General features: G+C 73.0%; 46 protein-coding genes and 1 pseudogene (1 of these 47 running past the window's edge). 18 read left to right on the top strand and 29 right to left on the bottom strand.

The genetic code is table 11. The features are described 5' to 3' along the window. Positions 1 to 152 precede the first annotated feature (152 nt). The 3 genes from ABZ354_RS07430 (at position 153) to ABZ354_RS07420 (ending at position 3,364) form a co-directional block, all read left to right on the top strand. Positions 153 to 830 (top strand): bifunctional DNA primase/polymerase, encoded by a 678-nt coding sequence (locus ABZ354_RS07430; protein WP_358653943.1) that lies wholly within the window; start codon positions 153 to 155, stop codon positions 828 to 830. Positions 831 to 989: 159 nt separating this feature from the next. Then, positions 990 to 1,781, top strand: coding sequence for an ABC transporter ATP-binding protein (locus ABZ354_RS07425; RefSeq protein ID WP_358653941.1), 792 nt, complete (start codon positions 990 to 992; stop codon positions 1,779 to 1,781). Then, entirely contained in the window at positions 1,778 to 3,364 is a 1,587-nt protein-coding gene (locus tag ABZ354_RS07420) for a transporter (RefSeq protein WP_358653939.1), read from the top strand. The genes ABZ354_RS07425 and ABZ354_RS07420 overlap by 4 nt, the downstream gene beginning before the upstream one ends. 440 nt (positions 3,365 to 3,804) lie before the next feature. Here ABZ354_RS07420 and ABZ354_RS07415 read toward each other — a convergent pair whose 3' ends face one another. Beyond that, positions 3,805 to 4,734 carry an alpha/beta hydrolase gene (locus tag ABZ354_RS07415; RefSeq protein WP_358654325.1) on the bottom strand — a complete coding sequence of 310 codons (930 nt, stop codon included), beginning with the start codon at positions 4,732 to 4,734 and terminating at the stop codon, positions 3,805 to 3,807. A gap of 682 nt (positions 4,735 to 5,416) precedes the next feature. After that, a complete protein-coding gene (locus ABZ354_RS07410; RefSeq protein ID WP_358653937.1) occupies positions 5,417 to 6,109 on the bottom strand; it encodes a metal-dependent transcriptional regulator in 693 nt (230 codons plus the stop codon). 260 nt (positions 6,110 to 6,369) lie between these two features. Between ABZ354_RS07410 and ABZ354_RS07405 the strand changes: the two genes are divergently transcribed. Both ABZ354_RS07405 and ABZ354_RS07400 read left to right on the top strand, forming a co-directional pair. Beyond that, positions 6,370 to 7,125: an SIS domain-containing protein gene (locus ABZ354_RS07405; protein WP_358653935.1), complete on the top strand. Its 756-nt coding sequence runs from the start codon at positions 6,370 to 6,372 to the stop codon at positions 7,123 to 7,125. A 353-nt stretch (positions 7,126 to 7,478) separates the two neighbouring features. Continuing rightward, positions 7,479 to 8,969 carry a PAS domain-containing protein gene (locus tag ABZ354_RS07400; RefSeq protein WP_358653933.1) on the top strand — a complete coding sequence of 497 codons (1,491 nt, stop codon included), beginning with the start codon at positions 7,479 to 7,481 and terminating at the stop codon, positions 8,967 to 8,969. 283 nt (positions 8,970 to 9,252) lie between these two features. On the opposite strand, the gene ABZ354_RS07395 is transcribed toward ABZ354_RS07400, so the two are convergent. Continuing rightward, complete coding sequence (locus ABZ354_RS07395; protein ID WP_358653931.1) at positions 9,253 to 10,353, bottom strand: citrate synthase 2; 1,101 nt, start codon at positions 10,351 to 10,353, stop codon at positions 9,253 to 9,255. A 357-nt stretch (positions 10,354 to 10,710) separates the two neighbouring features. Here ABZ354_RS07395 and pdxH point away from each other — a divergent pair, with 357 nt between their 5' ends. Further along, positions 10,711 to 11,388 (top strand): pyridoxamine 5'-phosphate oxidase, encoded by a 678-nt coding sequence (pdxH, locus tag ABZ354_RS07390; RefSeq protein ID WP_358653929.1) that lies wholly within the window; start codon positions 10,711 to 10,713, stop codon positions 11,386 to 11,388. A 128-nt stretch (positions 11,389 to 11,516) separates the two neighbouring features. On the opposite strand, the gene ABZ354_RS07385 is transcribed toward pdxH, so the two are convergent. From ABZ354_RS07385 to ABZ354_RS07340, 10 genes are all read right to left on the bottom strand, one after another. Next, positions 11,517 to 12,254: a TetR/AcrR family transcriptional regulator gene (locus tag ABZ354_RS07385; protein ID WP_358653927.1), complete on the bottom strand. Its 738-nt coding sequence runs from the start codon at positions 12,252 to 12,254 to the stop codon at positions 11,517 to 11,519. Continuing rightward, a complete protein-coding gene (locus ABZ354_RS07380; RefSeq protein WP_358653925.1) occupies positions 12,242 to 12,979 on the bottom strand; it encodes an enoyl-CoA hydratase family protein in 738 nt (245 codons plus the stop codon). Before ABZ354_RS07380 ends, ABZ354_RS07385 begins: the two co-directional genes overlap by 13 nt. After that, the gene (locus tag ABZ354_RS07375; protein ID WP_358653923.1) at positions 12,976 to 14,547 is read right to left on the bottom strand and encodes a 4-coumarate--CoA ligase family protein; all 1,572 of its coding nucleotides are present in this window, start codon (positions 14,545 to 14,547) and stop codon (positions 12,976 to 12,978) included. The genes ABZ354_RS07380 and ABZ354_RS07375 overlap by 4 nt, the downstream gene beginning before the upstream one ends. Positions 14,548 to 14,628: 81 nt before the next feature. Then, on the bottom strand, positions 14,629 to 15,819 hold the full coding sequence (locus ABZ354_RS07370; RefSeq protein WP_358653921.1) for an acyl-CoA dehydrogenase family protein: 1,191 nt from the start codon (positions 15,817 to 15,819) through the stop codon (positions 14,629 to 14,631). Positions 15,820 to 15,886: 67 nt separating this feature from the next. Further along, entirely contained in the window at positions 15,887 to 17,767 is a 1,881-nt protein-coding gene (locus tag ABZ354_RS07365) for a biotin carboxylase N-terminal domain-containing protein (protein WP_358653919.1), read from the bottom strand. Positions 17,768 to 17,778: 11 nt separating this feature from the next. Next, a complete protein-coding gene (locus tag ABZ354_RS07360; RefSeq protein ID WP_358653917.1) occupies positions 17,779 to 19,377 on the bottom strand; it encodes a carboxyl transferase domain-containing protein in 1,599 nt (532 codons plus the stop codon). Beyond that, on the bottom strand, positions 19,374 to 21,092 hold the full coding sequence (locus tag ABZ354_RS07355) for an acyclic terpene utilization AtuA family protein (RefSeq protein ID WP_358653915.1): 1,719 nt from the start codon (positions 21,090 to 21,092) through the stop codon (positions 19,374 to 19,376). Before ABZ354_RS07355 ends, ABZ354_RS07360 begins: the two co-directional genes overlap by 4 nt. After that, positions 21,089 to 21,883: a TIGR03084 family metal-binding protein gene (locus ABZ354_RS07350; protein ID WP_358653913.1), complete on the bottom strand. Its 795-nt coding sequence runs from the start codon at positions 21,881 to 21,883 to the stop codon at positions 21,089 to 21,091. The genes ABZ354_RS07355 and ABZ354_RS07350 overlap by 4 nt, the downstream gene beginning before the upstream one ends. Before the next feature lie 303 nt (positions 21,884 to 22,186). Continuing rightward, positions 22,187 to 23,182, bottom strand: coding sequence for an EamA family transporter (locus ABZ354_RS07345; protein WP_358653911.1), 996 nt, complete (start codon positions 23,180 to 23,182; stop codon positions 22,187 to 22,189). A gap of 114 nt (positions 23,183 to 23,296) precedes the next feature. Then, positions 23,297 to 26,179, bottom strand: a complete 2,883-nt coding sequence (locus ABZ354_RS07340; protein ID WP_358653909.1) for an FAD-binding and (Fe-S)-binding domain-containing protein — start codon at positions 26,177 to 26,179, stop codon at positions 23,297 to 23,299. Positions 26,180 to 26,367: 188 nt separating this feature from the next. Between ABZ354_RS07340 and serC the strand changes: the two genes are divergently transcribed. Continuing rightward, positions 26,368 to 27,486: a phosphoserine transaminase gene (gene serC / locus ABZ354_RS07335; protein ID WP_358653907.1), complete on the top strand. Its 1,119-nt coding sequence runs from the start codon at positions 26,368 to 26,370 to the stop codon at positions 27,484 to 27,486. Positions 27,487 to 27,639: 153 nt separating this feature from the next. Here the strand turns inward: serC and ABZ354_RS07330 are convergent, their stop codons facing one another. The 4 genes from ABZ354_RS07330 to ABZ354_RS07315 all read right to left on the bottom strand — a co-directional run bounded on the left by ABZ354_RS07330 (position 27,640) and on the right by ABZ354_RS07315 (position 33,943). Further along, a complete protein-coding gene (locus tag ABZ354_RS07330; RefSeq protein ID WP_358653905.1) occupies positions 27,640 to 28,029 on the bottom strand; it encodes an XRE family transcriptional regulator in 390 nt (129 codons plus the stop codon). 473 nt (positions 28,030 to 28,502) lie between these two features. Next, positions 28,503 to 29,186, bottom strand: coding sequence for an RES domain-containing protein (locus ABZ354_RS07325; RefSeq protein WP_358653903.1), 684 nt, complete (start codon positions 29,184 to 29,186; stop codon positions 28,503 to 28,505). A gap of 265 nt (positions 29,187 to 29,451) precedes the next feature. Next, positions 29,452 to 31,743 carry a hypothetical protein gene (locus ABZ354_RS07320; protein ID WP_358653901.1) on the bottom strand — a complete coding sequence of 764 codons (2,292 nt, stop codon included), beginning with the start codon at positions 31,741 to 31,743 and terminating at the stop codon, positions 29,452 to 29,454. Next, positions 31,736 to 33,943, bottom strand: coding sequence for an AAA family ATPase (locus ABZ354_RS07315; protein WP_358653899.1), 2,208 nt, complete (start codon positions 33,941 to 33,943; stop codon positions 31,736 to 31,738). The genes ABZ354_RS07320 and ABZ354_RS07315 overlap by 8 nt, the downstream gene beginning before the upstream one ends. Before the next feature lie 9 nt (positions 33,944 to 33,952). Here ABZ354_RS07315 and ABZ354_RS07310 point away from each other — a divergent pair, with 9 nt between their 5' ends. Then, entirely contained in the window at positions 33,953 to 35,356 is a 1,404-nt protein-coding gene (locus tag ABZ354_RS07310; RefSeq protein ID WP_358653897.1) for a hypothetical protein, read from the top strand. Positions 35,357 to 35,480: 124 nt separating this feature from the next. Further along, positions 35,481 to 35,843, top strand: coding sequence for a divalent-cation tolerance protein CutA (gene cutA, locus ABZ354_RS07305; protein WP_358653895.1), 363 nt, complete (start codon positions 35,481 to 35,483; stop codon positions 35,841 to 35,843). A 193-nt stretch (positions 35,844 to 36,036) separates the two neighbouring features. Here cutA and ABZ354_RS07300 read toward each other — a convergent pair whose 3' ends face one another. Both ABZ354_RS07300 and ABZ354_RS07295 read right to left on the bottom strand, forming a co-directional pair. Beyond that, positions 36,037 to 36,216, bottom strand: a complete 180-nt coding sequence (locus ABZ354_RS07300; RefSeq protein WP_358653893.1) for a DUF397 domain-containing protein — start codon at positions 36,214 to 36,216, stop codon at positions 36,037 to 36,039. Beyond that, positions 36,213 to 37,079, bottom strand: a complete 867-nt coding sequence (locus ABZ354_RS07295; protein ID WP_358653891.1) for a helix-turn-helix transcriptional regulator — start codon at positions 37,077 to 37,079, stop codon at positions 36,213 to 36,215. The genes ABZ354_RS07300 and ABZ354_RS07295 overlap by 4 nt, the downstream gene beginning before the upstream one ends. 166 nt (positions 37,080 to 37,245) lie before the next feature. On the opposite strand from ABZ354_RS07295, the gene ABZ354_RS07290 reads away from it, so the two are divergent. After that, positions 37,246 to 37,665, top strand: a complete 420-nt coding sequence (locus ABZ354_RS07290) for an ATP-binding protein (protein WP_358653889.1) — start codon at positions 37,246 to 37,248, stop codon at positions 37,663 to 37,665. Beyond that, entirely contained in the window at positions 37,646 to 37,909 is a 264-nt protein-coding gene (locus ABZ354_RS07285) for a hypothetical protein (protein ID WP_358653887.1), read from the top strand. The genes ABZ354_RS07290 and ABZ354_RS07285 overlap by 20 nt, the downstream gene beginning before the upstream one ends. Here ABZ354_RS07285 and ABZ354_RS07280 read toward each other — a convergent pair. Together ABZ354_RS07280 and ABZ354_RS07275 are read right to left on the bottom strand one after the other, a co-directional pair. Then, positions 37,881 to 38,025 (bottom strand): annotated as a pseudogene (locus tag ABZ354_RS07280) (ATP-binding protein); the annotation flags it as partial. The gene ABZ354_RS07285 and the pseudogene ABZ354_RS07280 sit on opposite strands and share 29 nt — an antisense overlap. Before the next feature lie 16 nt (positions 38,026 to 38,041). Further along, on the bottom strand, positions 38,042 to 39,025 hold the full coding sequence (locus ABZ354_RS07275) for a WD40 repeat domain-containing protein (RefSeq protein WP_358653885.1): 984 nt from the start codon (positions 39,023 to 39,025) through the stop codon (positions 38,042 to 38,044). A 99-nt stretch (positions 39,026 to 39,124) separates the two neighbouring features. On the opposite strand from ABZ354_RS07275, the gene ABZ354_RS07270 reads away from it, so the two are divergent. Both ABZ354_RS07270 and ABZ354_RS07265 read left to right on the top strand, forming a co-directional pair. Further along, the gene (locus tag ABZ354_RS07270; protein WP_358653883.1) at positions 39,125 to 39,799 is read left to right on the top strand and encodes an SGNH/GDSL hydrolase family protein; all 675 of its coding nucleotides are present in this window, start codon (positions 39,125 to 39,127) and stop codon (positions 39,797 to 39,799) included. Between the two features lie 161 nt (positions 39,800 to 39,960). Further along, complete coding sequence (locus tag ABZ354_RS07265; RefSeq protein ID WP_358653881.1) at positions 39,961 to 40,953, top strand: aldo/keto reductase; 993 nt, start codon at positions 39,961 to 39,963, stop codon at positions 40,951 to 40,953. Between the two features lie 160 nt (positions 40,954 to 41,113). Here ABZ354_RS07265 and thpR read toward each other — a convergent pair whose 3' ends face one another. The 3 genes from thpR to ABZ354_RS07250 all read right to left on the bottom strand — a co-directional run bounded on the left by thpR (position 41,114) and on the right by ABZ354_RS07250 (position 43,888). Then, positions 41,114 to 41,689, bottom strand: a complete 576-nt coding sequence (thpR, locus tag ABZ354_RS07260; protein WP_358653879.1) for an RNA 2',3'-cyclic phosphodiesterase — start codon at positions 41,687 to 41,689, stop codon at positions 41,114 to 41,116. 310 nt (positions 41,690 to 41,999) lie between these two features. Further along, complete coding sequence (locus tag ABZ354_RS07255) at positions 42,000 to 43,424, bottom strand: MFS transporter (RefSeq protein WP_358653877.1); 1,425 nt, start codon at positions 43,422 to 43,424, stop codon at positions 42,000 to 42,002. Positions 43,425 to 43,450: 26 nt separating this feature from the next. Beyond that, a complete protein-coding gene (locus ABZ354_RS07250; RefSeq protein ID WP_358653875.1) occupies positions 43,451 to 43,888 on the bottom strand; it encodes a MarR family transcriptional regulator in 438 nt (145 codons plus the stop codon). Between the two features lie 154 nt (positions 43,889 to 44,042). Here ABZ354_RS07250 and ABZ354_RS07245 point away from each other — a divergent pair, with 154 nt between their 5' ends. Further along, the gene (locus tag ABZ354_RS07245; protein ID WP_358653873.1) at positions 44,043 to 44,225 is read left to right on the top strand and encodes a ribbon-helix-helix protein, CopG family; all 183 of its coding nucleotides are present in this window, start codon (positions 44,043 to 44,045) and stop codon (positions 44,223 to 44,225) included. 142 nt (positions 44,226 to 44,367) lie between these two features. Here the strand turns inward: ABZ354_RS07245 and ABZ354_RS07240 are convergent, their stop codons facing one another. Further along, on the bottom strand, positions 44,368 to 45,816 hold the full coding sequence (locus tag ABZ354_RS07240) for an NCS2 family permease (protein WP_358653871.1): 1,449 nt from the start codon (positions 45,814 to 45,816) through the stop codon (positions 44,368 to 44,370). Between the two features lie 151 nt (positions 45,817 to 45,967). On the opposite strand from ABZ354_RS07240, the gene ABZ354_RS07235 reads away from it, so the two are divergent. Both ABZ354_RS07235 and ABZ354_RS07230 read left to right on the top strand, forming a co-directional pair. Further along, the gene (locus tag ABZ354_RS07235) at positions 45,968 to 46,282 is read left to right on the top strand and encodes a DUF2530 domain-containing protein (protein WP_358653869.1); all 315 of its coding nucleotides are present in this window, start codon (positions 45,968 to 45,970) and stop codon (positions 46,280 to 46,282) included. A gap of 133 nt (positions 46,283 to 46,415) precedes the next feature. Further along, the gene (locus ABZ354_RS07230) at positions 46,416 to 48,851 is read left to right on the top strand and encodes an HAD-IC family P-type ATPase (protein WP_358653867.1); all 2,436 of its coding nucleotides are present in this window, start codon (positions 46,416 to 46,418) and stop codon (positions 48,849 to 48,851) included. 116 nt (positions 48,852 to 48,967) lie between these two features. Here the strand turns inward: ABZ354_RS07230 and ABZ354_RS07225 are convergent, their stop codons facing one another. Then, entirely contained in the window at positions 48,968 to 49,828 is an 861-nt protein-coding gene (locus ABZ354_RS07225; RefSeq protein ID WP_358653865.1) for a DUF5707 domain-containing protein, read from the bottom strand. A 365-nt stretch (positions 49,829 to 50,193) separates the two neighbouring features. After that, the gene (locus ABZ354_RS07220) at positions 50,194 to 53,373 is read right to left on the bottom strand and encodes a molecular chaperone Hsp90 (RefSeq protein WP_358653863.1); all 3,180 of its coding nucleotides are present in this window, start codon (positions 53,371 to 53,373) and stop codon (positions 50,194 to 50,196) included. A 398-nt stretch (positions 53,374 to 53,771) separates the two neighbouring features. Here ABZ354_RS07220 and ABZ354_RS07215 point away from each other — a divergent pair, with 398 nt between their 5' ends. Next, positions 53,772 to 54,044 (top strand): hypothetical protein, encoded by a 273-nt coding sequence (locus tag ABZ354_RS07215; RefSeq protein ID WP_358653861.1) that lies wholly within the window; start codon positions 53,772 to 53,774, stop codon positions 54,042 to 54,044. A gap of 49 nt (positions 54,045 to 54,093) precedes the next feature. Here ABZ354_RS07215 and ABZ354_RS07210 read toward each other — a convergent pair whose 3' ends face one another. Together ABZ354_RS07210 and ABZ354_RS07205 are read right to left on the bottom strand one after the other, a co-directional pair. Beyond that, the gene (locus tag ABZ354_RS07210) at positions 54,094 to 54,726 is read right to left on the bottom strand and encodes an HAD family hydrolase (RefSeq protein ID WP_358653859.1); all 633 of its coding nucleotides are present in this window, start codon (positions 54,724 to 54,726) and stop codon (positions 54,094 to 54,096) included. Between the two features lie 371 nt (positions 54,727 to 55,097). After that, a complete protein-coding gene (locus ABZ354_RS07205; RefSeq protein WP_358653857.1) occupies positions 55,098 to 56,267 on the bottom strand; it encodes a hypothetical protein in 1,170 nt (389 codons plus the stop codon). Positions 56,268 to 56,472: 205 nt separating this feature from the next. Between ABZ354_RS07205 and ABZ354_RS07200 the strand changes: the two genes are divergently transcribed. Beyond that, on the top strand, positions 56,473 to 57,671 hold the 5' end (the start) of the coding sequence (locus tag ABZ354_RS07200) for a helicase C-terminal domain-containing protein (RefSeq protein WP_358653855.1). 1,393 nt of this gene lie beyond the right edge of the window; 1,199 of the gene's 2,592 nt are visible here — the first part of the coding sequence; the start codon lies at positions 56,473 to 56,475; the stop codon falls past the right edge of the window.

Here is a 57,671-nt window from a genome sequence, read left to right as displayed (position 1 = left end):
CACGTGGTTACCCCCGTCCCGCTCCGGTTTCTCCTGCGCGCCCCCGCCCGTGCACCCGTGCGCCCCGGGTGCCGAATCGATGCTGCTGTCCCGCGCGCGACCCGCGCGTGAAACGGCCGTAACCCCAGGTGGGTGCGGGAGTTGAGTGCAACGTGACAAAAACGATCCCGGACACCGAAGCCGTTCAGACCGCCGGGCGGGCCCACGGGCAGATCCCGGCCCAGCGCGGGGAATCGCTGCTGGAGACCGCCGTGCGCTACGCCGAGGAACGTCACTGGGACGTCTTCCCCGGCACCTGGCTGGAAGCCTCCGACGGAGTGCACCGCTGCTCGTGCGGCGACACCGCGTGCGCCGTGCCCGGCGCGCATCCGGCCCGCGAGGACTGGCCGACGCAGGCGACGGGCAGTGCGACCGCCGCCCGCCGCATGTGGCAGAAACAGCCGACCGCGTCGATCCTGCTCCCGACGGGACGGGCCTTCGACGCGATCTCCGTCCCCGAGACGGCGGGGTTCCTGGCGCTGGCGCGGATGGAGCGGATGGATCTGACGCTCGGCCCGGTGACGCTGACGCCGGACCGGCGGATGGAGTTCTTCGTCCTGCCGGGCGCGACGGCCAAGGTGCCGGACCTGGTGCGCAAGCTGGGCTGGATCCCGTCCTCCCTGGACCTCGTGACGCTCGGCGAGGGGGCGTACGTGGCGGCCCCGCCCACCCGGTTCGGGTCCCGCGGTGCCGTGCAGTGGGCCTGTCGGCCGACGTCGGTGAACCGGTGGCTGCCGGACGCGGAGGAACTGATCTCGCCGCTCGCCTACGCGTGCGGGCGGGAGCGCTGACCTGTCGGCCCGGCCGACCCGCGGCCCTGGCGACCCAACGGCCCGGCTGACCATCGGCTCTGCCGACTTGTCCGCCGGGCTGCCCCGTCCGCCGGGCTGAAGCGCTTCCCCGGACCGGGGCGCTCCGACCGGCGCGGTGCCGCACCGTAGGGTTCCCGTATGACCGAGGGGACTGTGGTGGGCGCAGCGGCCGTACGGGTGCGCGGACTCTGGAAGCGATTCGGGCAGCAGATCGCCGTGGGCGGGATCGATCTGGAGCTGCCCGCGGGCCGGTTCATCGGTCTGGTCGGACCGAACGGCGCCGGGAAGACGACCACCCTGTCCATGGTCACCGGACTGCTGCGCCCCGACCAGGGCACCGTGGAGGTCGTCGGGCACGACGTGTGGCGCGATCCCGTCGAGGTGAAGGCCCGGATCGGGGTGCTGCCGGAGGGGCTGCGGCTGTTCGAGCGGCTGTCGGGGCGGGAACTCCTCGCCTACACGGGCCGGTTGCGCGGGCTGCCGGGCACCGAGGTCGACAAGCGCGCCACCCAGCTCCTCGACATCCTCGACCTGGCGGGCGCCCAGCACAAACTCGTCGTCGACTACTCGACCGGCATGCGCAAGAAGATCGGTCTCGCCGCCGCCCTGCTGCACAACCCCGACGTGCTGTTCCTGGACGAGCCGTTCGAGGGCGTCGACCCGGTGTCCGCGCAGACCATCCGCGGTGTCCTGGAGCGCTACACCGCCTCCGGTGCCACCGTCGTCTTCTCCTCCCACGTGATGGAACTCGTGGAGTCGCTGTGCGACTGGGTCGCCGTCATGGCGGCCGGCCGGATCCGCGCCCACGGCCCGCTCGCCGAAGTGCGCGGCGAGGCCCCCTCCCTGCAGCAGGCCTTCCTGGAACTCGTCGGCGCGCACGGCCGGGACGCCGGGTCCGACCTGGACTGGCTGGGCGGCGGCGCCCGATGAGCGGCGTCACCACCACCCTCGCCCGGCTGAAACTGTCGCTGCTGCGCAACGGGCTCCGTCAGTCCGGCGGGCGCCGTGCCGCGTACGTCGCGTCCGCCGTGGTCGCCCTGCTGTTCGCCGCGCTCCAGTTGGCCGGCCTGATCGCGCTGCGCGGGCACGCGCACGTGGAGTCGCTGGTGGTGCTCGCGGCGGCCGTGCTGGGGCTGGGCTGGGCGGTGATGCCGCTGTTCTTCCCGAGCGGCGACGAGACCCTCGACCCGACCCGGCTGGTCATGCTGCCGCTGCGGCCCCGCCCCCTGGTCCGGGCGCTGCTGACCGCGTCACTGATCGGCATCGGGCCGCTGTTCACGCTGTGCCTGCTGACCGGTTCGGCCGTCGCGGTCGCGCACGGCGGGGCGGCCTTCGCCGTCGGTGTGATCGCCGTCGCCCTCGCGCTGCTGGTGTGCGTGGCGCTCGCGCGGGCCGTGGCCGCCGTCAACGTACGGCTGCTGACCAGCCGCAAGGGCCGTGATCTCGCCGTGCTCAGCGGCCTCGTCATCGCGGTCGGGGCCCAGCTGGTGAACTTCGGGGCGCAGCGTCTCGGCTCGTCCGGTCTCGCACAGCTCGACCCGGCCGCCGACGTGCTCCAGTGGGTGCCGCCCGCGTCCGCGATCGCCGCCGTGCACGCGGTCAGTGAGGGCTCGTACGGCATCGCCGCCGCGAGGCTCGCCCTGAGCGCCCTGGCCCTGGTGGCTCTCCTCTCCCTGTGGACGCGGCATCTGACCCGGCTGATGACCTCGCCCGACGGCTCGACGCTCGCCGCGGCGGACACGGCCGCGCGCGAACGCGCCTCGGGCGGCCTCGCCGGGCTGCTGCCGCCGGGCCGCACCGGCACCGTCGTGGAACGCAGCCTGCGCTACGCGTGGCGCGACCCGAAGACCAAGGCGGCCTGGGTGACGTCACTGGCCATCGGCGTGATCGTGCCCGTCTTCAACGCCTGGCAGGGCACCGGCTCGGTGTACTTCGCCTGCTTCGCCGCCGGGATGCTCGGCCTGCAGATGTACAACCAGTTCGGCCAGGACACCTCCGCGTTCTGGATGGTCGCCATGACCATCTCCTCTCCCCGCGACGCGTACGTGGAACTGCGCGCCCGCGCCCTGGCGCTGCTGCTGGTCACCCTCCCGTACGCCACGGTCGTCACCGTCGTCACGACGGCGATGCTCGGGGACTGGTCTCGGCTGCCGGAAACACTCGGTCTGTCCTTCGCGCTGCTCGGCGCGATGCTCGCGACCGGCGCGTGGGCGTCCGCGCGTTTCCCGTACTCCATTCCGCAGGAGGGCCACAAGAACGTGGCCCCGGGGCAGGCCGGGCTCGCCTGGATCTCCCTCTTCGGCGGGATGTTCACGTCGGCCCTGCTGTGCGCGCCGGTCATCGCGCTGACGATCCGGCTCCACGTGAGCGGGGGCGACGACCGCTGGGGGTGGCTGCTGCTGCCGGTGGGCACGGTCTACGGCGCGGCCCTGACGCTGCTCGGCCTGCGGCTCGCGGCACCGCGCGCGGCGGCCCGGCTGCCGGAGATCCTCACGGCGGTCAGCAAGGGGTGAGGACACGGTCCGGCCCCGGGTCGGTTTCGCGGCCCGCGCCCCGCTCCCGGGCCGGTACCTCACCCGCGACCGGGCCGGTACCGCGTCGGCGACCGGGCCGCGTGACGTCCCCGCCCAGCCCGGTTCCGCGCCCGTCGGGAGGCGGCTCCGCGCCCGCGCCCAGGACTGCTCCGCGCCCGGGTCTGAGGCGGCCACGCGCCCGGGTGCGGGGCGACTCCGCATCCCTTCCAGGTCGGTCCGCGTCCGCGCCCGGTTGGGTGTTTCCGCGTCAACATCGAGGCCGGTTCGGCACCCCGTCCAATGCGGTACCGCGTCCCCGTCGAGGGCGGTCCGCGCCCGGTTCGGGGCGACTCCGCGTCCCCGTCCAGGGCGGTTCCGCGCGCGGTTTCAGGCGACTCCCCGTCGAGGTCGAGGCCCCGCCCGGTCCGGGGGGCGTTCCGTCACTCCAAGGTGCACGCGTCCAGGAACGGTTCGACTGCGGCGCGCCACGCCTCCGGCTGGTCGTAGTGCACGAGGTGGCCGGCGTCGGCGACCTCCGCGTACTGGCCGTGGGGCAGCACCCGCACCATCTCCTGTGCCTCGGCGCGGCCGAGCTCGCCGTCGAGGCCGCGCACGACCAGGGCGGGGCAGCGGACCTGGGCGAGCTCCTCCCAGTGCGCGTCGTAGACCCAGGTCTCTCGGGACCTGAGCATCTGCGCCGGTTCGAAGACGGGCCGCCAGCCGTCCGGGGACTCGGCCATCACCTCGGCGTAGAACTCGCCGCGGGACGGGTTCGGCCGCTCCACCCAGGGGTCGTCCCCGCCGAACCACTTGCGGACGTCCGCGAGCGTGGCGAAGGGCAGCGGCCACGCCTTGAACCACTCGCCCCACTCCCGCTGCGAGGCGGCGCCCAGCGCGGACACCCGCATGTCCAGGATGACCAGGCCGCGCACCAGGTCGGGGCGCTTCGCGGCGAGCTGCCAGGCGGTCAGGGCGCCCATCGCGTGCCCGATGAGGACGGCCGGCCCGAGGCCGAGCTGTTCCAGGACGGCCTCCACGTCCTCGACGTACGCCTCCCTGGTGAAGGCGGCGTCCTGCGGCTTCTCGCTCTGGCCGTGGCCACGCTGGTCGAGGGCGACCGCGCGGTGGCGCTCGGCGAGCCAGCGGGCCGTGGACGCCCAGTGCGAGGCGCGGCCCATCAGGCCGTGCAGCAGCAGCACACCGGGCGGGCCGTCGGCTCGCGCCGCATCCGGTACGTCCTCCCCCTCGGCCGGCGCCGCGGCGGCCGGTCTCGCCGGGTCAGCCGCCGGGTCCGCCTTGGGAGGGTCGCCGAACTCCCAGGCCGCCAGGCGGACGCCCCCCGCCCCGGTCACGTCGATGCGCCGCATCATTTCTTCCGGCACCCCCCAAGCTCCGCGTGGACCGCTCGCTCTCGTCGAGCCGGACGGTCCGGTGACCCGTGTCCTGCCTGCCGTGGACTCTGCCGTGTCCGGTGACCGCGCACGCTCAGCCGCCCCCGCCTGTCGCCCGATCCCCTCCCACAGGTTACCGAACGTCCATTCGAGAACGCGGTTTCCGCGGACAACACCGCTCGTTCGAGTGACCACCTTCGAGGAATGATCGCCTCCGCCGGGGGGAGATCTTCAGCGGGAGGCGGGCCGCTCGGGGAAATCGGTCCGCAGGGGACGACCCTGGGAGCTCGGGGCTCCGGGTCGGCACAGGGGAGGACAGGCCCCGGCGCCGCAAGGCGCCGGGGCCCTCTGCGTCTCCCGCACGTGGTGCGGGCGTTCCCCATGCTCCGTGTGTTGCGCACTCCCGGCACATCCTCCGCACCCCCTCCCGGCCGGACGGCAGCACCGTGACGGACGAACCGTCAGGTCCCGTGCTCACGCCACAGCGTCGCACGCGCGGCGCCCGAGCGCTGCGGTTCGACGTACGGGACTTCGTATTCGGCGAGATCGCGCCGCCCGCCCACTGACACGCCGGCACCGCACCCGGCGGCCCCCGCCACGGGCCGTCCCGGGCCGCCACGGCGGCCCTCCGGCCCCGTCGGCCCTCTCCGATCCCTCCGGCTCAGCGCTTGGCGACGAACACGTGCGACGCGACGTCCGCCACCAGCTCGGCCGCCTCGCCGCCGCTGCCCACCAGCACACCGCCCGCCGACTCCGTCACACTGACCACCGAGCCGGGCTGCACGCCCGCGCGTCGCAGCGTGTACATCAGCTGCGCGTCCGTCTGGATCGGCTCACCGATGCGGCGTACGACGACGGTCTTGCCGTCCGCGCCCGGGTCGAGGTCGGCGAGCGACACCATGCCCTCGTCCAGGAACGGGTTGGCGCCGTCCTTCTCCCCCAGCTCCTCCAGACCCGGGATGGGGTTGCCGTACGGCGACTCGGTCGGGTGGCGCAGCAGCTCCAGGACGCGGCGCTCGACCGCCTCGCTCATCACGTGCTCCCAGCGGCACGCCTCGGCGTGGACCTGCTCCCACTCCAGGCCGATCACGTCGACGAGCAGGCACTCGGCGAGGCGGTGCTTGCGCATCACGCGCGTGGCCAGCCGGCGGCCCTCGTCCGTGAGCTCCAGATGCCGGTCGCTGGCGACGGACACCAGGCCGTCCCGCTCCATCCGCGCCACCGTCTGGCTCACCGTCGGGCCGCTCTGGTCGAGCCGCTCGGCGATCCGGGCGCGCATGGGGACCACACCTTCCTCCTCCAGCTCGAGGATGGTGCGGAGATACATCTCCGTGGTGTCGATCAGTCCGGACATACGTGCCCCTCGGTAGAGATCTGCCGGAGGCTCGGCGGCTCCGGCGGTGCGCTGGCCCTGACCTCAATTCTGACGCATACCGCCGACAACCGTGCCTGTGCGGCCGAACGCCGGAGTGGCCGGCCGGCGGGCGGGGCCTGCGGGGTCCCGGCGCCGAGGGGTCCCGGCACCCCCGGCCGGTCCCGCCCCGGTCGTATTGACACCGCACTGGTCCGGACCGCACCGTGATCCGCGACACAGCCGCACCGAAAGGGCCCCGCATGAGCGACCGCACGCCGGCACGCCAGTTCCTCGACGCCGCGATCGGCCTGCTCGAGAGTGTGCGGGACGAGGAGGGCGAGGCCGTCGAGGCGGCCGGCACGCTGCTCGCCGACACCGTCGCGGCCGGCGGGCGGCTCTTCGCGTTCGGCGCCGGGCACTCCTCGCTGCCCGCCCAGGACGTCGTCTACCGGGCCGGCGGTCTCGCCGTGATGAACCTGCTGACCGTGCCGGGGGTCGTCGGTGTGGACGTCATGCCCGCCACGCTCGGCTCGGCCCTGGAGCGGGTCGACGGACTCGCGACCGCCGTGCTGGACACCTCGCCGCTCCGCGCGGGCGACGCCCTGGTGATCATCTCCCTGTCGGGCCGCAACGCGCTTCCGGTGGAGATGGCGATGACGGCACGCGCGCGCGGCGTGCGGGTCGTCGGCGTGACGTCCGTCGCGTACGCGGCACAGACGACGTCCCGGAACGCCTCGGGGACGTTCCTGAAGGACCACTGCGACATCGTCCTCGACTCGAAGATCGCGGTCGGCGACGCGGAACTCACCCTCGACACCGTCCCGGCGCCCTTCGCCCCGGCCTCCACGGTGGTCACCTCGGCCCTCATGCAGGCCATGGTGGCGACGGCGGCCGGTGTGCTCGCCGCCCGGGGCATCGAGCCGCCGCTGCTGCGCTCGGGCAACGTGGACGGCGGCCACGACTGGAACGACCGCGTGATGGAGGAGTACCGCGACCGGATCTTCTACCGGCGCTGAGCGCTCGCCGTGCCGATCACGCATCCGCCGACGGCCGCCCGGCCCCGGCGGTCCGCCGTCCGGCCCCGCCGGTTTCGCGGCCCGGGGGACGCGTCCTCGGGGGCGAGTCACCCCCGGGGCTGCGCATCGGACCGGTGACCGGCGACGACGGCACGCTCCGCCGGCGGCGGCACGTCCACGACACGATCGTGCCGCCCGCCGCGCTCCCCCGCGACGACGCGTGCGGGCGCCGCGTCCCCTTCCGCCCGGAGCGGCGCCCGCGCCGGTGACCGGCTCGCCGGCGGCTCTCGGACGTACAACGATTCCCGCAATCTTGTGGGAACCCGGTGTGCCTTGAGTGACGTTCAAGTTGAATGGAAGCAGTACGCGAACCGACGTGCCGTACGAACGGCCGCGGACTGCAGGGGGTCCAGGTGAGTGCTTCCCGGCGTAGTGGGACCACCGACGAGCTGGGACCCGACGAGTCCGAGCCCCTCGGCCCGCCAGGTCCGCCCGAGCGGGACGGCGCGGATCTCCTCGCCGCGCTGCTCGACGGAATGGACGCGGCCCTGTGCGCCTTCGACGCCGACGGTGTCGTGACCCACTGGAACCGTGAGGCGGAGCGCATCCTCGGCTGGAGCGCCGCCGAGGCCGTCGGCCGCGAGGGCCTCACCGGGTGGGCCGTGCGCAGCGCCGACGCCCAGGAGGTGCAGGCCCGGCTGATGGCCACGATGGACGCGCCGGGGCGGCAGGTGCACGAGTTCGCGCTGCTGACCAAGGACGGCGGCCGGGTGCTGGTGCGGACCCAGTCGGCGGCCGTGCGCGGCGCGGACGGCAGACCGGCGGGGCTGTACTGCGCGTTCAGCGAGGTGCACACGCAGATCGACCTGGAGCGGTCCATCGCCCTGAGCGAGGCCCTGTTCGAGAACGCGGCGTGGGGTGTCGTCCTGGTCGACGCCGACCTGCGCCCCGCCGTCGTCAACGCACACGCCGCCCAGGCGCTGGGGATCGGCCGTACGTCCGCCCTGGGCCGCCCCCTCGGCGAGCTGCTCGCGCAGGGCGTGGAGGAGCTGGAGAGCGCGCTCACGCACGTGCTCGCGGAGGGCGCGCCGCCCGCGCCGGCCGAGATCTGGGTGAGCGTGCGCACGCCGGAGGGCGACCGGCGGCGCTGCTGGAGCTGCGGCTTCGTACGGCTGTCGTCGCCGCTCGCGGAGGAGCCGGTGCCGCTCGGGGTGGGCTGGCTGTTCCAGGACGTGACTCAGGCCCGGCAGAGCGCGCAGGAGGCGTCGCTGCTGCGGTTCCGCACCAACCAGCTGCACCGCGCCGCGCGGGCCGCCGCCGAGTGCGAGAGCCCCGCGGAGGCGGCGACCGTCCACCTGGACTTCGCCCTGGCGGGTTTCGCCGACCACGCCGTCGTGGACCGCGTACTGGGCGATCTGGCGGACGAGGACACCGACGAGCCGGTGCGGCTGGTGCGGGTCGCGGCCACCCCGGCGGGCGCGCCCGGCCCCAGTGCGTTCGGTGGCGCCGCCGGTCTTCCCCTGCGGTACGCCGAGGGGCATCCGGCGCTGGCGTGCGTGGCGCGTTCCGGGTCGGTGCGCGCGAGCGCCGGGTCCTTGCCGGCGGAGCGGGCCAGGGCGTGGGCGCTGACCCGGCAGTGGCCGGCGGACACGGTGCACGCCCTGAGCGCGGTGCTGCGCAGCCGGGGTCGCACCCTCGGCGCCGTGACGTTTCTGCGCGGCGCGGGCCGGAGCTGCTTCGAGCGCTCCGACACGGCCTACGCCGAAGACGTCGCCGCGCGCATCGCCGCGGCTCTGGACCTCGCGGCCGCACTGGACCGGACGGGGCCCGGAAAAAAGACTTGAACGGTCCGAGGACGGGTTCTTAGGCTGGTCCCACTTCGGAAAGGAGGTGGTTCGGCAGATGTATGCATACCGGACGGAAGAGGTGACTGCGGGCTAGCAGCCCGTCGTCGTACTCGGTTCGGCGCCGGACCAGCGTGTGCCAGTCGCGCGCAGCCGGCCAAACCATCGCAGTCACCCGACCCGCGGGCTGCCGGTACGTCCGGCCGGCTCCTCCCCGGAGGAACCCAGCCCGCGGGTCGCTGCGTTTTCCGTGACCGTCTCCCCCGGCCGGCGGGCCGGTCGGTCAGCGGGCGATGGCCGTGTAGCCCTCGATCTCGCGCGGGTCGCGGGTGCCCGGACCGACGTAGCGGGCGGAGGGGCGGACCAGGCGGCCGGTGCGCTTCTGCTCCAGGATGTGCGCGGACCAGCCGGCCGTACGGGCGCAGGTGAACATCGACGTGAACATGTGCGCCGGGACCTGGGCGAAGTCCAGGACGATCGCCGCCCAGAACTCCACGTTGGTGGCGAGGACCCGGTCGGGCCGGCGGTTGTGGAGCTCGGTCAGCGCCGCCTTCTCCAGTGCCTCGGCGACCTCGAAGCGCGGGGCGCCCAGCTCGCGGGCCGTGCGGCGCAGCACCCGCGCACGCGGGTCCTCGGCCCGGTAGACACGGTGGCCGAAGCCCATGAGGCGCTCGCCGCGGTCGAGGGCGCCCTTGACGTAGGCCTCGGCGTCGCCGGTGCGCTCGATCTCCTCGATCATGCCGAGGACGCGCGAGGGGGCGCCGCCGTGCAGCGGGCCGGACATGGCGCCGACGGCTCCGGACAGGGCGGCGGCGACGTCGGCGCCGGTGGAGGCGATGACCCGGGCGGTGAAGGTGGAGGCGTTCATGCCGTGCTCGGCGGCGCTGGTCCAGTAGGCGTCGACGGCGGCGACGTGCTTGGGGTCCGGCTCGCCCCGCCAGCGGACCATGAAGCGCTCGACGACGGACTCCGCCTTGTCGATCTCGCTCTGCGGGACCATGGGCAGGCCCTGGCCGCGGGCGGACTGGGCGACGTAGGACAGGGCCATGACGGCGGCGCGGGCGAGGTTGTCGCGGGCCTGCGCCTCGTCGATGTCCAGGAGGGGTTTGAGGCCCCACACCGGCGCGAGCATGGCGAGCGCCGACTGCACGTCCACGCGGATGTCCCCGGAGTGCACGGGGATCGGGAACGGCTCGGCGGGCGGCAGGCCGGGGTTGAAGGCGCCGTCGACGAGCAGGCCCCAGACGTTGCCGAAGGAGACGTGGCCGACGAGGTCCTCGATGTCGACGCCCCGGTACCGCAGGGCGCCGCCCTCCTTGTCCGGTTCGGCAATCTCCGTCTCGAACGCGACGACTCCTTCGAGCCCGGGTACGAAGTCGGACATCAGGCGGCTCCTCGTGATGTGTGCGACGGATGGTGTTGCGGGGGTGGGGCATCCGTGGGCGACCCCGTGCCGGGCAGTGGCCCCGGGGGCGGTCGTCCGGTGGATCCGCGGCCGTCAACGGCTCGCGGTCCTGGACGTCGCCCCGTGGTTCCCCTGTGATGCCCCGTACGGTCGGCGGTCACCCCACCGGATCGAACCGGATCGGCCTCAGCACGATATTCCCTCAGTGCCATCCTTGGGGAGGGGTTGCGGCACTCAGTGCCACGCAGTGACGAAGGCCACCGTACGCCGTACGGGTGACGGTCACGGTGTGGACACCTTCCCTGCGACGGCTTTCGCATACGGCAAGATGGCCGGGTGACCGACCGAGATCCCTCCCGCACCGTTCCGTTCGACCTCGCGTCGATGCGCAAGCAGTACCGGGCCGAAGGGCTGCTGGAGCCTGAGCTGGCCGCGTCGCCGGAGGAGCAGTTCGGGCGCTGGTTCCAGCAGGCGGCGACCGAGGGCGGGCTGTTCGAGCCGAACGCGATGGTGGTGTCGACGGCGGACGCCGAGGGGCGCACGAGTTCCCGCACGGTGCTGCTGAAGCACTTCGACGACCGGGGCTTCGTCTTCTACACGAACTACGGCTCCCGCAAGGCCCGTGACCTGGCCGAGAACCCGTACGTGTCGCTGCTGTTCCCGTGGCATCCGATGGCCCGGCAGGTCATCGTGACGGGTACGGCGCGGCGCACGGGGCGGGACGAGACGGCGGCGTACTTCCGGACGCGTCCGCACGGCTCGCAGCTGGGGGCGTGGGCCAGCACCCAGTCGTCGGTGATCGCGGACCGGGCGGGCCTGGACGCGGCGTACGAGGAGCTGGCGGCGCGCTATCCGGAGGGCGAGCAGGTGCCGGTGCCGCCGCACTGGGGCGGTTTCCGGGTCGTCCCGGACGCGGTGGAGTTCTGGCAGGGCCGCGAGAACCGGCTGCACGACCGCTTGCGGTACGTGGCGGGGCAGGGCGGCGGCTGGCGCGTGGAGCGGCTCAGCCCCTGACGGCGGCGGCCCCTGACGGCGGCGGCCTCCGACGGTTCGGCCCCCTGGCGGCTCGAACCCCCGACGGCTCGGCCCCCTGACGGCTCGGTCCCTGCGGCTCAGCGTTCGACGCCTCAGTCCCTGGAGGCTCAGTCCCTGGCGGCTCGGCCGGAGGCTTCGTGGTCCAGCGCCTGATCCAGCAGTGCCGCCCACTGGGTGACCACGCGGTGGCGGCGGGCCGTGTCGTCGGTGAGCAGGTTGGCGAGGCCGAGGCCGCGGGCCATGTCCAGGAGCCCCTGGACGGTTTCGCGGACGCCGGGGCGGGACTCGTCGGCGCCGAGCAGTTCCACGGCGATCCGGTGGGTCTCGCGGCCGACGCGGGCTTCGAGCTCGGTGACGCGGGGGCCGAGCTGGGCCTCGTTGGAGGCGGCGACCCAGAGGTGGAGCGCGGCGCGGAACAGCGGCCCGGTGTAGAGGTCCACGAGGGCGGTGACGACGGCCCGGCGGTCCTGGGCCGTGCCCTCGGGGAAGAGGTCCCGCAGCGCGCCGGAGCGTTCCTCGGCGACGTACTCGACGGCCGCGGTGAACAGGTCCTCGCGGGTCGGGAAGTGGTGCTGGGCCGCGCCCCGGGACACTCCGGCCCGCTCGGCGACGGCGGAGACCGTCGAGCCCGCCCAGCCGTGCTCGGCGAGACAGGCCACGGCCGCTTCCAGCAGGCGCTGCCGGGTGGCCCGGCTGCGGTCCTGCTTGGGGACGCGGTCGCCGCCGGCGGTACGGTCGCCGCGGTCGCCGTCGGCGGCGGGTGCGTCCCGGCCGGCGCCGGGGGCTCCGTCGGCGGGGGTTCCGTGGTCGTCGGGGACGTGGGCGCCCGTGCTCACAGCACCCACGGGGGATCCCGTCGTTCGAGGAACGCCGTCATGCCCTCGCGGGCGTCGGCGGAGCCGAACAGCCGGGCGGAGAGCCCGGTCAGTCCGTCCGCGTCCCGGTCGAAGGCCTCCAGCACCCTGGCCGTGAGCAGCGCTTTCGTCGCGGCGAGGGCCTCGGGTGCGGCCCGGCGCAGCCCGTCGAGGACCGGGGCGAGTACGGCGTCGGCGTCGTCCCCGGCCGCCGTGAGCAGGCCGATGCGGGCGGCCTCGGCGGCGTCGAAGCGCTCGCCGGTGAGGTAGTAGCGGGTCAGCGCCCGCGGGTCGGTGCGCGGCAGCAGCGGCAGCGAGATCACGGCGGGCGCCACACCGATGCGTACCTCGGTGAAGGCGAAACTCGACGCGGTGGACGCCGCGGAGATGTCGCAGGCGGCGAGCAGGCCGAGGCCGCCGGCCCGGACATGGCCGGTGACGCGCGCGACGACGGGTTTGCGCAGTTCCACGATCTGCCGGAGCAGCGCGACCAGGGCCTTCGGGTCGGGCGGGTCGCGCAGGTCGGCGCCGGCGCTGAAGGTGGTGCCGTCGTGGGTGAGGACGACGGCCCGTACGGCGTCGTCGGTGCCGCTCGCGGTGAGTGCCTCGGCGAGTTCGCCGACGAGGGCGGCCGACAGGGCGTTGCGGTTGTGCGGCGAGTCGAGGGTGAGGGTGGTGATGCCGCGGTCGTGCGCGGCGCGGACGAGGCTCGTCATGCGGGGTCCTCCCTGAGCTGTCGGCGCAGGATCTTGCCGGTGGCGGCGCGGGGCACGGCGTCGACGAAGGTGACGCGGCGGACGCGTTTGTACGGGGCGACGCGCTCGGCGACGTACGTCATGACGTCGTTCTCGCCGAGGCCGGCGGCGGTGGGCCGGCGGACGACGTGGGCGTGCGGGATCTCGGCGCCGTTCTCGTCGTACGAGCCGACGACGGCGGCGTCGGCGATGCCGGGGTGGGTGAGCAGCAACGCCTCCAGTTCGGCCGGGGCCACCTGGTAGCCCTTGTACTTGATGAGTTCCTTGACCCGGTCCACGACGAACAGCCAGCCGTCCGCGTCGACGTGTCCGACGTCACCGGTGTGCAGCCAGCCGTCGGCGTCGATCATGGCGGCGGTGGCGTCGGGGCGGCCGAGGTAGCCCTTCATGACCTGGGGGCCGCGGATGAGGATCTCGCCGGACTCGCCGGGACCGAGGTCCCTGCCGGGGTCCTCCAGGGAGACGATGCGCATGTCGGTGCCGGCGACCAGCTTGCCCACGGTGCCGGGCGGGGACTCGCGCACGGCGTCGAGGGGCACGACGTGCGTGCCGGGCGACAGTTCGGTCATGCCGTAGGCCTGGGCGAGGGGCGGCAGGCGGAGCCGCTCGGCGCAGGCGGCGGCGAGCTTCGCGTCCAGCGGCGCGGCGGCGCTGATGACGTACCGCAGCGACGACAGGTCGTACTCGGCGACCAGCGGATGCTTGGCCAGGGCCAGCACGATCGGCGGGGCCACGTACAGGCCGGTGATGCGGTGGTTCTGGATCGCCGCGAGGAACGTCTCCAGGTCGAAGCGCGGCAGGACGACGACCGTGGCGCCGTGTCCGAGGGGCAGGTTCATGAGGGCGGTGAGGCCGTAGATGTGGAAGAACGGCAGCACGGCGAGGATGCGGTCGCCGGGGCCGGCGGAGATGGCCGGCTGGAGCTGGGCGAGGTTGGTGGCGATCTGCCGGTGGGTGAGCATCACGCCCTTGGGGGTGCCCGTGGTGCCCGACGAGTACGGCAGGACCGCGACGTCCTCGACGGGGTCGATGACGGGCCGCGGCTCGGGGGCGGTCGTGGCGAGCATGCCGGTCACGGAGCGGTGGCCGGGGGCGCTGTCGCACACGAAGATCTCGCGGACGCCCCCGGCGAGTTCGGCGGCGCGGCGTGCCGTGTCCAGCAGCGGCGAGACGGTGACGATCCAGCGCGCCGCCGAGTCCCGGAGCTGTTTGGCGAACTCGTCGGCGGTGGCGAGCGGGTGCACGGTGGTGACCGTGGCGCCCGCGCGCGTGGCGGCGTAGAAGACGGGCGGGAAGGCGATGGTGTTGGGGCTGTGCAGGGCCAGGACGTCGCCCTTGCGCACCCCGGCCTCGGCGAGACCGGCGGCCACGCGGCGGTGGAACCGGTCCACCTGCTGGTACGTGAGGGTCGTGCCGTCCGTGCCGTCGATGAGCGCGGGCGCGTCCCCGTACTCTGCCGCCCGGCCGAGCACGGCCTCGTGAATGGGCAGTTCCACGGGCTGGACGCCCGCGTACTCGCTGCGGAACATCGGTTCCTCCTCGCACGCCGTCGCGCTGGGACTGTTCGGTACGGCTCACCGGCCCGGCTTCCCTCACGTGCGGCCGGCGGTCTAGTACGACTTGGGCAGGCCCAGGGTCTGGTGGGAGACGTAGTTGAGGATCATTTCCCGGCTCACCGGGGCGATACGGGCCACGCGCGAGCCGGTGATCAGCGACGCGAGTCCGAACTCCCGGGTCAGGCCGTTGCCGCCGAGGGTGTGCACGGCCTGGTCGACGGCTTTCACGCACGCCTCGCCGGCCGCGTACTTCGCCATGTTGGCGGCCTCGCCCGCGCCGATGTCGTCCCCCGCGTCGTAGAGGTGGGCCGCCTTCTGCATCATCAGGCGGGCCAGCTCCAGGTCGATGTGCGCCTGGGCGAGGGGGTGTGCGATGGCCTGGTGGGCGCCGATGGGGGCCTTCCAGACGGTGCGTTCGCGCGCGTACTCGACGGCGCGGGCCAGCGCGTAGCGGCCCATGCCGATGGCGAAGGCGGCGGTCATGATCCGCTCGGGGTTGAGGCCGGCGAACAGCTGGAGCAGCCCCGCGTCCTCTTCCCCGCTGCCGGACGCGTGGGTGGTGCCGCCACCCACCAGCGCCTCGGCGGGCAGCCGTACATCGTCCAGGACCAGCTCGAACTGCTTCTCGGCGACGTGGAGCTCCATGTCGATGGGCTGCCGCCCGAAGCCGTCCGCGTCGCGCGGGACGATGAACAGGCAGGGCTTGAGCCTGCCGGTGCGGGCGTCCTCGGTGCGGCCCACGATGAGCGTCGCGTCCGCGTGGTCGACCCCGGACACGAACACCTTGCGGCCGGTCAGCAGCCAGTCGGCGCCGTCCCTGCGGGCGGTGGTGGTGATGCGGTGGCTGTTGGAGCCGGCGTCGGGCTCGGTGATGCCGAAGGCCATGGTGCGGGTGCCGTCGGCGAAACCGGGCAGCCAGGCGCGCTTCTGCTCGTCCGTGCCGAAGCGGGAGATCACCGTGCCGCAGATCGCCGGTGAGACGATCATCATCAGCAGAGGGCTGCCGGAGGCGCCGAGCTCTTCGAGGACGATGGAGAGTTCGGCTATGCCCGCGCCTCCGCCGCCGTATTCCTCCGGAAGGTTGACGCCCAGGTACCCGAGCCTGGCGGCCTCGTGCCAGAGCTCGGTGGGCTGGGCGCCCGCGTCCACCGTCTTCAGCATGTAGTCGCGGCCGTAGCGTTTGCCGAGGGCGGCCACGGCTTCCCGGAGAGCCTGGTGTTCTTCGGATTCGATGTGGGTGGTCATCCGTCTCCTTCGGGCTTTCCGTGGTCGGTGGTCGGGGGTGCCGCATGTCGGACACCGTCCCGCGCCGCTACGTCTCTCGCACTACCGCCAGCACCATGCCCGGCTGCACCTGCTGCCCCGGCTCCACGTGCAGGGCCGTCAGGATTCCCGTCGCCGGGGCCTCGACGCGGTGCTGCATCTTCATCGCCTCCAGCCACAGCAGCGGTTCGCCCGCCGTGACCGGTGAGCCCGCCGCCAGGCCCTCCGCCACCCGGACGACCGTGCCCGGCATCGGGGCCAGCAGGGAGCCCTGGGCGAGCCGGGCCGCCGGATCGGGGAAGCGGGGCAGGGCGGTGAGGGCGGTGGCGCCCACGTACACCTGGTCGCCGTAGCGGGAGACCGCGAACCTGCGGCGTACGCCGTCGATCTCCAGGACCACCGAGGCCGCGTCGGCGTGGACGACGCGCACGCCGTCGCAGTCGGCCGCCAGGCCCTCGCGGGTGTGGCGGTAGCGGACCTCGTGTTCCTCGCCGGCCATGGCGTACCGCTTGATCTGCGGCTGGGACGGGAGGTTGCGCCAGCCGCCGAACCGGGAGGCGGAGCGGGAGCGGGCGGAGCGGTCGTGGGCGTCGGCGAGGGCGGCGGCCAGGGGGGCGTACGGGTCGGGCGCGGGCTCGGTGAGGGCGCTGAGGTGGCGGTCGTAGAAGCCGGTGTCCATGCGGCCGGAGGTGAACTCCTCGTGCCGCAGGGAGCGGACGAGCAGGTCGCGGTTGGTGACCGGGCCGTGGACGACGGCGGCCTCCAGGGCGCCCGCGAGCCTGCGGATCGCCTGGGCCCGGGTCGGCGCGTGGGCGACGGCCTTGGCGAGCATCGGGTCGTAGTGGACGCCGATGTCGTCGCCGTCGGTGTAGCCGGTGTCGAGGCGTACGCCGGGACCGTCGGGGATCCGGAGGCGGTGCAGCCGGCCGGTCTGCGGGGCCCAGCCCGCGGCGGGGTCCTCGGCGTAGAGGCGGGCCTCGACGGCGTGGCCGCGCGGGCGTGGCGGTTCGGCGTCCAGGGCGTGTCCCTCGGCGACGGAGATCTGCAGGGCGACCAGGTCGATGCCGTACACGGCCTCGGTGACGGGGTGTTCGACCTGGAGGCGGGTGTTCATCTCCAGGAAGTGCGCGTGGCCGTCGGCGACGAGGAACTCGACGGTGCCCGCGCCGACGTAGCCGACGGCGCGGGCGGCCCGGACGGCGAGCGCGTACAGCTCGTCGGTGAGCCGCTCGCCCAGTCCCGGCGCGGGTGCCTCCTCGATGACCTTCTGGTGGCGGCGCTGGAGGGAGCAGTCGCGGGTGCCGAGCGGCCACACGGTGCCGTGCGCGTCGGCGAGGATCTGCACCTCGACGTGCCGGCCGCCCTCGACGTACGGCTCGACGAAGACCTCGCCGTCGCCGAAGGCGCTCTCGGCCTCGGCGCGGGCGGCCTCCCACTCTCCCGCCAGGTCGGTGAGTCGGCGTACGACGCGCATGCCGCGCCCGCCGCCGCCCGCCGCGGCCTTGACCAGTACCGGGAGGTCGGCCTCCGTGACGTCGGCCGGGGTCATCGACTTCAGGCCCATGAGTGCCTTGGCGCGGGTCTTGGACGCCATGGCCTCGATCGCCTCGGGAGGCGGGCCGATCCAGACCAGGCCCGCCTCCCGCACGGCGCGCGCGAAGCCGGCGTTCTCGGAGAGGAAGCCGTAGCCGGGGTGCACGGCGTCCGCGCCGGCCGCGAGCGCCGCCCGCACGATCAGGTCGCCGCGCAGGTACGTGTCGGCGGGCGCCGCGCCCGGCAGGCGTACGCCGCTGTCGGCCACCCGCGCGTGGAGGGCGTTTGCGTCGGCGTCCGAGTGCACGGCAACGGTCCGGATGCCCAGCTCACGGCAGGTGCGGAAGACGCGGCAGGCGATCTCGCCCCGGTTGGCGGCGAGGACAGAGGTGATCACTGGTAGGCCCCTCACATGCGGAAGACGCCGAAGCCGCCCCGAGCGCCCTGGTACGGGGCGGTGTGCAGGGCGGACAGGCACAGGCCGAGGACGGTGCGGGTGTCGCGCGGGTCGATGACGCCGTCGTCGTACAGCCGCCCCGACAGGAACATCGGCAGGGACTCGGACTCGATCTGCTGCTCCACCATGGCGCGCAGCGCGGCGTCGGCCTCGTCGTCGTAGGGCTGCCCCTTCGCGGCGGCGGACTGGCGGGCGACGATCGACAGGACGCCCGCGAGCTGCTGCGGGCCCATGACGGCCGACTTGGCGCTCGGCCAGGCGAACAGGAAGCGCGGGTCGTAGGCCCGGCCGCACATGCCGTAGTGCCCGGCGCCGTAGGACGCGCCCATCAGGACGGACAGGTGCGGGACGCGGCTGTTGCTGACCGCGTTGATCATCATGGCGCCGTGTTTGATGATGCCGCCCTGTTCGTACTCCGTGCCGACCATGTAGCCGGTGGTGTTGTGCAGGAACAGCAGCGGGATGTCGCGCTGGTTGGCGAGCTGGATGAACTGGGCGGCCTTCTGCGACTCCGCGCTGAAGAGGACGCCCTGGGCGTTGGCGAGGATGCCGACCGGGTAGCCGTGCAGGGCCGCCCAGCCGGTGGTCAGGCTCGTGCCGTACAGCGGCTTGAACTCGTCGAAGTCGGAGCCGTCGACGATCCGGGCGATCACCTCGCGCGGGTCGAACGGGGTCTTCAGGTCGCCGGGGACGATGCCGAGCAGTTCCTCCGCGTCGTACGCGGGCGGCTCGGCCGGGGCCGGGTCGGGGTACGCCTTGCGGTGGTTGAGGCGGGCGACGACGCGCCGCGCCTGCCTGAGGGCGTCCGGCTCGTCCACGGCGAAGTAGTCGGCGAGACCGGAGGTGCGGGCGTGCATCTCGGCGCCGCCCAGCGACTCGTCGTCGCTCTCCTCGCCGGTGGCCATCTTGACCAGCGGCGGCCCGCCGAGGAACACCTTCGCGCGTTCCTTGACCATGATCACGTGGTCGGACATGCCGGGGATGTACGCGCCACCCGCCGTGGAGTTCCCGAACACGACGGCCACGGTCGGGACTCCGGCCGCCGACAGCCGCGTGAGATCCCGGAAGATCGCGCCGCCGGGGATGAAGATCTCCTTCTGCGACGGCAGGTCGGCGCCCCCGGACTCGACGAGGCTGATGCAGGGCAGCCGGTTGGCGAGCGCGATGTCGTTGGCGCGCAGGGCCTTCTTCAGCGACCACGGGTTGGACGCGCCGCCCCGCACGGTCGGGTCGTTCGCGGTGATCAGGCACTCCACGCCCTCCACCACGCCGATCCCGGTGACGAGGGAGGCGCCCACGGGGTGGTCGCTGCCCCAGGCGGCCAGCGGCGACAGCTCCAGGAAGGGCGTGTCGGGGTCGAGGAGCAGCTCGACGCGTTCCCGGGCGAGCAGCTTGCCGCGCCCGCGATGCCGCTCGACGTATCTCGGGCCGCCGCCGGCCAGTGCCTTGGCGTGTTCGGTGTCGAGTTCGGCGAGCCTGGCGAGCATGGTGTCGCGGTTCGCGCGGTATTCGGGGGCGGCCGGGTCCAGGGCCGAGGGCAGGACGGTCACAGCAGGGCCTCCGGGATGTCCAGGTGCCGGGAGCGCAGCCATTCGCCGAGCGCCTTGGCCTGCGGGTCGAAGCGGTGCCGGGCGGCGACTCCGGCGCCGAGGATCCCCTCGACGACGAAGTTCAGGGCGCGCAGCCGCGGCAGCACGTGCCGTACGACGGTCAGCTCGCCGCTCTCCGGGATCAGCTCCCGGAACCGGTCGACGGTCAGCTCGTGCGCGAGCCACCGCCAGGCGTCGTCGCCGCGCACCCACACGCCGACGTTGGCGTTCCCGCCCTTGTCGCCGCTGCGGGCCCCGGCGACGAGACCGAGGGGGGCCCGCCGGGTGGGACCGCCGGAGAGCGGTACGGGCAGTTCCGGTTCGGGCAGGTCCTCCGGTTCACGGGTGGCGGAGGGCGGGGGTACGGCGCGACGAGTGCCGTCGGGCAGCACGGCCACGTGCTCGACGCGGCCCTGTTCGACGTGGGCCGCCTCGAAGACGCCGTACGGGCTGCCCTTCCCCGGCGGGGCGGTCACGTGGAAGCCGGGGTATCCGGCCAGCGCGAGCTCGACGGCCGCCCCGCTCAGCGCCCGCCCGACGACGTCCTGGTCGGGGTCGCGGGCGACGAGCCGCAGCAGCGCGCTCGCGGTCTCCTCGGTGGGCGCGTCGGGCCGGTCGGTGCGGACGAGGTCCCACCGCACCTCCTTCGGCGGCGACTTGGCGAGCGCTTCGGTCATCTGCTCCCGGGCCAGCGCGGCCTTGGCCTCGATGTCGAGCCCGGTGAGGACGAAGGTCACTTCGTTGCGGAAGCCGCCGAGCCGGTTGAGGCCGACCTTGAGGGTCGGCGGCGGCGCCTCACCGCGCACCCCCTCGACCCGCACCCGGTCCGGCCCGTCCTGGCTGAGCCGTACGGTGTCGAGGCGCGTGGTGACGTCGGGCCCGGCATACCGGGCGCCGCCCGTCTCGTACAGCAGTTGGGCGGTGACGGTGCCGACGTCCACGAAACCGCCGGTCCCCGGGTGCTTGGTGATGACGCAGGTGCCGTCGTCGTGGATCTCGGCGAGAGGGAAGCCGGGCCGGCGTACGTCGCGGCCGCCCTCGAGGAAGAACGAGTAGTTGCCGCCGGTGGCCTGCGGCCCGCACTCCAGGACGTGCCCGGCGACGACCGCGCCCGCGAGCCGGTCGTGATCGTCCGCCGGCCAGCCGAAGTGGGCGGCGGCGGGCCCGGTGACGAGGGCCGCGTCGGTCACCCGGCCGGTGACGACGACGTCCGCGCCGGCCCGCAGGCACTCCGCGATCCCGGATCCGCCGAGGTAGGCGTGCGCGGCGAGGGTGCCCGGGTACGCCCCGGCGAGGTTGTCGCCCTCGACGTGCGCGACGCGCAGCGGGACACCGACCCGCACGGCCAGCTTCCGGATCTCGTCGGCGAGCCCGGCCGGATTCAGCCCGCCCGCGTTGGAGACGATCCGTACGCCCCGCTCGTGGGCGAGGCCGAGGCACTCCTCCAGCTGCCGCAGAAAGGTGCGGGCGTATCCGGCGGACGGGTCCTTGAGGCGGTCCCGGCCCAGGATGAGCATGGTCAGCTCGGCGAGGTAGTCGCCGGTCAGGACGTCCAGTTCCCCGCCGGTGAGCATCTCCCGCATGGCGTCGAAGCGGTCGCCGTAGAAACCGGAGGCGTTGCCGACGCGGAGGGGCGGTGCCGGCCGGTGGGCGGGCGGGGCGGCCGGGGCGGTCACTCGGCGGCTCCCCGCGCGGGGCGGCCGTTGCCGGACGGCCCGGCGAAGGCCTGGGCGATGGAGAGCCACCGGTCGGCGTCGGAGCCCTCGGCCCGTACGGCGAGGTCGTCGCGGTGGGCGCGCTGTGTGACGAGGAGGCAGAAGTCGAGGGCGGGCCCGGTGACCCGTTGCGGCGCGTCCCCGGGGCCGTACGTCCACGGTTCGCCGCCGGGGCCGGTCAGTTCGACGCGGAACTCCTCGGCGGGCGGGGTGAGGCCGTGCACGTGGTACGCGAAGTCGCGGGTGCGGACCCCGAGGCGCGCGATGTGCCGGAGGCGGGCGGTGGGCGGCCGTGCGACGCCCAGCGCGTCGGCCACGTCCAGCCCGTGGGCCCACGTTTCCATCAGCCGGGCGGTGGCCATCGAGGCGGTGGCCATGGGCGGCCCGTACCAGGGGAACCGCGCGCCGGGCGGCGCGGCGCGCAGGGCGCTGTCCAGGGCGGTGCGCCCGGCCCGCCAGGTCTCCAGCAGCCGCGGGGCGGGCAGCCGCGCGCCTTCCTCCGCGCCGTCGTCGACGTAGCTGTCGGGTGCGGCGAGGGCCTCCTGGACCAGCGCGCGGAAGCGTTCCTCGTCCGTGACGGCCGCCAGGGCCGAACGGTCGGTCCACGCGAGGTGGGCGATCTGGTGCGCGATGCTCCAGCGCGGGGCGGGGGTGGCGAGGGCCCACTGCGCGGGCGTCAGACCGGCCACGAGCCGGTCCAGCTCCTCGCTCTCCTCACGCAGATCGTCGATCACGGGCGTCGGATCAGCCACGGTGCGCTCCCTCGGGGCACGACGGTGTGCGGGGCGGTGTGGGGAGGAGCATGGCAGCAGCGCGGGCCATAAACAAGCACGCGTGCTTGTATTCGCCGCGGGGCGGGGCGGGAGCCCGCAACTGCGGGGCCACCGGGCCGACCGCCCACCCGCGCACCCGCCCGCGCATCCGCCCGAGCCGCCACCCGGCCGTCCCGAAACAGGACCCCGCGCTACGGAGCCACCGGGGCCAACCGCCCGCCCGCGCCCCCGCCCGAGCCGCCGCCCGGCCGAAGCGGGACCCCGCACTGCGGGTCGACCGGGCTAGTTGTCCGCCCGGGTGCCCGCCCGGGCCGCCACCGGGTCGTCCTCAGCGGCGGCCTTCCGGCGTCCGACCTGTGTGCGCACCGCCCCCATGCTCGCCCCGACGACCAGGCCGATGGCCAGGATCTCCGTCGGCTTCAGGGACTGGCTCAGGACGAGGAAACCGGCCGTCGCCGCGAGGGCCGGTTCCAGGCTCATCAGGATGGCGAACGTCGACGCGGTCATGCGGCGCAGCGCCAGCAGTTCGAGCGTGTACGGCGTGACCGAGGACAGCAGCGCGACGGCCGCGCCGAGCCCGATCGTCGTGGGGTCGGTGAGCTTCGCGCCGGACTCCGCGATGCCCAGGGGCAGGGACAGCACGGCCGCCACCGTCATGGCCAGGGCGAGCCCGTCGGCCTGCGGGAACCTGCGTCCCGTACGCGCGCTGAAGATGATGTACGCCGTCCACATCGCGCCCGCGGCCAGCGCGAAGGCGACGCCCGCCGGGTCGAGGCCGCTGAAGCCTCCGCCGCCGAGCAGCACGACGCCGCCCAGCGCGAGCGCGGCCCACAGCAGGTTGATCAGGCGGCGGGTCGCGAGGACGGAGAGGGCCAGCGGGCCGAGGACCTCGAGGGTGACGGCCGGGCCGAGGGGGATGCGGTCGGCGGCCTGGTAGAAGAGGGCGTTCATGGCGCCCATCGCCGTGCCGAAGGCGACGACGGTGCCCCAGTCGGCGCGCGAATGGCCGCGCAGCCGGGGCCGGCAGACCACCAGCAGCACGACCGCCGACACCAGCAACCGCAGCGTGACGACACCCAGGGCGCCCGCTCTCGGCATCAGGCCGACGGCGAGTGAGGCACCGAACTGCACCGAGACGCCCCCGGCCAGCACCAGTCCCACGGGGCCCAGCGAACCCCAGCGGCCCGGGGCGCCGGGCGAGTTCGGGCCGTGGCCCGTAGTCGTCGCTGGGGCGGCCGGGGCCGGGGTGGGCGGGGTGGCGGCGCTGGGGGTGGTCACGGGTCGGGGCCTTCCGGGAACTCGGCGTCGCACGCGACGTCACGAAGACGGGCATGTCCAGCATGCTGCACTCGCCAGTACATGGCAATGGACTTTGCCGGGCGGGCGCCGCCCTCAATGATCCTGTTCCAGGGCGTGGGCCAGCACCTCCGCGAGGTGCCTGCCCCGCACCCCGGCGAGCTGTTCCAGCTGCGTGCGGCACGAGTACCCGTCGGCCAGGATCTCCGCCCCGGCCGGGGCGGACCGTACGGCCGGAAGCAACTGCTCCTCCGCGCAGGCCACGGAGACGTCGTAGTGGCCCTTCTCGAAGCCGAAATTCCCGGCGAGCCCGCAGCAGCCGCCCACCGGTTCGCCTGTGAGGCCCGCCGCGGCGCGCAGCCGGCGGTCGGCGGCGTCGCCCAGCACGGCGTGCTGGTGGCAGTGGGTCTGGCCGGTCACCGGCCGGTCGAGGCGGGGCGGGCTCCAGTCGGGGGCGAGACGCTCCAGCGCCTCGGCGAAGGTGACGACCCGGGCGGCGAGGCGTGCCGCGCGCGGGTCGTCGTGCAGCAGCTCGGGCAGGTCCGTGCGCAGGGCCGCCGCGCAGCTCGGTTCCAGGACCACCACGGGGGTGCCGGCTTCCAGCACGGGCGTCATCAGGTCGAGGGTGCGGCGCATGACGGTGCGGGCGTGATCGAGCTGACCCGTGGAGACGTACGTGAGTCCGCAGCAGACCCGGGGCCGGGGGCGCAGGAACGGCAGCGGGTCGAGGAGTCGCGACCGGCCGTCGCCCACGCGCGCCTGCCGGGGGTACAGCGTGGGCGGGAGGGCGACGCGCAGCCCCGCCGCCTCCAGCACCCGTACGGCCGCGCGGCCCACGGACGGCGACAGGTGCTCGGTGAACGTGTCGGGCCACAGGATGACGAGGGGCCCCCGAGCCGGGCCGGCCGGGCGCCGGCCGCGCCACCACCTCGTGAACGTCTCCCGCGCGAGCCGCGGGAGCGTCCGCTCGGGCGCGATGCCGCCGACCCGCCTGGCGAGCGCGGCGAGGGGCCGGACGGACCCGAGGGTGTTGACCGTCCCGGCCAGCCGCAGGGCCGCCGCCCAGCGCAGCCACACCGGCAGCCGCCCCATCGAGTGGTGTGAGGCGGGCCGGCGCCGCCCGGCGTAGTGCCGGTGCAGGAACTCGGCCTTGTACGTGGCCATGTCGACCCCGACCGGGCAGTCGGAGCGGCAGCCCTTGCAGGACAGGCACAGATCGAGCGCGTCCCGCACCTCGGTGGACGCCCAGCCGTCCCGGACGACCTCCCCGGCGAGCATCTCGTGCAGCAGCCGGGCGCGCCCGCGCGTGGAGTGCCGCTCCTCACCGGTCACCCGGAAGGACGGGCACATCACGGCAGAGCCGCCCGTCACCGACGTCGTACGGCACTTGGCGACGCCGACGCAGCGCCGTACGGCGGCGGAGAAGTCACCCCCGTCGGCGGGGTAGCCGAAGGCGACGTCGACCGGGCCGGGACGGTGGGCCAGGGACGCGAAACGAAGGTTGGCGTCCAGCGGGGCCGGGCGCACCAGCATCCCGGGATTCAGCAGGTCGTCGGGGTCCCACACCCCCTTGACCCGCTCGAACAGGGTCACCATGTCGACGCCGTACATCCGGGGCAGCAGTTCGGCGCGGGCCTGCCCGTCGCCGTGCTCGCCGCTCAGGGAGCCCCCGTGGGCGACGACGAGGTCGGCGAGTTCCTCGGAGAACCGCCGGAAGCGGGCGACCCCCGGGGCCGACAGCAGATCGAAGTCGATGCGCACGTGGATGCAGCCGTCGCCGAAGTGCCCGTACGGCGTGCCGCGCAGCCCGTGGCCGGCCAGCAGCTCCCGGAACGCGCGCAGGTACGGGCCGAGCCGGGCGGGCGGCACCGCGCAGTCCTCCCAGCCGGGCCAGGCCTCCGTGCCGTCCGGCATACGGGTCGCGGTACCGCTGGCGTCCTCCCGGATGCGCCACAGGGCACGCTGTGCGGCGGGGTCGGTCACGACCAGGGCGTCGAGCGCGTCGGCGGCCCGCACGATCGCCTCGGCGCGCGCGCGTGCCTCGCCGGGCGACCCGCCGCCGGTCTCCACGAACAGCCAGGCGCCGCCACGCGGCAGCGCACCCGCCTCCGGCTCGGGCACCAGGTCGGCGGCCATGCCCTCCACCGTGAGCGGCCGGTGCGGCAGCAGACCGTGGGCGGCCTCGGCCGCGGCGCTCTCGTCGGCGTACCCGAGCACGGCGAGCGCCCGCGCGCGGGGCGCGTCGACGAGCCGTACGACGGCCTCCGTGAGGATGCCGAGGGTGCCTTCGGAACCGCAGAAGGAACGGGCGACGTCGGCACCGTTCTCGGGAAGCAGGGCGTCCAGGGCGTACCCGGAGATACGGCGGGGCAGGTCGGGAAACCCGGTGCGCAGCCGCGCGAGTTCGCCGTCGACCAGCCGGCGCAGCCCCTCGGGGGTGCCCTCCCAGCCCTGCCGGAGCCTGAGCCGCTCGCCGCGCGCGGTGAGGACGGACAACTCCCGGACGCTGTCGGCGGTGGTCCCCCAGGCGACGGAGTGGGAGCCGCAGGAGTTGTTGCCGATCATGCCGCCGAGGGTGCAGCGGCTGTGGGTGGCGGGGTCGGGGCCGAAGCGCAGCCCGTGCGGCGCGGCGGCGTCCTGCAACCGGTCGAGTACGGCCCCGGGCTGCACGACGGCGGTCCGCGCGCCGGGATCGATCCCGAGCACCCGGTTCATGTGGCGGGTGAAGTCGAGGACGACGCCGGTGCCGGTGGCCTGCCCGGCGATGGACGTCCCGCCCCCGCGCGCCACGACGGGCACGCCCCGCTCCCGGCAGGCGGCGAGTACGGCCGCCACGTCGTCGGCGTCGCGCGGCGCGACGACGCCGAGCGGCACACGCCGGTAGTTGGAGGCGTCCATGGTGGTCAGCGCGCGGGCGGTGACGGAGAAGTCCACGTCGCCCCGCACCTGCGCGCGCAGTGCGCCCTCGAGATCGGTCATACGTCCAAGGAAACAGCGCACGGGCGGGTGCGGGCGAGAGTGCGGGGCACACGGGCCCCCGCGAGCCGGGGAGGGACGGGAGCCGGGGACGGGACACGAACCGGCCGGCTGTCCCGTCCCCGCGCGTCCTCGTCTCACCGAACGGACGACGTTTCGCCCAGGTTTCCCGGACGGGCTACGCTCCCTGCGTGGCTGAGATCCGGATTCCCTCTGACATCAAGCCCGCGGACGGTCGTTTCGGCGCGGGTCCCTCCAAGGTGCGGACGGAGGCGCTGGACGCGCTCGCCGCGACCGGTACGTCCCTCCTCGGCACCTCCCACCGCCAGGCGCCCGTGAAGAACCTGGTCGGCCAGGTCCGCGAGGGCATCCGCGAGCTGTTCCAGCTCCCCGACGGCTACGAGGTGATCCTCGGCAACGGCGGCTCCACCGCGTTCTGGGACGTCGCGACGCACGGTCTGATCGAGAACAGGTCGCAGCACCTCAGCTTCGGCGAGTTCTCCTCCAAGTTCGCCAAGGCCGCCAGGCTGGCCCCCTGGCTTGCCGAGCCCGACGTCATCTCCGCCGACCCGGGCACGCACCCCGAGCCGGTCGCCGGGGCGGGCGTGGACGTGTACGCGTTCACCCACAACGAGACCTCGACCGGTGTCGCCATGCCGATCAAGCGGGTGGCGGGCGCCGACGAGGGCGCGCTGGTGCTGGTCGACGCCACGTCGGGCGCGGGCGGCCTGCCGGTGGACGTCGCGGAGACGGACGTCTACTACTTCGCGCCGCAGAAGTCCTTCGCCTCGGACGGCGGCCTGTGGATCGGCGTGTTCTCGCCGGCCGCGATCGAGCGCGCCGAGCGCATCCACGCGTCCGGCCGCCACGTCCCGGAGTTCTTCTCCCTGCCGACGGCGATCGACAACTCCCGCAAGAACCAGACGTACAACACCCCGGCGCTGTCGACCCTCTTCCTGCTGAACCAGCAGCTCGAGTGGATCAACGGCCAGGGCGGCCTGGACTGGGCGGTCCGCCGCACGGCGACGTCCGCGCGAACGCTGTACGGCTGGGCGGAGGACGTGAAGTTCGCGAACCCGTTCGTCACGGACCCGGCGAAGCGGTCGGCGGTCATCGGCACGATCGACTTCACGGACGAGGTCGACGCCGCGGCGGTGGCGAAGGTCCTGCGCGCCAACGGCATCGTGGACACCGAGCCGTACCGCAAGCTGGGCCGCAACCAGCTCCGCGTGGCGATGTTCCCGGCGATCGACCCGGCGGACGTCGAGGCGCTGACGAAGTGCGTGGATCATGTGATCGAGAAGCTGTAGCGGTAGCTTTCGCGGTACGACTATGAGGGGCGCCCGGCGGAACGTCGGGCGCCCTTGCCGTTCGTGCACCGGGTGGAACGAGGGCGCGCAGGAGCCGCACGGCGAGCGCAGGTCCGAGGGGTGCGCCGCTCTCCGTGACCGGCGGGAATCCTGTCAGAGATCGCCGCGGCGGAATGAGCGGGCGGCAGCCATGACTTCTTTGAACCGCTCGTCGGCGATGGCCTGGATCGGCGAGTCGTCCTCGAGCTGGGGGTTCATTCCCATCATCCAGGCGCGCGCGATGTGCTCGTTCTCGCAGTTGGCGATGTAGGTGAAGACCTGGTAGGCGGTCCGCAGTCGGCATTCCGAGTCGAAGCGGGGGGCGTTCTGCGACCTCGCCCATCGACCGACCTGCTTGGGGTCTTCCACCCTGGCGATATGGGCCGTGACGCGCTGACTGAAGGTCTCCTGCAAGAAGCGCGCGATCTCGGCGATGGACTGCTCAGCGGTGTCGCGGAGGGCTCGGTCTGCGGCTTGGGCGGTGTTCTCTCGCTGGGTCTGCATGGTCTCCTCGTTTCACCGCCGCAAGGGACGCGGCGGAGGCGGGCGCGTTGACGCGCGAAGCATGGGGCGTGCGAGAACTCGGTCAGCGGCTGCGGGGAGCCGCGAGAGCGCATCTGCGCTGCCGGCCTGTGGAGGCAGCGCACCGCCTTTGCTTTGAGGAAGCCGGGACGTTGACGTGCGTACGTGTGGCACCGGACGGAATCCGAGGCGCCGGGCCGGGTAAGCCGGCGCTGACGGCGCTGGCGTAGATCAACATGTTCGCTCCTCACTGCGGTTGACTAAAGATTACCCGTTTCCCCACCGCCTACTCCATGCCTTTACCCCTGTAAAACACACCTCAATTCCCTCGTCTGGCCTAGAGAAAGGGTCGTGAACAGGGCGTTCACGACGGGGCATCAGGTTGCAGAAGTGTGACTTGCCGCTTGCTGCTACCGAGTCCAACGACAGCGCACAGAGCCGGTGAACGCAGTCGCTCACCTCACCGTCAGCCCGTACTCACGGGCCACGTCGTGCAGGTCCACGTCCTCCAGCCTGATGGGCCGCCGTTCCTCCTCTTTCAGTTCGGTGTCACGGAGAATCGCCCAGCACTGTCGTCTGCCGTAGCTGGAGCGATAGGTGATGCCCTGTATCGACTGGTGGCCGTCACTGTTGCGCTGGGCAACGGCCCACGCGGCGATCTGGCGGGCGATGCCACGGTTCGGACCGTGGATGTGATGGTTTTCCAGCGGGCCTTGCAGGTTCAGTTCCCTCAACTCGTCCTTGAGGAGGGCGGCGAGCGCTCGGCGCGTCTGCTCCGTCTCCACGTCGAGGAAGCGGGCTTGCGGTGAGGGGACGAGGCGCACCAGGATCCGCTCCGCGCGCCAGCTGGAAGCGAGATCTCCCACAGCCATCAGACCCGTGCCTCCAGTGGCGGCATCGCCCATCAGATCGCGCACCCGGGGGTCGACCCTGAAGGGCGCCAGGGCTTCGGCGTAGCAGCCGGCGGGCGCGGACGCGCAGTAGAGCATGCCGTAGGAGAAGAGGCTGAAGCGGCCGGCCGCGGACCCCATGACCGTCTCGGGCTCCACCTGGTTGTACACGAGCGGATCGTGGGCCAAACCGAGGCGCCACACGCCGTCCTCCGGAGCCGGTCGGAGAGTGACGGGCGGAAGAGTCATCCTTGCCCCTTCTGGCATCCGGTTCTGCTCGGCCAGGGGACCGGCGGCGCTGCTGAAGGAAGCGCATCAGCTGCTGCCGGGGGGCGGACGGCTAACGCAACAGTCATTGATCCTCACTCGTACGGTGCTGGCATCCGGACGGAATCTTCGGCGTCCGATCGGCGTGACTGCAGATTCTCTCGTCAGGTTCTGCGCCCTGTCCGCCGGGAACGTGACAGCGCTTCGGCGCATCGCTGGAGCGTTGAGGCATGCGGGCGGCGCACGCTCACCACAGTTGTTCGTGCTGCAGGCGGAAAGCCATGGTTCCTGATACGCCGGCGGCGAGCAGGATGGAGTACTTCTCGCCACCCGGGTCCTGGACGGTCTTGAGGGCATGGACCGGCGAGCCCGTCACGATGCGCAGCAACTGCCGGTGCGTGGTGGTGTCCCACACGTGGATGCTGGTCGCCCCGGCCGCCGCGAGCGCCGTCCTGTCCTGTGGCAGGTGCATGGAGGTGACCGCGCTCAGTTCACCGTCCCGGAAGACAAGCTCCCCCGTCTTCTCGCCTGTGCGGTCGTCCCACAGCTTGAGCGTGCCGTCCCGGCCCGCGCTCACGACGAGCAGTCTGCCTCGTTCCTGCACGAAGGTCAGGTCGTTGATGACGTCCTGATCGCAGTCGATCGTCCGGCCGTGCTGCTCGAGTGTGTTCATGTCCCATACGCGTACGCGGCCGTCGCCGCCGCCCGAGGCGACCAGCGTCGTGCCGGAGACCTGCCGGGTCGCCAGGCAGTGAACGGTGTACTGGTGGTCGCCGATGTCTTTCAGCAACTCGCCCGACGACAGGTCCCACACGCAGAGCCGGCCGTCACTGCTCCCGCTGATGAGCAGTTCCCCGCGGGACGCGGACACGGCCACCAGGGTCTTGACCGGCAGGAAGTGGCCGATCAGCGGGGCACCGATCCGGTGTCCCGTGACGGGATCGACGCAGATGACGCTGTTGTCGCTCAGGGCGGCGGCCAAGACGGGACGGCCCTGGAGTCTGGGCCACGCGAGCGCGGTCACCTCGTGCCCCTTCAGCATGGTGCGCTGGTGACCCGACGCCAGATCCCTCACCACCACCCGGGCCGCCCGGGCCACGGCGAGAAGGTGGGGGGCGGGGGACAGCGCCCGGGCGGTGATCCGGCTCCAGGCGCGCGGCGGCCGCGTGAAGGTGGGGCGGCCGACCGGCCAACGGCGCACCATGCGGTCGGCTCCCCCCGTCAGGAGGCGGTCGTGGGCATCGTCCGGCAGACGGGTCATGGCGTTGACCGGTCCGTCGTGCGCGGCCAGGTCGCCGCCGACGGGTTGCAGATGCGGCAGCAGCCACAGCCGCACTGTCCCGTCACCGGCTGACGAGGCGAGAGCGGGACGGCCGTCCACGGACGTGAGCAGCAGCGCGGTCACCGGAGCCCGGTGGACTGCGGTTGCCACGGGCGTGGAGCTGCCACTGGTGTCCGAGAGATCGTGCACCGACAGGTTTCCGCCCTCGTCGGCCACCGCGTACAGGTTCGGCTGGGGAAGGGAAAGGAGTGCGCGAACCGGTGCCGGGTGCTGGGAGTGCGCGACCACGGTACGGCCGTCGAAGAGGTGCACCTTGTCATGTGTGGTGAACAGAAGGCAGGCGTGGTCATCGGCGCGGGTGACGCCGCAGAGGACCGCCTGGGAGTCCTGGAGCTCGGGAAGCGGCACATCCCAGGTCTGGTACCTGCCGGTGTCGAAGGCCGCGACGTGTCCGTCGCTGAACGCCGTCAGCACCAGCGGCAGGTGTCCGTCCACCCGGTGGAGGGTCAGGGAGCTGACCCAGGTCTTCGGCCGGTGGATGACGACTTGGCGCCCGGGTCTTCCGTGCGCGGTGTCCACGACGGTCACGCACCCGTCGGTGCCGGCGGTCACCACAAGGCCGCCCGGGAGCGCCAGCAGATGAGTGATCGCGCCGTGGTGCACCGGGACCGGCCTGTGGGCGAGGCTGCCGTCCCGGCGCAGAATCCGCAGTGTTCCGCCGCTGTCGCCGACGGCTACCGCCTCGGCTCGTCCCTCGGCGCCCGCCACGGTGGTCAGCGACGTCACTTCCCTGGCCACGGTGGTCCAGGCGGGTGCCAGAGGGGAGCTGTCGCTCCACAGCGGGGTCACCGGCGCCGCGCCGAACACCTGTGCCGCCGACGCGCGCTTCTCGCGGGACGGGGAGGGCTCTCGGGTGGTGGAGTCGTGCGCCAGACGCATGCTGGACAGCCGGGACAGGGGGTCGACCAACTGGGCGAACGGCTCCAGTAGGGCCCAGGTCCGTAACCACTGGCGGCCTTCGGAACCTTCGTCCCGTGTGGCGAGGAGCCGCCGCACATCACTGCTCGTCTCCCAGGCGAGCAGGGCCGGCGGGACGTGCTCGTCGTCCAGGACGTCACCGTCGGCAGCATGCTGGGCCAGGTACCGGCGCAGATACGGGTGCGGCGGAATGGTGGGATCGGTGGGGACCAGATTCGCCAAGGCGGCCGCGATCTGTCGGTGGATGTCGGCGTTCCGGCTGTCGGAGGTCTCAGACACCGTGGCCGCCCGCACTCAGAAGGGACGCGCCCGCGCCGAGGAGCACCTCGCCCAGTTCCTCATGCGCCGGCCGGTACACCCGCCGGTTGTCCTCCACGGAGTGCGCCAGGTAACCACTGAGCCGTCCGTTGAGCAGTCTCTCGATCATCGTGTCCCACTCGTCGCTCTCCAGGCTTTTCGGAGCGAGGAAGACTCCGGCGATGGTTGGCCAGATCTCTCCCCAGGGCACACCCTGCCCCTTGGCGAAAGCGGAGGCCTGGAGGAGGGCCAGGGCCACATCGGAGGGAAGACCGTCCTGCTCGACCAGTGCGAGGTCGCGCTGCAGGAGACCTCGGATGCCGAGTCTCAGCATGCCCTGCCACTCCGGACTGTGCGCGAGCGCGAGGGGGTCGCCGGATCGGCGCAACTGGTCCCCCGCCAGCCGGGCGTCGATGAAGGACGGCCACACCAGGGCGGCCACCAGCGGCACCACGTCCTTCACGACGTCCTCATCGACGACATCACTGATCAGCGCGTCCACGTAGGCGGCGATGTCGCTCTCACTGCGTTCGGTGTCCGTGCGCAGCACCGATACCGCGGAGAAGGTCTTCCGCAGCTCGCTGAGCAGGCCCGGCTCGGGGTCGGGCGCTGCGCCGGCGCTGTCCGTGTTCGGTCTGCTGGACCGCACGCCGATCAAAAGCCGCACCGCGGGCACGGAACCCACGGGTGTGCCGTCGTGCCGCTGCCCCGGCATCCGCGGCTCGCAGAACGGAGCCAGTGGCGTCAGGATGTCACCGACGATCCTGGCCTGCTCCCGCGCCTCGTCCAGACCGTCGAGCACGACCGTCACCGTGTGAGCGCATCCACGGACGTGCTGCAGCAACTGCTGCGACCACACCTCCACCCGGTCGGCCGCGGGTGGTACGGGGGCGGGAACCGCGCCCAGCGCGCGCAGCAGGTCGGTGGCGACCTGTCCCGCGTCCAGGTGCCGGGCGTGTACGGCGGCGGTCACGGCGTTTTCCGGGGGGAAGGTCTCCGGTGCCGCGGATTCCTGGGCCGTCTTGTAGAGCGGCTCGGCCCGGAAGCGACGGTCGCTGAGCATCACGGCGCGGGCCAGTACGGCCGACTTGCCACTGCCCGCGCAGCCGGTGACCACCATGACGCCCCGGGGTCTGTCGTGGCCGAGGAAGGAAGCGATCGCCAGGTTCAGGTCGGCGCGGCCACGGAAGTACCACCCGTGGTCCTGTTCCTGGGGGCGACCGGTTGCCCGGTCGAGCCAGTACTCCTGTGCCGGCACCCCGTCCTGCCGCACGGCGGCGAGCGCCTCCGGGACGTGCACGTAGCCGGGGTTCGGCAGGCAGGGCGTCGGTTCGGAGACACCGCCGTCCAGGGCGTACCGAATTTTGAACTGACGCTTCTCCTCGTCGCGCAGACCCCGAGCGTATTCGGCCATGAAGTCGGCGACGCTGAGGTAGGGGGTGGTGATTCCGGCATTGCGCCGCAATCGCTTGTACGCCTGTTCAAGCAGGTACGGGAATTGCAGCACTTTGATCTTGGTGTCGTGGCTGCACGTGGCCAGGACATCGAGGTTGCACTGCTTTCGGCGGCTGGGCGGGATGTCCTTGTAGAGAGACGCGATTTCGGCGTTCACGCTGCCCGCGAAACACGTATTGATGATCACCAGCACGTTGTCGACGTGCGAATCCAGTGCCGCCGAAACGATCTCCGACGTACGCATCGCGGTGGACAGGGGCCGCGACTCGACCGAGTTCGGCAGTCGCAGGAAATGCGTGTCGGACCTGCCCTTGATGCCATGGCCCGTCACGAACACTACGAGTGCTTGTCCGTGCATGTCCCGGACCTGCTGCGCCCTCAGGAAGTCTTCGACGTCGTCGCGCGTCTTCAACACGGGAGGGGGCACCTGCCGGAACGTCGGCCCTGGCCCCGGTGTACTCCACCACTCACGTACCACTGCGATCTGCCGGTCGATTCCCTCGGCGAAGGCTGCGGCATCGTAATCGTCGTCGTAGTCGCGCACTGCCAGGGTCAACAGGACCCGCTGCTCGGGCGACCAGTCCTCGGCTAAGGCGGGGCCCTGACTGATCTCGGCCCCTGTGTTTCGCATGTCACTATTGTGGCAGGCATGAACCAGCTCAGGGGTAATGCGCGGCCAACTCCCCTTCCCTATGGGGAGCCTGACCTCACACCACAGGTCACTCACGACGCGGTCGTGGTCGTCCCGGGCATCATGGGCAGCGAACTCCACGACACCCGGACCGACAAGGCGATCTGGGGTCTGGCCAATGGATCCTGGCTCGCGAAGGCCTGGCTCTCGCCACAGGGTCTCGACGGCCTCCGGCTCACTCCCGAGGAACTCGCGGGCGACTACACCCGCGTCCGGGCACGCCGCCTCCTGCGGTTCCCCGCATGGAGCCCTTTCCTTCGTGGCTTCGAGCCCTACCACAAGCTCCTCCGCACCGTCGAGGACACCGTCGCCCACCGCGACGCGGTGATGGCCTTCCCCTACGACTGGCGTCTCCCCGTCGCCGTCAACGCGCGAAGGCTCGCCACGGAGGCACGCGATCACCTCCAGCGCTGGCGGGCCCACCCCGCCCACGACGAGGCCAGGCGGCAAGCGGTGGACGAACGCCCGGCCCGCCTCGTGTTCGTCGCCCATTCCATGGGGGGCCTCGTCGCCTGCGCCGCTCTCACTCTCGGCCCGGACAGTGATCTGGCTGCCGACACCCGCGGTGTGATGACGCTGGGCACGCCGTTCAAGGGATCCGTGGTCGCCGCGAACATCCTGAACACCGTTCAGGGCGGGCCTCTGCCGCTGCCCCACCGCCGCCTGGCCGCGGCAGCCGCCACCATGCCCGCCGTCCATGAACTGCTCCCGCAGTTCCTCTGCGTGGAGGACGGTCTCGACGTACGTCACCTGACGCCCGCGGACGTCGCGAATCTCGGCGGGGACAAAGATCTGTTCGGTGCGGCAGAGGACTTTTTCGCCACTTTCCACAGCACGTTGGATCTCCCTCAGCTGTGGCCTGTGGTCGGCACCCGCCAGGACACCGTGCAGTCGATGAAACTCGTCGACGGGGTCGTCCACGCCTCTGAGTACTCGTTCCGCACGGATACGGACGGCACCGTCAAGCGTCTGCCCACCGGGGCTCCACGCCGTTACAACGTGTGGGGGGACGGCACCGTGCACCGCGAGTCCATGCCCGCCGTGCCGCAGCGTGCCATGCCGGTGTTCGCCCAGCACGGGGCGATGGCCAACGGCAAGGACGCCCGACGCGTCGTGTCCGACTTCCTCCTCCGCGACGAACCCCTCGGGCCGGACCAGGCCGAGGACGGCATCGGGCTCACCGTGCCCGACTACGTCACCCCCCATGCTGCTTGGGATTGTGTGATCACCGGCACGGACGACCCCGCTGAGGTCCAGTGCACCGTCACGGCCCTCGACGGAGGCTGGGAGACGGTGGCCCGGCATGAAGCCGTCGACGACGGCAAACTCAGTACGGAGATCGTTCTGCCCGGCGAAGGCCTCTACCGTGTCGCGGTCAAGGCCGACTACGGGCCCGCCGTCACGCAGATCGTCTTCTCCGGGCCTGCCGGCTACGAGGATTCCGTCTGACAGGACTGTCGCGTCCGCGGGACGTCACGGCGCGGGTGAAGCCGGAGACGCCGGGCGCGAGCAGCAGTGTCCACGACCGACCACTGGCTAAGGTCGTCACATTCCCCGCCCGAAAGGCAGTGGCATGACCGGCATCGTGATCGCGCAGACGACCATCGACGACGAGAACCAGGCGAAGACGCTGGCCCGGGGCGCGGTCGAGGGCAGGCTCGCGGCGTGCGCACACATCGACGGGCCGTTCAGCACCGTCTACCGCTGGCAGGGCGGCATCGAGACGGCGCGGGAATGGCGCATCTCGTACAAGACGACGTCGGACCGTCTCGCGGAACTCGGGGCGTGGGTGACGGAGCAGCACCCCTACGACGTCCCCGAGTGGATCACGCTGCCGGTGACCGGCGGGTCGGAGGCCTACCTGTCCTGGGTGGCGGAGGAAACCACCGAACCCGAGGTGGGTCAGGACCAGGAGGGGGCCCCGGCCGCCTCGTGACCGGACGTACCGCGCCACGAGTTCCCCGCCCTCCTCCGGCGACAGGAACCGCGCGGTGACACCGTGGCGCCGGGCACCCACCTGAATCGTCGTCCGGGGCGTGGGCCCACGTCGACACCAGGGGCCGGGACACGAACCGCCGGCCTTCAGCAGTCGGCAAGGGAGGGGACGGGCAGGGTGTGCCGGACGGGCCTCAGCCGAACTGCCCCACAAACGCCTGCCAGCTCTCGCGGGAGACGGTGACGAGGGGGCCGTCCTGCCGCTTGCTGTCACGGACGGCCCGGCCGTCGGGGTCCGTGTCGGCGACCTCGACGCAGGCGTTCTCCGCACCCGAGTACGAGGACTTCCAGAAGGGGCCAACAACCTCGGTCACGATGTGTCTTCCCTCAAGCTCCGCAGAACGCCTCGGATCAGCTTCTCGCTCGCGTCCGGTGTCATTGCCGACGATCGTAGTTGGTCGAACGCATGAGCGTAAGCGGCAAGGTCCTCGGCCCCTTCGAGAACAGACGTGCCCCGCAGGTTGTCCATGGCGACCGCTTCGACGGTCAGTTCCTCATCGAAACTGAAGGAAGAGAAGGCGCAGGAGTAGCCGGCCAGGAAGCCCGCACTGAACGGCAGGACCTGCACCGTGACGTTCCGCCGTTTACCGACCTCAAGGATCGCGGACAATTGCTCGCGGTGGATCTCGACGCTCACCAGCGGATGCGTGACGACCGCTTCCCAAAGGATGGCCGTGTACGACGCTCCGCCCTCTTCGATCTTCCCCTGCCTGCCCATGCGGACCTTCACCAGTTGGGCGGCCCGTTCCGGCTCGATGTAGTGAGGGCTGGCAGCGACAACTGCTTCCGCATAGGCCGGAGTCTGCAGAAGCCCCGGCACCATCACCGGCTGCCACTCCCGGATGTACGTCGCATCGTCCTCCAACGCGATGTGGTCCAGGTAGTCCGGCCGCAAATGTGCCGCATGCTCCAGCCACCAGCCGCGTCGCTTCGACTGGCGGGCCAAGTCCTCGAGCTTCTGCCGGACTTCTGAGTCACGCACTCCGTACGCGTCGAGCATGGCGCGGATTTCGAGCGGGCGGGCGGACACGTGGCCGGACTCTATGCGGCTGACCCTGGTCTGGTGCGCCGCGATCACCTCGGCGGCCTGGACCTGGTCCATCTTCGCCGCCAGCCGGTACGTCTTGAGCGCGGCTCCAAGTCGGCGACTGCGTACGGTCGGCCGCCCTACAGGCATGTCAGCCCCCTCTCGTCGTTCCCAAATGTAGAGCATGACGCTAACCGAACATATTTCCAGGAGCACGTATGCACTTCTTCTAGTTGCTAGTCACGCTTCTGCGTCTTTAGTCTCATGGACTATTGCCACTTGCACTTGACTCAGCGTCAGGAGGTACGCCACCCCCATGCCCTCCCTCAAGACCTTCCTCATCCCCAAGCACCGCCGATACGTCCCCGGCGCCCGTCAGCAGGTCCGCAAAGCCCTCGCCGACTGGGGTGTCGGAGACGAACTCGCCCACAGCGTCACCCTGGTGGCGAACGAACTGCTCACCAACGCCGTGACCCACTGCCGGATCCCCAGCGCCCGGGTCAGGGTCACGCTGACCCTGGACGACGGCGGGCTGTTCCTGGAGGTCGCCGATCCGGACCGGGACCGGCTGCCCACGATCCACCGGTCCCGTCCGGACGAGGAGGGCGGACGCGGCCTCGCGCTGGTGGAGGCGCTGGCCGACAGCTGGGGGCACCGGCAGGACCCGTACACGAAGTGCGTGTGGGCCAGGCTCGCGCTCACGGGGGCGGAGGGGCATGTTCCGGCTGGTTCGTGAGGCGGTCGCCCGCCTGTTCACCGGATCCGGGCCGGGCGGCTGGGACACCGTGCCGGACATCCGTACCCCGGACCCGTGCGTCCGGCGGCTGCCCACCCCCTACGACGCCCGCTGGCGGCGCTGGTACAAACGCTGCCGCGCGGCCGGTCGTTACCTGCCGTTCCCGGCCGACGAGGCCTGCTGGCAGGACCCGCCGTCCACCGCCTCCACCGCCTCTACGGCGTGCCGGGGAGGCGGACCGTGACGACGAGGCCTCCGGGCCGGGCGCGGCGCCAGGCCGAGGGTCCCGCCGTGCGCGCGGACGACGCTGTGCACGATGGCGAGACCGGGGCCGACACCGGCGTGTTCGTCGGTGCGTACGTATGCGACGCCGGGCTCACCCCTTCTTGCGGAACACTCCCCGCAACAGCAGGAACAGCACCACGAGGCCCCCCACGGCCACGGCCCCGGACGTCAGCCCCGCCCCGGCACCGTCCGCCCCGCTCCCCGACCCCGAGGCGCCGCCCCCGGAGGAGTCACCGCCCGCCCCGGGCGCGTCCTCGGCCTGGACGTCGCTCTCGGTGCCCTCGCTCCCGTAGAGCAGTGTGGTCCCGTCGGTGGAGTAGGTCACGGACTCGCCCTGCCCCTGCAGCGGCACGCTCAGCCGGCCGCGCCGCTTCAGCTTTCCGCCGTTCCAGTCGTACCAGATGCCGCCGAAATAACCGCGTACGGCGAGACGGCGGCCGTCGGGCGAGAACGCGGCGTCGGTGGCCCACAGGTCGACGGGCGCGGCGGGCCGGAAGACGTTCGTACCGGAGGCGGACAGTCCGTCCGGGCCCTCGTACAAGTGCCCGCCCTGCTCCTGCTTGTCGATGATGTAGACGCGGCCGGTCTTCGGGTGGACGATCAGCGACTCGGCGTCGCGCGGGCCGTCGGCGTACTTCACGACGTACTGCGTGGCCCGCACGGACTGGTCCTTCAGCGTGGCGGGTTCGGGCAGTTCGTACACCCACACGTGGTCCCACACCACTCCGTCGTTGTCGCCGATGTCGCCGACGAACAGGCGGTTGTCGGGGCCCACGGCGATGGCCTCGATGTCACGGGGGGTGCCGACGCCGGTCAGGGTGATGGTGGCGACGGTCTCGCCCGTGCCGCCGTCCACCGCGTACAGGAAGGCGCCCTGGTCCTGGTCGTTGTGCGTCCAGAAGATGCCGGGGTGCTGCCGGGACGCGGCGAGCCCGCTGGACTCGGTGATGCGCGGGTCCCTGATCGTGAACCCGTCGTCGCCGTCGGCGGCGGACGCGCTCCCGGCGACGGAAGCGGGCACGGCCAGGGCTCCCGCGAGGAGGACTCCGGCGAGCAGAGCGAGCGATCGGCGCATGCCCCAAGAGTGCCATCCGCCGGGCGCCTTCACGGAGCGTGGCCGGATTCACATTCCGTCGGGGCGGCCGGGGGCACGCCGATCCCCCATCATGAGCGGATGCTCAGGTTCATGCCCGTCGGTGACTCGATGACGATCGGCAGCGCGGGCGAACACACGTGGCGCTACCGCCTCTGGCAGCACCTCTGCGCCACCTACGGCGGCCCGTTCACGCTCGTCGGCCCGCGCGAGACGCTGTACGACAAGACCGCCGACGCCCCCACGTCGTACGCGTACGCCGACCCGGACTTCCCGCGCGCCCACCTGGCCGGCTGGGGCGAGGGCTGGCTGCACATGGCCCCGCTGATCGGGGAGGCCGTCCGCACGGCCCGCGCGGACATCCTGCTCGTCTCCCTCGGCCTCATAGACCTCGGCTTCTACACGAACGCCGAACAGACGGCGCAGCACGCGCGCGAGTTCATCGCCGAGGCCAGGGCCGCCCGGCCCCGGATCAGGATGGTGCTGCTGCCGGTGATACCCAACATCCGCGCCGAGCACGACGCCCCGTTCGCCGACGAGGTCACCCGCTTCAACGAACTCCTCGCCAAGACGGCGGCCGACCTGGACGAACCCCGCTCCCCCCTCCTCCTGGCGTCGCCCTTCCCCTCGTACGACATCCACACGGACACCTACGACGGCACGCACCCCAACGACAGCGGCGAACACCGCATCGCGGCGGCCTTCGCGGACGCGATGCACCAGGGCTGGGACCTGGGCAAGGCCTACGACGTGTGACCAGTCCCGGCCGACTCGCCGTCACCGCGCAGGGCGTCGCGCCGCGCGGCTGCACCAGGGCGGCCCGGCAGGGGCGAGAGCCACGACCGCCGCCCCCGGAGGCCGACGTCCGCCCTGGGGTGCTTGCCTAGAGCGCGCTTCAACGCGTTGGCTTGTGGACCATGAAGTACACGCAGCTCGGACGCACCGGACTCAAGGTCAGCCGCCTCGTCCTCGGCACGATGAACTTCGGCCCGCAGACCGACGAGGCCGACAGCCACGCCATCATGGACGCGGCGCTGGACGCGGGCATCAACTTCTTCGACACCGCCAACGTGTACGGCTGGGGCGAGAACAAGGGCCGTACCGAGACCATCATCGGCAACTGGTTCGCCAAGGGCGGTGACCGCCGCGACAAGGTGGTCCTCGCGACCAAGGTGTACGGGAACATGGCCGCCGACGGCGAGCCGTGGCCCAACCACGACAAGCTGTCCGCGCTCAACATCCGGCGCGCGGTGGACGCGTCGCTCAAGCGGCTGCAGACCGACCGCATCGACGTCTACCAGTTCCACCACATCGACCGCAGCACTCCCTTCGAGGAGATCTGGCAGGCCGTCGACGTGCTGGTGCAGCAGGGCAAGATCCTGTACGCCGGGTCCTCCAACTTCCCCGGCTACAAGATCGCCCAGGCCAACGAGGCCGCCGCCCGCCGCGGCGGCACCATCGGGCTGGTCAGCGAGCAGTGCCTCTACAACCTCGCCGAGCGCCGCGCCGAGATGGAGGTGATCCCGGCCGCGCAGGACTACGGCCTCGGCGTCATCCCGTGGTCGCCGCTGCACGGCGGGCTGCTCGGCGGGGTCATCAAGAAGGAGGTCCAGGGCGGCCGGCGTGCCTCGGGAAGGGCGGCCGACACCCTCGCCGACCCGGCCGGACGCGCCCAGATCCAGGCGTACGAGGACCTGCTCGACAAGCACGGCGTGGCACCGGGCGAGGCCGCGCTGGCGTGGCTGCTGACCCGGCCGGGCGTGACGGGGCCGATCGTCGGGCCGCGCACCGTCGGGCAGCTGGAGTCGGCGCTGCGGGCCGTGGAACTGGAGCTGCCGGAAGAGCTGCTGACGGGGCTCGACGAGGTCTTCCCCGGTCCCGGGCCGTCCCCCGAGGCGTTCGCCTGGTAATTGCAGAGCCGGCAGCGGGCCTTGCCATCAGGGCCCGCTGCGGGGCGGGGGCGGCGCGCGCTACCTTCCGAGCGCCGCCGCCACCGCCACCGCGGCGAACATCAGCACGAGCACACCGGCCATGATCCGGTTCCGGGTCTTCGGGTCCACGTCCCCGAGCCTAACCGGCCGCGCCCAGTGGCCAACGGGCGACCGCCTCGTACCGGGGCTGTTCACCGGGCACGCCGGACTGCGGCAGGGTGCTGCGGACCAGGGCCATGTCACGCACGGTCCATGTACGGGACGTGAAGCCGTCCAGGGCCGCCAGGTACGGTCCCGCGTCGACCGCGCCCCGGCCCCGCGCCAGCGTGAGGTGGGGCTTGTCGTACGGCCGGTGCTCGCCACTCGGCACGCCCGCCCTGCGCCCGGCGGCCCCGGCGCGGTCGGCCAGCAGGCGCAGGGTGGCCAGGTCGCCCTGCGCGCCTGCCCACAACGCCCGCCCGTGCCCGAACTGCCCGCCGCCGCGCAGCGCCAGCGGGAAGGGCCCGGTGCGGTGGGCGGCCCGCTCCAGCCGGGCCGACAGGTCCGGTACGAGGGCGTCGTCCACCTCGCCGTAGAAGGCCAGCGTGAGGTGCCATCCGGGCCGGCCGGTCCAGCGCAGGCCGTCGGCGCCCGGCAGCGCGCGCAGTACGCCGACCTCGGCGGCCAGTTCCCGCGTGACGTCCTCCGGGGGCAGTACGGCGGCGAAGAGTCTCATGGGCAGCAGTCTTCCAGCGTCCCTGTCCACACCCGTGAAGTGGGACGAGCCCCCGCGCGGCCGACGCGTCCACCGCGTCCACCGCGTCCGGCCGAAGGCCACGGACGCCCACCGCGGCGGCGGACGGCGTGACGGCGGGCGATCCGCCCGTCACGGCCACCGCGGTGCCGGGCGGATCGGTCGCGCACAGCGCGGACGCGAGCGGCATCGGACGCGGCGGTCGCGGACGGCCCGGACGCCGCGGTGACGGGCGGCGCGGACGGGAACGGCGCGGACGCCGCGGTGACGGGCGGCGCGGTCGCGTCCGCCGTCACGCCACGGGTGCCAGTGCCTCCTGCCGCTCCCTGGGGACGAACCGTACGTGGGGGTGGCCGTGGTACCAGCCCACCGAGAGGCGCAGGCCGCCCGCGCGGGCCAGGACGAGGGCGATGACCGCCGCCGCCGTGGCCGCCACCGCACCCCCGGCCGCGAGGCCGATGCGGGCGCCGTAGGTGTCGGTGACCCAGCCGACGATGGGCGCGCCGACCGGGGAGCCGCCGAGGAAGACCATCATGTACAGGGACACGACGCGGCCCCGCATGGCCGGGTCGGTGGCCATCTGGATGGTGGTGTTGGCGGTGACGTTGACCGTCATGCCGAACAGGCCCAGCGGGATCATCAGCAGCGCGAACATCCACAGCTCCGGGACGGCGGCGGCGACCATCTCGATCGTGCCGAAGACCATCGCCGCGGCACTCAGCACGCGCAGCCGGGCGGTGCCGCGCCGGGCGGCCAGCAGCGCGCCCGTGACCGAACCGACCGCCATCAGGGTGTTGAACATGCTGTACGCGCCGGCGCCCGCCGCGAAGACCTCGTCGGCGAAGGCGGAGATGTAGACGGGGAAGTTGAAGGCGAACGTGCCGACGAAGCCGACCAGGACGATCGGCCAGATCAGGTCGGGGCGCCCGGCGACGTAGCGCAGGCCCTCGCGGAGCTGGCCCTTGCCGCGCGGGGCGCGCTCCACGGGGTGCAGCTCACGGCCGCGCATCAGGAGCAGGCCCACGATGGGCGCGACGAACGACAGGCCGTTGGCGAGGAACGCCCAGCCCGTGCCCACGCCGGTGATCATGAGGCCGGCGACGGCGGGGCCGACGAGGCGGGCGGACTGGAAGTTGGCCGAGTTGAGGCTGACCGCGTTCTGCAGCTGTCCGGGGCCGACCATCTCGGAGACGAAGGACTGGCGGGCCGGGTTGTCCACGACCGTGGCGAGGCCGACCGCGAAGGCCGCGACGTACACGTGCCACACCTCGACGTGCCCGGTGAGCGTGAGGAAGGCGAGAGCGAGGCCGGTGAGGGCCATCGAGGACTGGGTGCACAGCAGGGCGGGCCGCTTGGGCAGGCGGTCGACCAGGACGCCGCCGTAGAGGCCGAAAAGGAGCATCGGCAGGAACTGGAGCGCCGTGGTCACACCGACGGCGGTGGAGGAGCCGGTGAGGCTGAGCACCAGCCAGTCCTGGGCGATGCGCTGCATCCAGGTGCCGGTGTTGGAGACGACCTGCCCGGCGAAGAACAGGCGGTAGTTCCTGATCCGCAGCGAACTGAACATCGAGGCGCGCCCCGGGCGCCCGGCGGCGGGCCTCTTACCGGGGGTGTCCGGCCTCTTGCCGGGGGTGTAGGGCTTCTCGTCGAGGATGTCGGGCTTCTCGTCGGGGGTGTGCGGTGCGGGGGCGGAGTGTGCTCCGGGTCCCGTACTCAACAGCGTCGCCTCCTCGTGGGCAGTGGTTACAGGTGTGCGAGCTTCTCCAGCACGGGGGCGGCGGCGCGGATCTTCGCCCACTCGTCCTCGTCCAGGTCCTCCACCAGGGCGGCCAGGAACGCGTTCCGCTTGCGGCGGCTCTCGTCGAGCATCGCCATGGCCTGCTCTGTCTGGGTGACGACCTTCTGCCGACGGTCGTCCGGATGCGGCTCCAGGCGGACCAGGCCCTTCGCCTCCAGCAGCGCGACGATGCGGGTCATCGACGGCGGCTGGACGTGTTCCTTGCGGGCGAGCTCGCCCGGGGTGGCGCTGCCGCAGGTGGACAGCGTGCCGAGCACCGACATCTCGGTGGGGCTGAGCGACTCGTCGACCCGCTGGTGCTTGAGTCGACGGGACAGCCGCATCACGGCGGAGCGCAGGGAGTTCACGGCGGCTACGTCGTCGCCATGGCTAAGGTCCGGCATCTTGTTAGCCTAACTCATTACTCTGACTAAGGACCATCGGCGACACGTCGGGGCGCCTGTGACTCCGGACACCGCATCCCCGCCGTCACCCGTCCGAGTGAGTCATGTCCGGAAAGCGGCAGTCTCGGGACCCGCTGCGGTGACCCTCGTGTGCATGGCGACCAGCGTGCTCAGCCTGCGGATGGACGAGGAGCTGCTCGAACGGCTCCGGCACCGCGCTGCCGTAAGAGGAATGAGCGTCCAGGACTACGTGATCCGCACACTCACTCGCGACGACTTCGACGAGCGGTTCCGGACCGCCGTCGAGGAGACGGAAAAGCTCCACGGGTTCACGTGACCCCTGCTCGACCCGCTCCCGTCCGGCCCGCTCCTCCTGCCCGGCCCGCACCCCTCGCAGGCCCGCACCCGTCCCGCCCGCCCGGCCCCCTCCCACCCGTGCAGGGCCGCGTCCTGCCGGCGCCCCGCCGGGCCGGGCCCCGTCAGGTCAGGCCCAGAGCCGGCATCAGGTAGTAGAAGCCGAACACCCCGGCCACCACGTACATCGCCACCGGGACCTCCCGGCCGCGCCCGGCAGCCAGGCGCAGCACCACGAAGGTCAAAAAGCCCATGCCGATGCCGTTGGTGATCGAGTAGGTGAACGGCATCATCATCATCGTCACGAAGGCCGGAACGGCGATCGTGTGGTCCGCCCAGTCGATCTCCGTGACCGAACCGGCCAGGATCAGGAAGCCGACCGCGACCAGCGCGGGCGTCGCGGCCTGGGACGGCACCATGGTGGCGACGGGCGTGAGGAACAGCGCGAGGGCGAACAGAGTGCCCGTGACGACGTTCGCGAAGCCGGTACGGGCGCCCTCGCCGACACCGGCCGTGGACTCCACGAAGCAGGTCGTCGCCGAAGAGGACGTGGCGCCGCCCGCGGCGACCGCGACGCCGTCCACGAACAGCACCCTGCTCATGCCGGGCATCTGACCCCGCGCGTCGGTCAGCTTCGCCTCGTCACTGACGCCCATGATCGTGCCCATGGCGTCGAAGAAGCAGGACAGCAGCACGGTGAAGACGAACAGGACGCCGGTCAGCAGGCCGACCTTCCCGAAGCCGCCGAACAGGCTGACCTCGCCGATCAGCCCGAAGTCGGGCGTGGCGACCGGGCTGCCCGGCCACTCCGGCGTCGTCAGACCCCAGGACGGCACGTCGGCGACCGCCTGCACGATCACCGCGACGACCGTCATGACGACGATCGAGACGAGGATCGCGCCGGGCACCCTGCGCACGATGAGCGCCAGCGTGAGCAGCGCGCCGAGCACGAAGACCAGCACCGGCCAGCCGTCGAGGTGACCGCCGGTGCCGAGCTGGAGCGGGACGGTGGTCTCGGCGGCGTCCGGCATGCGCGTGACGAAACCGGAGTCCACCAGGCCGATCAGCATGATGAACAGGCCGATGCCGATCGCGATGGCCTTGCGCAGCCCGTGGGGCACGGCGTTCATGACGCGCTCGCGCATACCCGTGGCGACCAGCAGCATCACCACGAAGCCGGCCAGGACGACCATGCCCATGGCGTCCGGCCAGGACATCCGGGGCGCGAGCTGGAGCGCGACGACCGAGTTCACGCCGAGGCCCGCGGCCAGCGCGATGGGCACGTTGCCGACGACGCCCATGAGGAGGGTGGTGAACGCCGCCGTCAGCGCCGTCGCCGTCACCAGCTGGCCGTGGTCCAGGTGGTGCCCGTCCATGTCCTTCGCGCCGCCCAGGATGATCGGGTTCAGCACGATGATGTAGGCCATCGCGAAGAAGGTGGCGAAGCCGCCGCGGATCTCGCGGGGCAGGCTGCTGCCCCGCTCGGAGATCCTGAAACGGCGGTCGAGGGCGCCCCGCGGCGGCCGGGAGGGCTGCTCGGGCGAGAGGGCCTTGGCGAGGGCCGAGGTGGGCATGCGGAACCTCATCACCGGCGGACTTCCCCCGAGCCGCTTTGGCGTTTCCTACGAACAGAAATGGACAGAGACAAACGGTTTCAGTATGAACACACCGTCGCCGGACCGCCATCTGCGCGCGTAGACCCGATCACCTCGTAAGCTGTGCCGCATGGCGAAGTGGACCCCCAGGCACGAGGCGCCGGAGCCCCTGGAGGGCCCCGTTGTCGCCACCATCACCGGCGGCACCATCCTCTGGTTCGTCCTCTTCCTCGCGCAGCTGCCCTTCTACGGCTGGTTCGACGACCGCGACCTGACCTGGTGGGTGTGGACCTGCCTGGCCGGCGCCGGTCTCGGCCTCATCGGCATCTGGTACGTGCGCCGGCGCGACGCGGCGATCACACGGGCGGCGGCCGGACAGTCCGCCGCCCCCACGGGGCCGGCGGCGGAGCAGGCCGGGCGGCCCCCGGCCACGTCGGCCGAATAGCCGCCTCGCTCCTCCCCCGGTACCGGCCCGTTCCACCCTCCACCGCGCCCTCCCCTCCCGCCGGCAGGCCCCGATCGGGACCTTCGGAGCGCTCGCCGCGTGAAGCGGTCGTCGCGCACGTACCGTCGAAGGCATGACGCATCCCGACGCGGGCGCCGACGTCGGTGACGTGCCGCCCGCGTCCGCGCCCTCCCCGTCCTCCGCGTCCGGGTCGGCACCCGTGGCGGGCCTGACGGCCGCCGGGGTCGCCGAGCGGGTCGCGCGCGGCCAGGTCAACGACGTGCCGGTGCGCAGCAGCCGCTCCACCCTCGACATCGTCCGCGCCAACGTCTTCACCCGGTTCAACGCGATCATCGGCGTGCTCTGGGTGATCACGCTGTGCGTCGCGCCGATCCAGGACGGCCTGTTCGGCTTCGTGATCCTCGCCAACACCGGCATCGGCATCGTCCAGGAGTGGCGGGCGAAGCGCGCCCTCGACTCGCTCGCGCTGATCGGCCGGGTCAGACCCACCGTCCGGCGCGAGGGGACGGCCACCGCGGTCGGCACGTCCGAGATCGTGCTGGACGACGTCATCGAGACCGGGCCGGGCGACAAGATCGTCGTGGACGGGGTGTGCGTGGAGGCGGACGGACTGGAGATCGACGAGTCGCTGCTGACCGGGGAGGCGGACCCGGTGGGGAAGCGGCCCGGGGATCAGGTCATGTCGGGCAGTTTCGTGGTGGTGGGCGCCGGAGCGTACCGGGCGACGAAGGTGGGGCGGGAGGCGTACGCCGCGCAGCTCGCCGAGGAGGCCTCCCGGTTCACGCTGGTCCACTCCGAGCTGCGCTCCGGGATCTCCACGATCCTCAGGTACGTGACGTGGATGATGGTGCCGACCGCGATCGGCCTGATCTCCAGCAGGCTCGTCGTGAAGGACAACGACGTCCGGGACTCCGTGGCCCGTACCGTCGCCGGCATCGTGCCGATGGTCCCGGAGGGCCTCGTCCTGCTGACGTCCGTCGCCTTCGCGATCGGAGTGGTCCGCCTTGGCCGGAAACAGTGCCTGGTGCAGGAGTTGCCCGCGCTCGAGGGACTCGCCCGCGTCGACACCGTCTGCCTGGACAAGACGGGCACGCTCACCGAGGGCGGCATGGACGTCACGGGGCTCATCCCCCTCAACGGCGCGGACGAGGCGCGGGTGCGAGGCGTGCTGGGCGCCCTGGGCGCGTCCGATCCGCGGCCGAACGCCTCCCTGAAGGCGATCGTCGACGCCTACCCGGCTCACGGCGGGTGGCGCGCGACGCGGGTGCTGCCGTTCTCCTCCGCCCGCAAGTACAGCGGCGCCACCCTCACCGGCGGCGAGAGCGGCGCCGGCGGTGACGGACCGGGCGTCACGTGGCTGCTGGGGGCGCCGGACGTGTTGTTGCCGGACGGCGATCCGGCGCTCGCGCGCACGGAGCGGCTCGACAGGGAAGGGCTGCGGGTGCTGCTGCTGGCGCGGGCGGTCCGCGCTCCGGACGATCCCGGGGTCGCCCGGGGTGCCGAGCCGGCGGCGCTGGTCGTGCTGGAGCAGCGGCTGCGCCCGGACGCCGCGGACACGCTGCGGTACTTCGCCGAGCAGAACGTCCGCGCGAAGGTCGTCTCCGGGGACAACGCGGTGTCGGTGGCCGCCGTCGCGAGCCGGCTGGGGCTGTCCGGGTCGGTGGTGGACGCGCGGCGGCTGCCCGGGGAGCGGGGCGCGATGGTCACCGAGCTGGAGGAGGGCACGGTGTTCGGGCGGGTCACGCCGCGGCAGAAGCGGGACATGGTGGGCGCGCTGCGGGCGCACGGGCACACGGTCGCGATGACCGGGGACGGCGTGAACGACGTACTGGCCCTGAAGGACGCCGACATCGGGGTGTCGATGGGGTCGGGCTCGGAAGCCGCGCGGGCCGTCTCGCAGATCGTGCTGCTGAACAACAGCTTCGCCACGCTGCCGTCGGTGGTCGCCGAGGGCCGCCGGGTGATCGGCAACATCACGCGCGTCGCGACCCTGTTCCTGGTGAAGACGGTCTACTCGGTGCTGCTCGCGCTCATGGTGGCGGTGTCGAGGGTCGAGTACCCGTTCCTGCCGAGGCATCTGACCCTGCTGTCGACGCTGACCATCGGCGTCCCCGCGTTCTTCCTGGCGCTCGCGCCCAACAAGGAACGGGCACGGCCGGACTTCGTACGGCGGGTCATGCGGTACGCGATTCCCGGCGGCGCGGTGGCGGCGCTGGCGACGTTCGCGACGTATCTGATCGCCCGGGAGCACTACACCGGGCCGGGGGCGCTGGACGCGGAGACCAGCGCGGCGACGCTGACGCTGTTCCTGGTCTCGATGCGGGTGCTGGCGATCGTCGCCCGGCCCTACACGTGGTCGCGGATCGCGCTGGTGGCCGCGATGGGCGCGGGATTCCTGCTGGTGCTGGTGGTGCCGTCGTTGCAGGACTTCTTCGCGCTGAAGCCGGCCGGCGTGACGATGCCGTTGGTCGCGGTCGGCGTCGCGGCGGTGGCGGCGGCCACCCTGGACCTCACCTGGAGATGGGTGGACCGCCGCGACCCGGCGTAACCGTCACCGCACGCGGCCGGCACAAACGTTTCCGCCCGTGTTTCCGCCTGCCTTCCGGCCTGCGGGGACCGCGCACGACGACCGTACGCGCTTACTGCGCCCGCCTACTGCGCCTCTTACTGCACGTCGACGAAGTCACCCGCGGCGTTGACCGCCGGGGTGGTCGTGGTGCCGGCGAAGGACCAGCGCCAGTAGCCGTCCGTGGCGGCGGTGACCGTGGTGCTGAGGTTGCCGGTCGAGTTGGTCTTGATGGTCTTCACCGTGCTGTAGGTGCTGGAGTCCTTCTTGCGGAACTGCAGCTTCACGGACTGGCCGGTGTAGCCGTGGTACTCGAAGTCCTCCCAGTTGGCCCGGGACAGCTTGCCCGTGACCGTGATGGTCTTGCCCTTCTTCACGGGCTCCGGGGAGGCGTTGACGGTCTGCTTGGAGTACCGCTGGACCGTGTGGGTCGTGTGGAAGTCGTTCCAGTACACGCTCTCGTCGCCCGCGAGCACGCCCACGGTCACCTTCCAGGTGCCGGCGAGGGCGTTCATGTACAGGTCGGTTCCCGGCAGGGCCGTGACGGTGAGCTTGCAGGTGGACGTGGTGGCGCTGGCGGCCGTGCAGGTCGCGGCCTCCTCGTTCGCCAGCAGCAGGCCGTCGATGTGGTCGAGGTCGGCACCGTGCCACAGGTCCACGTAGGCGTCCTGGACGCCGCTCGGGTGGCTGGCGGTGATCGACACCGTGAAGGTCTTCGCGTAGGTGGTGCCGACGGCGAATCCCTTGCCGGAGTTCAGCGTCACCTTGTCCACGACGGGCTCGCCCTCGACGGCGGACGTGCTGAACGCCGACTTGGACGGGGAGGCGCCGAAACGGTCGGCGGCACTCGGCTTGTTCAGGTTCGCGTCGCCCGGCGTGCCGGCCTGGGCGGCCGGAGCGAGAAGGGCGGAGAGGGCCAGGGCGCCGGTGACGGCGGCCACGGTGGCTCGTATGCGCATGCGATCCCCATGGGGAGAAGTGATGGTGGAGCCTGTTGACTCGAGTGATCAGATGCGCGGGACGACCGAATGGTTGTACGGATGCCAAGAAAATGTGTGCGGGCGCCCACACTCCCCACGCATCGCCCCACCCTCGGGGCCACCCACACCGCACCCGCCGTCGCCACCGACACCGACACCGACGCGTGCCGTCGCCGTCGCCGTCGCCGTCGCCACCGTCTTCGCCGTCTTCGCCGTCACTGCCGCCGGTCTCGGCCGTCCGTGCCGTCTCGGCCGTCCGTGCCGTCCGTGCCGCTGCCGGCGCTGGCGGCAGCGACAGCGGCAGCGGCAGCGGCAGCGGCACGGCAGCGGCGGCAGCAGCAGTGTCAGTCGAACCAGCGGTCCCGGGCCAGTTCCTCCGTCCGGGACGGGTCCTCCAGCAGGGCCGCGACCTCGAAGCGGCGCGGCCACTGGCCGGCCGCCCAGGCGAGACCCGCGGCCACGCCCTCCAGGGTCGCCGCGTGCAGCACGCCGCCCGTCGTCAGGCGCCAGTCCAGCTCCACGCCGTCCACCACGAGTTCCTCGTGCTCGACATACGAGCCCGGGGTACGCGGGCCGAGCAGCACCCGCACCGGGTCCGGTACGTCGTGCTCGGTGCCCTCGGACGTGACCCGGCCCGTGACGGACTCGCTCAGCCGCCGCACCTGGAACAGCTCGGCCAGCTCGGCGGCGTGCGCCGGCCGTACCGGCAGCAGCGGCACGCCCCCGGTGAACGGCAGCAGGTCCGGCGAGTCCACGACGACCGCCTCACCGGCGTCCACGACCTCCACCCGGCCGTCGACCACGGCACGCAGGTCGTCCGGCAGGGTCACCTGCTCCGGGTCCAGCACGGCCAAGGCGCTGTACAGGGCGTGCAGTTGCACGGCGGAGACCTCGCGGCCGGGGTCGGCGAGCCGGTCGAGGAGTTCGGCGGCGCCGCCCGGCTCGTCCAGCAGGGCCGCGACGGAGGTGCGCACGCCCAGCGCCCGCAGCACCTGCTCGTCCTCGAAGCCGGTCGCGTCGGCCTCGTCGTACAGGCCGTGCAGCAGCGGGTCGCCGCCGGCCACCCGCAGACCGGCGGGGCGGCGGCCGTCGAGCACGGGGTGCCCGCGCAGCCACCAGGCGGTGTAGGGCCGTACGACCTCGTGGGTGCCGTCCGGGAGCAGGATGCGTACGGGCTGGGTGATCGCGTCGCGCAGCGGCGGCCGGGCGAGGAGGGCCAGGGCCTGCGGCCACTTGTCGTCGTCCACGAGGTCCAGGTCGCGCACGGCGACGAGCTCGGTGGCGACGGGCGGGACGGGGCTGTCGGGGAACCGGTCGAGGACGTCCTCGGACCACACGTCCACGGCGTCCAGCAGACCGGCGTCGTCCGGCTCGGCGAAGTCGCCCTCGCGGGGCTCCAGTTCGTCGGGGTCGAGGACGACGTCGGTGGCGCGGACGAGCGCGAAGTCGACGAGCACGCCGCAGGCGGCGAGGGGCTGCGCGCCCCACCGCTCGGCGAGCTCCGCGTCGACGGTGGCCAGCTCGCCCTCGCGCATCACCCGGTGGAAAGGGCCGTCGGGGAGGACGAGTTCGCCGGCGGGGGCGAGTTCGCCGTCCTCGTCGGGCAGGGCGAGGGCGCCGAGCCAGGGCTCGTCGCCCGGTTCGAGGCCCGCGTCCCGTACGAGGGCGAGCACCGTGTCGGCCAGTTCCTCGGCGTCGGGCGCGTCCTCCTCCCAGCTCGCGCCGCCCTCGTCGTCCAGGGACGCGGCGACGGCCGCCCGCACCTGCGGCGTGGTGAGCACGGCGCGCGGCGTCGCCGGCAGCGCGCCCAGCTTCTCCAGCAGGGGGTGCGCGGCGTCCGGGTGGGCGACCTTCAGACCGAGCCGGGTCAGCACCTCGGGGTCGGTCCCGGACGCGTCGGACATGCCCGCGGGGCCGCCCGTGCCGGACGTGGGCAGCAGGACCTGCCGGGGCCCGATGGTGGTCCTGCCGTCGGCGAGCGGCACGGGCAGCCCCGACAGCCGGTCGGGGTCGACGCCGGCCAGGCTGTCGTACAGCCGCCGCCACCAGCCGGGCTCCTTCTCCAGGCCGGCCAGCCGGTCGATCGCGTCGGTCAGCGGCACCCGGGCGACGTCCAGGGTGCGCAGCTCCACGCGCCGCTCCAGTCCGGCGGGCAGCAGCGTCGGCAGCACCTCGGCCAGTACGCGCACGGTGTCCGCGCCCGCGCCCTCCACGACCTCGGCGTCCCTCGGCCGCAGCGACTCCGGCAGCTCCGAGTCGTCCTGCGCGGGCGGGACGGCGGGCGGCAGGAACGACGTGCGGGGCAGCCGCTCCAGGATCGCCCGGCGCAGCGCGCCGTCCAGTTCGCCCTTGCCGAGCGGGCCGGGCACGAGGCTCACGATGCCGGTCGTCACGGGACGCCAGTCGGCGAGCAGTCCGGCGTAGGTGTCGGCGGCACGCTGCACGAGGAAGTCGGTCAGCGGTCCGGGCGCGGCGTGCCGGCGGGTGGAGTCCAGCGGGAACGAGGCGATGAGCAGGGCGGGCACGCCGAGCGGCTCGTCGCTGGGCGTGGGCGCGTGGACGACGGCGGCGGTGCGGGGCGCGGCCGGGCTGCCGTCGGAGTCGGCGGGTACGGCCCAGGTGACGGACCAGTGGGGGCGCAGCCGCTCCTCCACGGGCCGGTCGGCGAGCAGGTCGGGCGTGAGCGGGCCGTGCGCGGCGGTGGTGCGCCAGCGGGTGGTGCCGTCCCGGGAGTCCTCCACGACGGTGAGGCCGTCCTCGGTGCGGCGGCGCAGGGTGCGCGTCTCGTGAGCCTCGTGGGACCGGTGTGTCCCGTGGGCGGTCGCGGGGGTTTCGATCACCACCTCCTCCAGGCCCGGCAGGGCCAGCAGGAGCGCGTCGTCCACGGCGTGCAGGAGCCGCTCGGCGAGGTCGGCGGCGGCCGGGTCCCGCAGCGGCAGGACGACGGCCGTGTCGTACGGGTCGGGGGCGCTGCCCTCGGCGGCGAACGGCAGCCGCAGCAGCGGTACGTGACCGTCGCGGCGGCGGACCTCGTCGCCGAGGCCGGGGCTGTGCCGCGCGGTCTCACCGGCCAGGTGACGGGCCTCGGCCAGGGACCAGCGCACACCGCCGTGCCGGCCGACGACGGCGGGCTCGTCGGTGACGGCGAGGACGGCGGCGAAACCGACGCCGAAGCGGCCCACGGAGGGCGTGTCCCGCTTGGCGGAGGCCCGCAGCGTGGACAGCGACTCGACACCGGCCGCGTCCAGCGGGGCACCGGTGTTGGCGGCGACGAGGACACCGGCGCGGAGGGTGAGCCGCAGGCGGCCGGGCACGCCCGCGCGGGCCGCGGCGTCGGCGGCGTTCTGGGCGAGTTCGACGACGAGCCGGTCCCGGTAGCCGCCGAGGACCAGGTCCTCCTCGGCGTTGGCGTCCTCGCGGAACCGGGCCGCGCTGGTGACCCAGGCGTCCAGCACCCCGCGCCGCAGACGTGCCGTACCGAACGGGTCCGCGCCCTCGGGTGCCGGCCGCACGAACTTGCTCACGTTCACTCTCCTCATCGGCGTGACGACGAAGGTACCGCGCCCGGCAGGAGCCGAACTCGCACGCGACGGGGTCGGCGGACGGACGTCGCACCGGGTCCGGAGCCGCGGGGCCTCCGGCAGGGGGGCGGAGGCCCGGCCGGCGAGGCGGAGCCCTGAGGCTGCCGGGTCCGGCTGGAGAAGGGGCGCGGCCCGGCCGGAGGCGGGCACGGGCGCGGCCCGGCTGAAGGGCCGCCCGAGCGCGCGCAGCGGCCCAGCCCGGCCTGCGGACGAGGGCTGCCCGGCGGGCGACGGACGCCGACGCAGCCCGGCCGAGGACGGATACGTGCACACCCGGCCGGAGGCGGGCACGGGCGCGGCCCGGCTGAACGCGGGCACGGGGCGGGAACTAACCTGAGGCCGTGCGCAACGACAACCCCGCGGATGCGGATTACGCCGAGCCCCACGCCGACCCCGCCCCCGGAGACGGGCTGGTGCGGGCCGGCGGCATCGTCTTCATCGTCGGCGCGGTGGCCACGCTCGTCACCGTCGCCCCGCTGTTTCTCGGCACGACGCCCTTCCCGACGTACATGTTCGGGCTGAGCATGCTGATGGCCGTCGGCTTCCTGCTCGCCGGCGCGGGCGTACTGCGCTCCATCGCGGCCGGCCGGCGCCAGGCCCGCGCCTCCGAATAGCGCCGGGCAGGCTCGGACAGACCGAGGTGGGCCGTGGTGGGGCCGGGCGTCAGTCCCGCGCCTCCACATGGGCCGCCAGCCAGGCCGGGAACTCCGTGAGGTCGGCCAGCACCACGTCCGCGCCGGCCCGCCGCAGCTCGGTGGCGTCGCACGGGCCGGTCGCCACCGCCACCGCCAGGGCACCCGCGGTGCGCGCCCCACGCACGTCCCCGAGGTGGTCGCCCACGTAGATCCCCGCGCCGTACTCCCGCAGGGCCTCCGCCTTCTGCTCGGCCCACAGGCCGCCGACCACCGCGTCCGGCTCGATGCCCAGGTGGGCGAGGTGCAGTTTGGCGTTGGGCTCGTACTTGGCGGTGACGACGATCGCACGCCCACCGGCCTGCCGCACCGCCGCCATCGCCTCCCGCGCGCCCGGCATGGCGGGCGACGTGGCGATGGCGGTCGTGGGGTACATCGCGCGGTACATGTCCGCCACGGCCGCCACCTCCCCGTCCGGGAACCAGTGGGCCAGTTCCTCCGCCAGCGGCGGCCCGAGCCGCGTCACCGCGAGGTCGGCGTCGATGTACGTCCCCGTCCGCTCGGACAGCGCCCGGTAGCAGGCGCGGATGCCGGGACGGGAGTCGATGAGGGTCATGTCCAGGTCGAAGCCGACAGTCGGCGCGGAAGAAGTCACACGGCCCATTGTGCCCAGGGGCTACGGCATCGGCGGCGGCGTCCGGAGAACGGACGAGCACCCGAGCCCCGGGCCTCCCCCACGAGGTCCGCCGCCCCGAACTCCCGACGTCCCGAGTCCCGCCCTCCCGACGTCCCCCTTCCCGGCGTCCCAAGGTCCCGGACTCCGGAGTCCCGGACTCCGGGACTCCGAGATCCCGAGCTCCCGAGCTCCCGAGCTCCCGAGCCGCAACGCGTACGGCCACCGCGCTCGCGCCCGTCACCGGTTCCGTCGGGAACACCCCACCGCCACGCGCGCCGCCACCGTTTCCGGCGAGAACACCCCACCGCGACGCGCGCCGCCACCGCCTCCGGCGGGAACACCCACCGCCACGCGCGCCGTCACCGTTTCCGCTGCGACCGCCACACCAGGAACAGCGCCGACGCGACCGCCGCGCCCCGCACCACCCACGGCCAGGTCTCCGCGACCGCGTCGTTCATCCGCCCCTCGGCGATCGGGGCGCCCCAGCGGCCCTCCGTGCGGCCCCACAACCACACCACCCCGGCCGTCGCCGCGAGGCCGGGCAGGACCATGACCGCCCATTTCGTCTCGGTCTGGGTCAGGCGGCGCGAGCTGTAGGCGATGACCCAGCCCAGCAGCAGCGCGTACCACGTGCCGAGCACCGCGCCCGCGACCAGCAGTGCGGCGGCGAGCAGCAGGAAGGGGTTGCTCCAGCCGGCGGAGGGCAGGCGCGGCAGGCGGCGCCGGGGGGCTTGGCCGGAGTCGGTGCCGTCGGCCTTCCCGGACTCCCCGCCCTCGCCGCCGGCGCCCCCTTCCTTCTCCTTGCCGTCCTTGCCGTCCTTCTCCTTGCCGGCGGCCTCGACCTTCTCCTTCGGCGTCTGCGGCCGTTTCAGCAGCTCCGGGATCTCCACGCCGCCGGTGAAGCCGGGGACCTCGTCGCCCACGCCCCAGGGGCTGCTGTCCACCCGCCACCAGTCGGCCTGCGTGGCGCTGTCGCCGAGTTCGTCCTCGCTCGCGCGGTGCGGTGAGGACGGCACGTCGGAGGGCTCGTGCTCGACCGGCGCGGCGGCGGGGCGGGGCCTCGGCACGATCCGGCGGATGCCCTTCACCCGGCCCGTCAGACCCGTCAGACCTGTCAGGCCCGTCAGACCCGTCAGACCCTCCCGGCCCACGCCGTCCCCATCCCCACTCTCACTCGCGCCGCCGCTCCCGCCGGGGCTTCCGCTTCCGCGGTCGCGCTGTACGGGCACAGCCGTGGCCGTCTCCCGCGCGGCGGGGCGGGCCGACGCGGCACCGGCACCGGCGGCGTCGGCGGCGTGGTCCCCGGATCCGGCGGCCTCCACGACCTCGTCGGGGCTGCCGAGCCGGGCCACGATGCGGCGGACGGCGGCCGGGCTGTCGACGGGGGTTCTGGCACGGCGGCGGTCGATCTCGTTGCGCAGGTCGGCGACCAGGCGCATGCGGGTCGCGGACGGCAACTGCCGCTGCTGCGCCACGTCTCCGACGCGGCTCAGATACTCGTAGACGACCTGGTCGCTCTCGATTCCCACGCAGTCCCCTCCGGGGTGGGTGCCGTTCCGTGGACGACCGTAGCGCAGGGCGGCCGACACGCGGGCGGGTCGACGCGGCCCGCCCGCGCGCGTGTCCCAACTCACGGCGGGCCCCGGGCCGCCGCCCGCGTACGACGCGGGCGGGGCGGGTCCGAACGCGGTCACCGCCTCCTCGCGCGCACCCGCACCGGCTACCGTGGTCCGGATGAGCACCGAGGAGAAGCCGACGGCACCCCGTTCGCTCGCGGAAGCGCTCCGCGCCCGCGACGACGCCTCACTGGCCGCCCTCCTGCGCAGCCGTCCCGATCTGATCACGCCCGTCCCGACGGACGTCACGCAGCTCGCCACACGCGCGGGCACGCGCGCGTCGGTGGTGCGGGCCCTGGAGCGGCTGGACCGGTTCGCGCTGCAGACCGCTCAGGCGCTGGCCGTGGCGCCGGACCCGGCCACCTACGACGACCTGCTCGGGCTCATGGCCGGCGACCCGGGCGAGGGGCGGGACCCGGCGGTCGAGGCGGCGCTGCCACGGGCGCTCGGCACGCTGCGCGAGCAGGCCCTGGTGTGGGGCCGCGACGACGTGCTGCGGCTCGTGCGCACCGCCCGCGAGCTGCTCGCGCCCACGCCGCAGCACCCCTCTCCCACCGGGCTCGGGCCGAGCGTGCAGGAGGCGACGGCGGGCATGTCGCCGGGCCGCATCCAGGAGATCATGACCACCGCCGGGCTGTCCTCGACGCACGACGCGGTGTCCGCCGCGGCGTCGCTGACCGCGCTGTTCCGCGACCGGGAGCGGATGGCGGCACTGCTCGCCGAGCTGCCGGACGACTCCCTCGAGGTGCTGGAACGCCTCGTGTGGGGGCCGCCGTACGGCCAGGTCACCGCCGAACCGGCGGCCCGGCTGCGCCGCCTGCTGGACCGCGGGCTGCTGCTGCCGACCGCGCCCGGCACGGTCGTCCTGCCGCGCGAGGTGGCCCTCCATCTGCGCGCGGGCCGCGCGCACCGCACGCCGGAGCCGGTGCCGCCGCCCGTGACGGCCGACGCGACGCACCGCCCGCAGATCGTGGACGCGACGGCGGCCGGGCAGGCGTACACCGCGCTGACGACGGTGGCGGAGCTGCTGAAGGACTGGGACGAGGGCGGCCCGGCCGTGCTGCGGGCGGGCGGCCTCAGCGTCCGCGACCTGAAGCGGACGGCCGTCGCCCTGGGCGTGTCCGAGCCGATCGCCGCCTTCTGGGTCGAACTCGCCTACGCCGCCGGTCTGATCGCCCCCGACGGCGAGGCCGACGAGCGGTACGCGGCGACCCCGGCCTTCGACGCGTGGCGGGAGCTGCCCGCCGCCGAACGCTGGGCGCGGCTCGCCACGGCCTGGCTGACCGCCACCCGCACACCCGGGCTGATCGGCGGACG

It is taken from the genome of Streptomyces sp. NPDC005925 (assembly GCF_040638805.1).
Taxonomy (GTDB): domain Bacteria; phylum Actinomycetota; class Actinomycetes; order Streptomycetales; family Streptomycetaceae; genus Streptomyces.
The sequence above is the reverse complement of the archived record's forward strand: the minus strand, read 5'-3'. Positions and strand labels throughout refer to the sequence as shown.

Coding starts and splice junctions, on each gene's coding strand:
- ABZ354_RS07425 (WP_358653941.1), top strand. CDS start 990: ATGACCGAGGGGACTGTGGTGGGCGCAGCGGCCGTACGGGTGCGCGGA.
- ABZ354_RS07420 (WP_358653939.1), top strand. CDS start 1,778: ATGAGCGGCGTCACCACCACCCTCGCCCGGCTGAAACTGTCGCTGCTG.
- ABZ354_RS07415 (WP_358654325.1), bottom strand. CDS start 4,734: ATGATGCGGCGCATCGACGTGACCGGGGCGGGGGGCGTCCGCCTGGCG.
- ABZ354_RS07410 (WP_358653937.1), bottom strand. CDS start 6,109: ATGTCCGGACTGATCGACACCACGGAGATGTATCTCCGCACCATCCTC.
- ABZ354_RS07405 (WP_358653935.1), top strand. CDS start 6,370: ATGAGCGACCGCACGCCGGCACGCCAGTTCCTCGACGCCGCGATCGGC.
- ABZ354_RS07400 (WP_358653933.1), top strand. CDS start 7,479: ATGGAAGCAGTACGCGAACCGACGTGCCGTACGAACGGCCGCGGACTG.
- ABZ354_RS07395 (WP_358653931.1), bottom strand. CDS start 10,353: ATGTCCGACTTCGTACCCGGGCTCGAAGGAGTCGTCGCGTTCGAGACG.
- ABZ354_RS07380 (WP_358653925.1), bottom strand. CDS start 12,979: ATGACGAGCCTCGTCCGCGCCGCGCACGACCGCGGCATCACCACCCTC.
- ABZ354_RS07375 (WP_358653923.1), bottom strand. CDS start 14,547: ATGTTCCGCAGCGAGTACGCGGGCGTCCAGCCCGTGGAACTGCCCATT.
- ABZ354_RS07370 (WP_358653921.1), bottom strand. CDS start 15,819: ATGACCACCCACATCGAATCCGAAGAACACCAGGCTCTCCGGGAAGCC.
- ABZ354_RS07340 (WP_358653909.1), bottom strand. CDS start 26,179: ATGACCGATCTCGAGGGCGCACTGCGCGCGCAGGTGCGGGGCGACGTG.
- ABZ354_RS07330 (WP_358653905.1), bottom strand. CDS start 28,029: ATGCAGACCCAGCGAGAGAACACCGCCCAAGCCGCAGACCGAGCCCTC.
- ABZ354_RS07325 (WP_358653903.1), bottom strand. CDS start 29,186: ATGACTCTTCCGCCCGTCACTCTCCGACCGGCTCCGGAGGACGGCGTG.
- cutA (WP_358653895.1), top strand. CDS start 35,481: ATGACCGGCATCGTGATCGCGCAGACGACCATCGACGACGAGAACCAG.
- ABZ354_RS07295 (WP_358653891.1), bottom strand. CDS start 37,079: ATGCCTGTAGGGCGGCCGACCGTACGCAGTCGCCGACTTGGAGCCGCG.
- ABZ354_RS07290 (WP_358653889.1), top strand. CDS start 37,246: ATGCCCTCCCTCAAGACCTTCCTCATCCCCAAGCACCGCCGATACGTC.
- ABZ354_RS07285 (WP_358653887.1), top strand. CDS start 37,646: ATGTTCCGGCTGGTTCGTGAGGCGGTCGCCCGCCTGTTCACCGGATCC.
- ABZ354_RS07275 (WP_358653885.1), bottom strand. CDS start 39,025: ATGCGCCGATCGCTCGCTCTGCTCGCCGGAGTCCTCCTCGCGGGAGCC.
- ABZ354_RS07270 (WP_358653883.1), top strand. CDS start 39,125: ATGCTCAGGTTCATGCCCGTCGGTGACTCGATGACGATCGGCAGCGCG.
- ABZ354_RS07265 (WP_358653881.1), top strand. CDS start 39,961: ATGAAGTACACGCAGCTCGGACGCACCGGACTCAAGGTCAGCCGCCTC.
- thpR (WP_358653879.1), bottom strand. CDS start 41,689: ATGAGACTCTTCGCCGCCGTACTGCCCCCGGAGGACGTCACGCGGGAA.
- ABZ354_RS07250 (WP_358653875.1), bottom strand. CDS start 43,888: ATGCCGGACCTTAGCCATGGCGACGACGTAGCCGCCGTGAACTCCCTG.
- ABZ354_RS07245 (WP_358653873.1), top strand. CDS start 44,043: ATGGCGACCAGCGTGCTCAGCCTGCGGATGGACGAGGAGCTGCTCGAA.
- ABZ354_RS07240 (WP_358653871.1), bottom strand. CDS start 45,816: ATGCCCACCTCGGCCCTCGCCAAGGCCCTCTCGCCCGAGCAGCCCTCC.
- ABZ354_RS07235 (WP_358653869.1), top strand. CDS start 45,968: ATGGCGAAGTGGACCCCCAGGCACGAGGCGCCGGAGCCCCTGGAGGGC.
- ABZ354_RS07230 (WP_358653867.1), top strand. CDS start 46,416: ATGACGCATCCCGACGCGGGCGCCGACGTCGGTGACGTGCCGCCCGCG.
- ABZ354_RS07225 (WP_358653865.1), bottom strand. CDS start 49,828: ATGCGCATACGAGCCACCGTGGCCGCCGTCACCGGCGCCCTGGCCCTC.
- ABZ354_RS07210 (WP_358653859.1), bottom strand. CDS start 54,726: ATGGGCCGTGTGACTTCTTCCGCGCCGACTGTCGGCTTCGACCTGGAC.